Genomic DNA, 57,671 nt, shown 5'->3' on the forward strand with positions numbered 1-57,671 from the left:
CTATCCTGGCAAGCCTCCTGACTGTACTCCAGCACAACCGGCAGAAGCATCGCATTCGAGATACCATGCGGCACATGAAAGACAGCACCCACTGGCCGGGACATTCCGTGCACGAGACAGACAGAAGCATTGGAAAAAGCCATCCCTGCCTGCATGGCCCCAAGTGCCATCTGTTCTCTTGCTGTTTCGTTCGTGCCGTCATCGTAGGCTGCTTGCAGGTTCTCCATGATTAACTTTGCCGCTGATAACGCAAGCTGATCAGAGAAAGGATGGGCCTTTTTTGAAATATACGCTTCGATTGCGTGCGTAAGAGCATCCACGCCGGTTGCCGCTGTAGTCCCTTTTGGCGATGACATCGAAAGGATTGGATCGACAATCGCCGTTTCCGGCATAAAGGCAGGTTGTTTGATCATCATTTTGACATCATTTTTCGTATTGGTAATCACCGTCACGTCTGTTGCCTCTGAACCAGTGCCGGCGGTGGTGGGAATCGCAATCAAAGGCAGCGGTTTTTCGGTTGCTGTTTTTTGGTTATTCATATAGTCACTGATGTCCCCGCTGTTCGTAGCCATAACAGCAACTGCTTTCGCTGTGTCTAAACAGCTTCCTCCCCCAAGAGCAAGGATGACAGAGGATTCGTGTTCTTTCACAAGCGCCAGGGCATCCGAAACGTAAACGTCCGTCGGCTCCGACACCACGTCAATATATTCCACATACGTGAGACCGGCTTCCTCGAGCATCGATTGGCACTTTTCCAAGTAACCGAGATCTTTCATGATCGGATCACTAATAATCAAGGCTTTTTTTCCGTAATTCAGAGCCGTTTCACCGGCTTTTTGAAAGCTGTTCATTCCATACAAGACATGCCGCGGAAAAAGCATCGTAAAGTCAGTCATCGTTCATCTCCCCCAGTTCACACACAAATTTGTTTACTCTGTATTTAATAATGCAAATTGTGTGCCAATTATTCATCCGACACTTCCAGCGTTGTTCACTATCGAATCTATTTCATCATTCAGATACAGGTTATTAGCCCGTATATACAAATATTTGTTTAAGGACATGAATACAGTTCGCTGGTGAGATAACTGTTGGTTGATTGCAACGGAAGGCGGCGACTCCTGCGTGCGTCGGCTAAAAGCGGTCACGTCCTATGACCAACGCCGATTAGTTGTAGGCTCGTATTGTTAATTTAAACAAGCGCTTATGAAATCGACGCTATCGTGTCATTTTGTATATATATTTATACATGGTCATGTGAAAGTGTATACAAATATATACACTACAGGGAGAGTTGGTAGTCTTTTATTTTTTTATACAGCGTTGTCCGGTGAATTCCTAAGGCGGCGGCGGCTTCTGTTTTATTCCCGTTGTATTGTTGGATCGTTTTTTCGATTAGTTCTTTTTCGTGTTGATGCTGGTTTTCTTTTAGGATCGTGCTGCCGGTCTGTTTATCGGTAAGTTCAGGGACACATTCCTGAATGTGGGCTGGAAGATCAAGAGTGCGAATGTCGTTGCCTTCTGTGAGGATAACGAGTTGTTCGGCGACATTGGCAAGTTCTCGAACGTTGCCGGGCCAGTGATAGGCTCGCAGGTGCTCCATCGCATGCTGATCAATATTCTTGACTGAAAGCTGATAGTCTTCGGAAAATTTGCGGATGAAATGTCCGACCAACAACGGAATATCTTCTTTTCTTTCGCGCAATGGCGGCAGCGGTACGTGAATGACATGGAGACGGTAATACAGATCTTCTCTAAAAGTATGTGCCACTACTAATTCTTCCAGATTGTCATTGGTTGCTGCGATAATCCGGACATTGACCGGAATACGGACGTGGCCGCCGACCTTGACGACGCTCTTTTCTTCGAGAATTCGTAACAGCTTCGCCTGCATGGCGAGCGGCATCGTGCTAATCTCATCTAAAAACAGCGTACCGTAATGAGCCGCTTCAAATTTTCCTTTATGGCCGCCCCGCTTCGCTCCCGTAAAAGCACCCTCTTCATAACCAAACAGCTCGGCTTCTAACAAATGCTCGGGAATCGCGGCACAATTGAGGCTGACGAACGCTCCTTTCCGGCCGCTCATCTCATGAATGGCTTGTGCGAACAGCTCTTTACCTGTACCACTTTCTCCCGTTAGTAAAACGGTTGCTTTTGTTTTCGCTGCTTTTCGGGCTCTGCTTTTACTTTCCATGAAACGACCGCTTTCGCCGATCATCTGCTCAAACGTGTACAGAGGGGGAGCCTCCTGAAGCTTTCGTTCATCTGCAAACGGAGGAACACTTGGCATGTTGGCTGCCTTTCCGAGAATCCGGTAAAGATCACTTACCCCTTCGAATATCAGCATGCCGATCGCACCTGTTACTTCTCCGTCCTTCCAAATCGGGATACGGTGGACAATCATTTTCTGCCCTTGAATTACTTGGATTTCTCCCTTTTCAGGGACACCCGATTTGATGGTTTGGTGCAGATTGGTATTGTCAATCACTTCCTGTACGGGCCGGCCGATGACTTTCTCTTCCGACGGGATGCCAAGAAAATGCCGGTACGCCTGGTTCATTTGCTGCACATTGCCGGCACGGTCCACCACCGCAATCCCTTCATAGGCGCTGTTTAAAATCATATCCGTAACGTTGGTGTGGTGCTGAAGCGAATCAGAAAGAGCACGATAGGCTGCTAACATACTCGTTTCCGTTAATACTCCGGAAACTTGTCCGTTACGCGCGATGACTGGTCTCGGAAACGGACCTTCCTGCTCAGTGATTGCCTCCTCTTCCTCCGCGTGCGGAACCTGCCGCACCCATTCTGTCCGCAGCTGTGTCGCTTGATTGCTTTCTAGAAAAAGCTCGCCAAGAGGGACACTCGGAATGCCGACGAGCTCCTCTCTTTCATTCACGATGACGACCTTTTCTAAGTCTCCTCTTTCCGTCCGTAAGCGAAGATCATGAATCGTTGTCTTAGATAGAGACAGGGGGATCGGAGTCTCCATCCACTTCTTCACTGCAACGTTTTCTCGATCCTGTTTCATCAAAGCCTCTCCCCCTCCATCAAACAAGTTCAGTTGTCTTTGAATCCTAGCTGTAAGTGACTGGCACACCTGCTTTTTCTAAGAGTTCAAAATAAGTCGGACATGTTTTGGACACGCAGCCTGGGTCTTCAATGACGATTCCCGGCACCTTCGTTCCAATAAGCGAAAGCGCCATCGCTACCCGGTGATCGTCATAGGAGTGAAGGACACCGCCCTGTGGCACTCCCGGATACACCTTTAATCCGTCCTGGAACTCCTCTACTTCTATTCCTAATTTCTTTAGTTCTGTACAAACGGCCGTAATCCGGTCTGATTCATGATGGCGGATATGTTCGACTTCTCTCAAAGTGATCGGGCCATCGGCAAATGGTGCAATTGCCGCAAGCGTCAACGTTTGGTCAGACATTTCCTTCATGCTGATATCAAAAGCCCCGCGAAGCTGTTCCGGTCCTTCTACTTCGATAAAGCCGTCTCCTTTTATAACCCGGCAGCCCATCCGCTCGTAGATGTCTGTCATATAAATATCCGGCTGATTCGTCTGCATCGTTAAGTTATTAATCCGGACACGTCCATTCGTTACTGCTGCAAGCGCCATAAAATAACTCGCCGTAGACGCGTCGGCCTCGAGTGCCATGTCGCGCCCTGTGTAGCCGGAAACAGGAACAACCATCTCACTGAGATCGTCTTTATAGGTGGCTTCTACACCGAATTGTTTCATGAGATCCAACGTAATTTTAACGTACGCATGTTGTACGATATGGTCGGGGATCGTCACTTTTACCGCTTTTTTCGCGTACGGCCCGGCTAATAAAAGACCACTCGTAAATTGGCTCGATACTTTACCCGAAATTTGAACCTCCCCGCCTGTGAGGCCGTGCGCTTTGACGCGGAGTGGATAGAATCCTTCTTTTTCGATGTATTCAACCTCGGCGCCAAGTGTCTCTAGTGCTTCCATGAGAGGTTGTACGGGGCGCTCACTCATCCGCTTGCTTGCTTCCACATGAAAATTCCCTTCCTCCGAAGCCGCTAGCGCTCCAGGGAGAAAGCGGGCAATTGTGCCTGCTGCTCCGATATACAGATGGGCATCTTTCACCGGCCAGTCCCCGTTACATCCCTCTATTCGAACGGTGTCTCCCATGACTTCCACGGTAATGCCGAGATTGCGGAGTGCTTCCAAGCACCAGTAGGAATCATCACTTTTTAAAATGCCCGTCAGCTCGGATGTGCCTTCAGCCAGGGCAGCCATAATCAATGCCCGGTTCGTCACACTTTTACTGCCTGGAATCGTCATTTCCGTATGTATGGTTTTTGCCTCTACCGGAGTCATCTCCACTTGTTTCACGTCTGTCAACGCCGCCCACGGAGAGCGTGCTTTTAAATCAGGTTTACTCACATGCCATCGCCCTTTCCTCGTCGTTTCTACTAACATTACATCATCTCGCTCAGGAATAAGCAAGCAGACACTGACATCCTCCCGTTTCAGCTATTTCTTTCCTTTTCCGCTTTTCTTGTTCAGCAAGATAATAACAAGGAGAAAAATAATAGCCCCCATGGTGCCGATGCCCATTGCTCGTTCATTCATACTCCTCATCGCCAATCCAGCTGCAAGAGACAGGACAAGCAGGAAGGAGAAAAAAACAGTCAGCTTCTTTTTCATGGTAATGGTACCTCCTTCCTCTCATTATAACAGCTGCTATCCCAACCGCGTATTTCCATGAACACTTCAACTCCTGTAAAAAGCAGAAAAACCAACACCAGCGTGCTGCGGGGTTGGTTCTTCTTGTTATTCTGAGGGTAAGCCGGGCGGGTAATAGTACGGCGGTACTTTCAGCCAGCCGCGCTTTCGCATGAGGGTTTTTAAGGTAGCGCCGATCGTCACCCATTCCGCATAAAACTGTAGCCACATGATACTAATATCGTTGCGGATCGCGTCTCCTTGGGATTTGGCACACAATTTCAGACACGTAATTAACTTAAACGCAACGCCGTTTGTGATTTCATTATCAGTTAATTTAACACCTAAGGGAATATCGTTCGGACTGGATTTTGGTTTGGCTGAGGTAACGTCCGGGAGAGGAATCCCCTCCTCTCTCATGAATTGGCTCACTCGCTTTACTTGGGACTCACACGTTTTTACAATATCGTTCAGCATCTCCGTTACTTCATCATCGGTGGTCGTATTTAAGCCTACTTCCTCGTACCGGATGAATTCTTCAACGGATGTCACATATTTCCATAAGTCGCCGACCTCAATGACATGCAGAGGGGCCTTCGGTTCATCTGTATTATCAATTTGTGTTTTGAATACGTTCCAAACGGCTTCCAATGGATTGGGCACGGTGGACACCTCCTTCCCTTACTATTTTTTCTCCTCAGCGAAAAAAAATGTACAAAACAAAAAAACAGCCGTTTTCCTTATAACGGCTGCCTCTTAAACGTTATTCTCTTACGCTTCTACATGAGCAGTCTGGCCTCGAAACGTCTCTTTCAGTATGTCGCATGGCCGGCCGACTTGCTTGACGGCACCTTTTTCTACCATCACGACCCGGTCCGCCAGTACACGAGCGTCTTCTTCATCATGGGTCACGAAAATCGTGGTTGTTCCTGTATGTTTGATTGTGTTACGCAGTTCATCGCGAATACGCTGCTGCAAATGAGCATCCAGATTACTGAATGGCTCATCTAATAACAAAAGCGAAGGCTTAGGTGCCAGGGCGCGGGCTAAAGCAACGCGTTGCTGCTGTCCACCGCTGAGTTCATAGGGATATCGTTTTCGAAAGTCCTCCATATGAATCAGTTCGAGCATTTCAGCTGCGCGTTGCTTACGTTCGGCCCGTTTCCAACGCTTTAGGCCGAACATGATATTCGCCTCCACTGTCATATGCGGAAAGAGCGCATAGTCTTGGAATACCATGCCAAGACCGCGCTTTTCTACGGGCAGGTACACGCCGTCTCCTTGACAAAATGCGCGATCTCCCACTTGAATACAGCCTTTCTTCGGTGTTTCTAATCCTGCGATAAGACGGAGTATCGTGCTTTTGCCACTCCCACTCTCTCCTAAAATGGAAACAATCTCCCCTTCCTGCATATGAAGGGAGAAGTCTGAAACGGTCGGTGTTTTCGATGAGGAGTAATCAAAACAGAGATCAGATATTTGTACGTGCATCAGTTTGGCTCCTTTTCAATTAGTATGTGGAAGATGAACATCGCGATTCCGCTCACCAGAACAATAAACATCGAGGAAAGAGCTGCTTCTTGAATTCGTTCATCACTTGCATATCGGTAAGCCATCGAAGCGAGTGTCTCAAAATTAAATGGCCGTAATATCAGTGTCAGTGGAAGCTCTTTTAAGATGTCGACAAACACGAGAATAAAGCCGCTGAAAACCGCAGGTCGTATCATTTTCAGATCGACGCGCAGAAATGTCTCCGTCCAGCCCATCCCAAGAGTGCGGGACGCTTCGGTGAACTTCATGCCGATTTTATCAAAGCCTGCTTCAATGGAATTGTAGCCGACTGCCATAAAACGGATGATATAAGCGAACAACAGCATGATCAGACTTGTGCTCAAAACAAGGGCAGAGGAAGCACCCGTCAGGTCATATAACGCAGCCAGCTTTTCATCCAGATAAATAAAGAAGCTGATCACTCCTACCGCAATGACCGCGCCGGGAATCGAGTATCCGAGCACTGTCAAGCGGGACGTAACGGCCGGAACGACTCCCTTTGCCATCCGGGTGAAGTTCGCGATCACCACCGCAATCACCACAACGCCGAGAGCGGCTGTCCCTGCTGCCAATGCTGAATTACGAATCAATGTTAAAAAGGTTTCCGAGAAGATATCTTCGTAAGTAAGCACCGACCAATAGGTCAACTGGGCAACCGGGATGACAAAGCCGAGACAAAAGATGGAACCGGTAAACGCAACAGTCAACCATTTCTGCCAGCCTTTTAATGACTGCGGCTTTAAAGGGGACACTTTCGTATTACTGTAACTGAATTGACGTCTGCCGCGCAGAAACTTCTCGAGCAGCAGCAGGACAAGCACGATCCCCATTAGAATACCGGCAAGCTTAATGGCCGCATCCAAATCCCCGAACGCAAACCATGTCTGAAAAATGGCCGTGCTGAACGTCTGAATGCCGAAATAGCTGACGACACCGTAATCATTCAGCACCTCTAACACAACAAGCGTCACTCCGGCTACAATCGCCCCTCTTGCCACTGGTACGACGACGTAAAGAAAAGTTCGCACAGGGCCGCTTCCAAGCACACGGGCATTTTCAACGAGCGATGTTGCCTGGCGGGCGAAGAAGGCCCGTGTGATAGCATAGATATAGGGGTACAGAAAAATTGTAAAAATAAACACCGCGCCGGGCATATTCATAATGTCAAAATAGCGCTGCGATACTTCTGTGTCAAAATGATCTCGTAACGTCACCTGAATAACTCCGGTATAGTTCAGCATACCGTGATACGTATACGCCCCGATATACGGCGGTATCGCCAGTGGCATAAGAAGCGCCCACTTTAAGGTACCGCGAAACGGAAAATCATAGGCTGATACGATCCAGGCAAGCGCTGTCCCAATCGCAACAGAAAACAATCCTGTCCAAAAAGCAAGCAAGAGCGTATCCATCATATAATTTTGCAGCATATATTCTCTAATGTGCTCCCAGTTCTCACTGGCCGGTTGAAAAATACGTATAACTAAAAAGCTTGAAGGCAGTACAAGCAGCAACACAGAAAACAGTGCAAGGGCTCCCCAGCCCGATACAGTTGTTGGGACTCTTCCTTTTATCTTCATGATGTCCTACCCTTTATCTCTATTATTATTCCTGTCATTGATTGTTAATGAGAATGTTTATCATCTTCAATTAGTATGCCAGAATATAGTGAATTTGTCACGAAAAATTTTAAACGCTAATACAAAATCTACTGAAAACAGAACAAATGAAACACAAAAAAACAGCCGTCTTCTCTAACAGAAACCGGCTGGTCTTTCATGTGTGATCTTTCATGTGTGATATATGGCATGCAGCGGCAGTCACTTTATACGTTCACATCCTCACCCTCTTCCTCTTCATCCTCTGCTGGTACGGACCAGGACTCATCCCTATACAATCCCAGTAAGTCATCCTCCCCTTTCCCTTCTTCTGCTCCTTCTATCAGTGGGAAAGTCATTGTGTTCGTATACATATATATGGCATACCTAACTGGGTTAAGAAAGGACCTCTCTACTATTTCATCTGCACACGCCATGTTTAAGGACACTTTTGCTGACTTAGCATTACACTCAATGAACCAAAGATGTCCTTTATCATCCATCCCAAAGTCAATCCCTATCTCTGCAAACGTTCCAAAATGAGCCTCGACATTGGTGTAAATGCGTCTCAAAAAGTCTTCCACGTCAGCTTTCTTTTGAACAATCTCTTCTTCTTGTTCATTAAAAAAAGTTCGGAAAAACGTTTCAAATGAGTACGCTTGGGAATGGGTCGTGATCGGGGATTGCTTGGCTCCGATGCGAGCAGGAAACGCAACAACTTCCAAGTCTCCCTTACCGTTACGCTGGACTTCTGCACGAAAATCCACCAACCTATCATCGATTTTTATTAACGGAATTACTTGTTGCACGATGAATGGTTGTTCGTCGAAATACTGAAATAGGAAATGATATACTTCCTCCAAGCTCGGAACCGTTTTACGAACTAATTCCTTCACAAAAAAACGCAGTTCGTAACTGCTGTCTCTCTTTTTTTTGAGAAAAATGACTTGTTTCCCACCATTGCCTAACAATCCCTTTATATACGCTTCCTCTCGCTTTTGCATGAAACTTTCTAAATCGTGCACACTTGCACAGCGCACGGTCTCGGGAAGATGAGCCTGCAGCTCCGTGACCTTGTTTAAAGCTTGGTAAACTCTCCATTTATTAAAATAATGGATAGCATTCAAGGTTGGTATACGACGTGAAGCAAACTGTTTTCTGATCTCCTTTGCCCGTATTCGCTGTGCCGGCGAAAAGCCTCCTCCGCGATCATACAGAATATCCGGGAAAGGAAATCGCTTTTTTTCCCACGTTACACTTTCCGGATGGTAGCAAGTTCCCATGACGACGGAACTTTTCTCATACACATCATGTACTGAAAAAAAGTACAAAGGAACTTGTAATGTAATACCTGCTTTGGCAAGTAATTCTATACGAAAGTATACGAAACCGTAGCGGTCCAGCATCTCTTTAATATCACGCATGCCTTTATAGGGGACAGTTTCAGGAATATATCCTTGTAATTCAGGATACGCAGACAGTCTCTCATATACCTTCCATTTGTCCAGTGTATCCACCGTATTAATGCGCGGGATCCCGTAATGGTTTCGAAAGGTTCGACGTATATTCTTTACTCGTTTCTTCTCTCTCTTTTTAAATCGCACGCCCCGGTCGTAAATAACGGTTGGAAATGGAGCCCATTCTTCTAGCCATTGATCCTTTTCATTTACATAAACTTGTGCCCTTATCTTCTCGTTCACCCAATCGATGTCGTCAATAGAAAAGTAAAACAAATAAGTGTGTGCCACTCTGTTGGACTCTGCTTGCTTTACTACTCTTAGTGGAGGACGGCCGTTTTTGATTTGGGAGATGAACTGATTATTCACAAACACACCGATGACAGGTCCGATGTGAATATGATTCTTTTGTACCCAAATATGGTACTTTCTTTTCTCCCTAAGCATCATTTCTTCAAACAAAAACTCAGATACAGATAGTTGGTTCTCTGCTTTTGGTTGTTCTTTTACAGAAACCTTGCTGTGTCTTTGTCCCACATGAAGGTAATAAGAAGTAGATCTTTTTAATTTCAGAGTAAGAAACGTATGCCTCGGCAGATAAAGGGTTGGTTTATCGCTGTCTTTTTTCTTATGGACCGTGATTTTCACGTTTTCTTCACACCCAATCTTTACACAGTATTATTTCCAATTAATATACGGCGTTGGGTGCTGTTCCGCATGTTTGTACGTCCATAAAAGATAAAGCCGCAACAAAAAAAGGGCACGTACCGTATACGTACGCACCCTTGCACTTGCTGTTATTATTATTTCCAGCCTACTTCGTTCATGAGCATTAATGCCTCTTTGTTGTTTTCTCCAAGCTGGGTTAAATTAATGTCTTGTTCTTTGAAGTCTCCCCAAGACTGCAACAGTTCAGATGGCTCCACTTCCGGATTAACAGGGAATTCATAGTTAGCTTCGGAGAATTCTCCTTGTGCCTCCGGGCTTGAAAGGAATTCGATAAATTGAACAGCTGCTTCTTTGTTCGGGCTGTTGTTAATGACTCCAGCGCCACTGACGTTCACGTGTGTTCCTGTTGTTTCCTGGTTCGGGAAGAAAATTTCCAGTCCTTCCGCTACTTTTACTTCCTCGTCCTCTGCTGAGTTCAGCATATGTCCATAGTAGTAAGAGTTCATGACAGCGACATCGCCTTCACCTGCAGCGACCCCTTTAGCTTGATCACGGTCACCGCCCTGTGGATCGCGTGCCATGTTGTTCACAATACCTTCCGCCCATACTTTCGTTTCCTCTGTGCCATTAATTGCGATTAAAGAGGCAACAAGCGATTGGTTGTAAATATTATCTGAGGAGCGGATCAGTACACGGCCTTCCCACTCGTCATCTGCAAGTGCTTCGTACGTGGACAACTCTTCTTCGTTGACGCGCTCCGGATCATACGCAATAATACGTGCCCGTTTTGTAAGGCCAAACCATTGGTTGTCTTCATCACGATAGTTCTCCGGTACATTTTCGCTTAGCACATCTGACTCAACGGCCTGCAAAATACCAGCTTCTTTGGCCCGGTGCAAACGGCCGGCGTCAGCGGTAATAAACACATCACCTTCCGTGTTTTCCCCTTCTCGTTCCAAACGTTCGATCAGCTCATCTGCCTTACCGGAGATGACGTTTACCTCAATACCGGTTTCTTCTGTAAATTTCTCATATAAATCTTCATCGGTATCATAGTGTCGGCTTGTATACAGATTGACTACCTCGTCCCCACTGTTTTCAGCCGCTGTCTCATCCTCTGTCCCTGCTTCTGTCTCCGTATTTTCTTCTGTGTTTTCTGTACCTTCTTCTGTGCCGCCGGAATCGTTGTTCTCAGCGCCACCACCGCAAGCAGCCAGCACAAATAAAGCAGCTGCCGCCATTACTAGTAAAAACCAGAATGACTTCTTCATATGTTTTTTCCCTCCGTCACTATGTAGTTAAATGAAAATGAATATCATTATCTAATAACACATTTTACTGAAAATCTTTCTCAAGTCAATAACCTTTTTAAAAAAAAATTTCTTTAGCATGTTTTTTTTAGAAGCTAACGGTTAGGTTGCTGTAGCTGTTTTTGTATGTAGCGGAACGTTGAAAGTTTGTAATAATCCTCTTTCTGTTCCGGCAATTGCTTTATGACCTGTTGTGCGACTTGCCTTTCACTAGCAGCGGCGTGGATCGCCCACGTTCGTCCAGGTATATGGCGATAATAATTCCGGTGCCTGTCATAGAAAGCTTCCTGATGAATAATGCTTCTCCTGGCTACATCTTTGATGAGCCGCTTTCGCAAGGTAGACGTCCCGGCATAAAGGTAATAATAACCATCCGGCAACCCAATACGTTTTTCTGTGAAAGCTTGCTGGTAAGCCCTGTAGATCGTTTGTTGGAACGAACAGTCTTGCAGCGCGCAGGCCAAAAGGGGATGAAAAATATCACCATCAAGAATAACTGCCGCATATTCTGCTGTTTTTCGAAGTGCCAGCTCCCAGCGCTCTACTTGCAGTTCATATTGCCCAAGCCAGCTTCTGTCCTTTTCCTTACCACTCCAGTACGTCTCTGCAGCAGGCACGACGTAAAACCCATACCGATCCGCTAATTCATAGGCAACGGTTGTTTTTCCTACAGCCGGCGGCCCCTCGATACATATAATGGACACTTATCCATCCCCCCTCTTTTCCCATTTTTGTTACGTTTACTATGACCTCGTTAACTTGTTGCCGACGTGTTTTCGGGGCGCCATACGGCTCCTATGACGGCGTTATTTCGATGTCAATGCTTTTTCGAAGCTTTATACGCCCCCGATGACGTCGCTATTTCGATGCCGATGCTTTTTCACTGCTTCATACAACCCTTATGACGGCGTTATTTCGCTGATAACCCTTTTTCGAGAAGTCAAGTCCACAGTTTTGTGTAAATTCATTTCCTCGTATTCGCACTTTTTATCAGCTTATAGCGGATTTTGATTATGGAAGGGGGTACCCCCTTCCATAATCAAAATTTCGCGCGCTTCGCGCTTGGTTCATGCTGTCACTAATTTTTTACCAGCTTGTTCATCTGCGTACTCCATCAAAACGGCTCCAATAAGCCTGAATGCTGACTGGGTATTTGGAAAAATTCTGATGACCTTTTCTCTGCGTCTGACTTCTTGGTTTAGTCTTTCAAGCGAATTTGTACTTCGGATGTATTTATGATAACTTTCCTCCTCAATTAAATACTGAATCACATCTTCGAAGCCTTCTTCTAAAATATTGATAGCCTTTTCTAGCTTGGGATTGGAACCAAACTCCTGAAGGAAATCCGCTTTTAATTTCCTGGCATCCTTAGGCTTAACCACTTCAAAAATCCTTTTTATGCCCATCTTCACTTCCTCCGTATCTTTCTTTGGCAAGCTATCGAAGATGTTTCGTTTGAAATGGACAATACATCGTTGCCAGGAGGTGCCCACAAACTCTTCCGCTATCGCTTTCTTTAAACCCTTGTGTGCATCCGATATGACCAACTTTGGCGCTTGAAGTCCTCGCGAATGTAAGTGCTGAAAAAATCTTTTCCAAGCCTCGCGACTTTCTGAGTGGTCTACCTTCAACCCCAAAATTTCCCGTTCGTTATTCTCATTAATCGCTGTCGCAATATAGACCGCTTTGGATACCACGCGTTGATACTCGCGAACTTTTATATACATGGCATCCACAAAAACATAAGGAAAATACATCGTATTCAGTGGCCTGTCGGCCCAGCGATTGACAACCGGATCTAGCTTTTCTGTCAGGGAGGAAACAAAGGATTTTGACACCTTTTCCCCGCAAAGTTCCTTAACAATATTTTTCACTTTTCGGGTGGACACCCCGTTGACTACCATTTCAAGCATAGACAGAACAAATGCCTGATCACAGCGGGCATACCTATCAAAAACAGTCGTAGAAAAATCACCGTTACGGGTACGCGGCACCCGCAATGTGATTTTTCCGATACTCATAAGAAGATCCCGTTCATAGTAACCATTCCGGTAATCTCGACGGTCCGGTGACCTTTCGTAGGCTGCTGTCCGTAAATGTTCATCCCGTTCTTTTTCCATAAATTCATTTAATACCAACATAATCGATGCTTTTACAACGTCGTCCAGGTCCGATGTCATAAGAGATGCTTTTAAATGGTCCATGTTCAGGTTAAACTGTAATTGAGTCAATTTAATTCCTCCTCTTTGTTTTCGTAGCTGATAACATTGTAACCACGAGGAATTGATTTGACTCATTTTCTTTTTACACAATTATATGGACATAATCTTTTCGAGACTTCATACGACCCTTATGACGACACTATTTTGCTGCTAACGCTTTTTCGCGGCCTCATACAGAACCGATGTCGTCACTATTTTGCTGCCAACACTTTTTCAAGGCCTCATACGACCCCGATAACGTCGTTTTTTCTTCCACCATGCTTTTTCGCAGCTCTATTCGCTCCCTACGACGCGCGCCGAAGCGCTGTTTTGTTGTTCACTCGATGAGTATTGGAAAAAATCACTTGTTTATGTGAACGTGTGTTCGTGTATAATAAAACAAAGAGAGCTCTACTTTTCTACAGAAAAATAAAAAAGGAATGATGTAACTGTGAAAGGTAACAAGTTAACGCCGGAATCGAATATGCGCTGGGAATCGATGCGGATGATTTTACCCGAGCACCGAGAGCAATGGCTTCACCACCAGCACGAACAGACCAAACAAAAAAAACCAGAACTCGATCCCCAACGTTGGGAAGAACTGGAATGGCTGCTCGGTGATGCGATGCGTCAGGATGCTGCCCTCTGCTTTACGTATTGGCGTGATGGCTTTTTCTTTCACACCGTAGGGACCTGCCACTACATTAACCATGACCAAAAACAGTTTCATTTGCTGACGGAGGATGGTGTCGTGTACTTGCATTTTGCGGACCTGGTGAACATCACGACCTTGGCATGAAAGGGCGACGTCTACTCCTTTTTCCCATTATACCATTTTCCGTAACCGTCCTTTCAATGGGAACGGTTACGGAATGATTTTTCCCCGATCTATCTTCGTAAAAAGTACTCGGAGTAATCTACATCTTCGTCGAAATTAATCGGTTCTCCCTCACTGTTTAGCAACGTATACCCCTCGAACCGTTCCTCCATGCCACTGCCGCTTTCTCCATCTCCAAACATACCTTCGTAAACCTCAGCCGGGTTGTACGTGTCAGAAGGCGTATCGGAAGTCCCGTACGCTGCTGCCTGCTCCCACGTTTCTTCGGCATCAAAACGATCGTTTACCACGCCATCTTCCGTCACATCGGTAAAGCCGCCTTTTCCCGGGATCAGCCGTCTTTCTTCTGCCGGGCGGTCATCCGGATCGTTGTCTTGATACGCATGGTCTACACACTGAAGGGCTGCAGGTTCGGTCTCCAGGCGCGCAAGCGGGATGTCTTTCCCGCATTTTTCACACTTCCCGTAAGTGCCCTCGGCAATCGCCTCAAGCGCTTTATGAATGCGCTGTTCTTCTCGATCCGCATGTTGTTCGAGTGCTAAATCTTTTTCTCTTTCATATAACGCCGTACCGTGATCGGCAGGATGGTTATCGTAATTGGACAATTCCCCGATCGCTTCTTGGGCAAACTCCATGTCAAGCCCTAAGCGATCCTCGGTGTGCCGCTCCAGTTCTTGCAAGCGTGCCTCCAATTTTTCCTTCGCATTCTGGTAAAAGTCGTCCGTCTTCACTATCTATTCTCCTCCTCTCTTAGGCGTAGTATGTGCGAAAAGAGGAGGCTGTTTTCTCTGCATTTTTTGGTAACAACGATGTGAAAATTCACGTGACTGGGAATCGCGGGAAATGACTCAGCGTTTCGCAGCCTTTGTCAGTAACGATAAAGCTTTCACTGATTTCAACGCCCATTTCCTCGAGCCAAATACCTGGGATTAAGTGAAACGCCATGTTTGGACGGAGGACCGTTTTATCACCAGGACGCAGTGACGCCGTGTGTTCTCCCCAATCAGGCGGATAGTTTAACCCAATCGAGTAACCGATGCGGGATTCTTTTTTAAAGCCATAACGAGAAATCACACGCTGCCATACCGCCTCGACCTCTTCACACGTTAAACCAGGTTTCACGCAGTCCAGTACAGCTTCAATGCCTTCCACTACTGCATGTGCCACACGTTGTACGGCAGGGCTCGGTGTACCGATGGTTACGGTGCGGGCGAGCGGGGCATGATAACGTTTAAAACAACCGGCCAACTCGATAATAAGCGGATCACCTTTTTTAAGCTGATTATCAGTCCAAGTGACGTGAGGGGCGTACGTCAGCGACCCTGCAGGTATTAAAGGTACAATAGCCGGATAATCTCCGCCAAAGGCAGCCGTACCGCTCTTTTGAGCATAGGAAACGGCGGCGGCAACGTCACATACGCGTGATCCTTCATAGGCCGCTTCGATTCCTGCTTTCATCGCAGCTTCCGCGATCTTCCCTGCTTTTTTCATATATAGTATTTCCTGATCGGACTTTATCATCCGGACTTCGTTAACAAGCAGATGCGCATCATGGAAAGTCACACGCGGACAGCCTGATTCAAGGCGCTCTAAGGCACGCGGGGAAAAATAATACGCCTCCATTTCGACACCGGCCCGCTTTACATTTTTCTTATGCTTGTGAATCCAAGCGGCCAATACCTCCATCGGATGCTTCCAACGGGAATGCACGTAGTCATCCCCATAAAAAAGCAGTCGGTCCGGTGACAGCCAAGCCGTTGCCCGTGCTCCATTTACATCTTGTTCTCTCCCGAACCAATACGGCTCTTCTTCATCTAAAAAAACGATCACCATTTGCGGAACGTAGAAAGACCAACCATCATAACCCGTCAGGTAGTTCATATTAGCTGGGTCACTTAAAAAAAGCGCATCCAGCCCTTGTTGAGTCATCTTTTCTTTTACCTTCTGCAACCGCACCGCATATTCCTCTTCGGAAAATCTCCGAACCATTTCCATTCTCCCATTCCCCCCTTCTTTCCATGCCGCGCCTCTCATATATTTCTTTTAGACCCTTGTATTTCGGTAGACAATTGCTTACTATTCAATTTATTCTGAATGTATGATTGTGATACTCATAAAAAGGAGTCAGAAATACAAAGGAGGAGATGGAGCGATGAAATTGACGGTAAAAGACGTATGGATGGCGAGAAAAAGAATACACCGCGTACTCCCTCGTACCCCACTGCTTCATTCCGCTTCCCTTTCGAGCTTCACCGGGGTTCCGGTTTATTTAAAATTGGAACACTTGCAGCCGACCGGATCCTTTAAACTGCGCGGAGCAACCAATATGATTTCCTCCCTGACAGAAACAGAAAAGAAAAAGGGAGTGGCTACTTTCTCTACGGGGAATCACGGGTTTGCGGTGGCGCATGCCGCGGCAAATCTCGGCATCCGTGCTGTCGTATGTGTATCCGAACGCGTACCAGAAGCGAAAATAGAAGCGTTAAAAAAAAGCGGGGCCGATCTTCATATCGAGGGCGAATCCCAAGACGCGGCAGCTGAAGTGTGTTTCCGCCTTCAGAAAGAAAAGGGATGCGTTCTGATCCCCCCATTTGACCACCCGCATATTATCGCCGGACAAGGAACGATCGGGCTTGAAATCCTTGAAGACCTGCCGGAAGTCAAACACGTACTAGGCGGCCTTTCTGGCGGCGGTCTCCTCTCCGGCATCGGTCTTGCCTTAAAAGAGACCGATCCTGCTATCCGTGTAACCGGCCTCTGTGTCGAAAAAGGAGCTGCAATGGATGAAAGCATTCAGGCTGGTAAACCGGTGAACGTGCCAGAACACCCGACTTACGCAGACAGCCTCCTCGGGGGTATCGGCCTCCACAACCGCTACACGATGCCGATGGTTACCCGCTATGTAGATAAGCGACTGCGCCTTTCTGACACAACCATTGCAAAGGGAATGGCGTTTCTGTACGACAAACACCGCCTTGTCGTGGAAGGAGCTGCAGCAGTCGGAGCAGGTGCTCTCTTGGACGGTCTTGTCCGCCCAGAAGGACCCACTGTCCTCGTCATCACCGGCAACAGCATCGATCCCCGCTCTCACTTAGAAGCTGTCCAGCCGTACGTGTCTCTCTAACTGACCAACACGATGTTTGCTCCATACCAAGAGTTAGGTCCATTTAGGGATCTTGCAAGGGGTGCAAGATCCTATCCTGTCAAGCATGCAGTCAATGTCATGGCAGCAGTTGGTGAGGCACTTGGAAGTCTTGCTTCCTTATGTGCCGTCCCTTTTGGTCATGAGAGTGTTAAAAAAAGAAATCCCAAGATATTGGAACCTCTTTTGCCCAGTAAGCTCCTCCCCTCCTACCCTTTCTAAATAAGATCCTTTCCTATTTCCTCTGAGAAATCATCATCCGTTCGAACCGGCGCTTTGGTCTTCTTATCAAGGTCCGCCATCATATCAACGTATCAAACCAATATTTCTTCTTTTTTCCTCCTTACCGTTTAAAAGCTTTTCAAGTTACCCAAAATGGTAACAAACGCAAAACGGCAGCCGTGTTGGGACAGGGCTTGCGAGGAGGGAAAAAGATGGACACTGCCATTAGACGAAGAAACCAGGCGCCGCGGCGAATTGGCTGGTTTCGGCTGTTACTGAGATTCATGCTCTTCTTTGGTATCTTAGGAATGAGCAGCGCTCTTGCTGTCATGGCCAGTGCCAAGCTGCTTCAGCCACCTCCTATCCAAGTCGATCAATCTACTGTTTTTTACGGCAAGGATGACACCATTATTGGAGAGCATCACAACGGGCAGCAGCGTTATTGGCTCGAGCTCGACGACATGGCGCCAGAAATAAAAAATGCGATTATTGCGATTGAAGACAGAGAATTTTACGAGCATTTTGGTTTTGACTTTTCCCGAATCGGCTCTGCTGTGGCCGCGAATCTGCAAGCAGGTGCGAAAGTGCAAGGGGCCAGTACGATCACCCAGCAATATGCGCGTAATCTCTTTTTATCCCATGACAAAACATGGGCCCGGAAAATAGAAGAAGCGTTTTATGCGCTACGCTTAGAGTCTCATTACAGCAAAGATAAGATTCTCGAAGGCTACTTAAATACCATTTACTTCGGACACGGAGCGTACGGCATCGAAGCCGCGTCTCGTTTGTATTTTGACAAATCCGCGAGCCGCTTGACGCTTGCAGAGGCTGCGCTGCTCGCCGGCGTCCCGAAAGGTCCTTCTTATTATTCACCTTTCTCCTATCCGGAACGGGCGAAGGAAAGACAGGAAATCATTTTACAGGCCATGGAAAAAACAGGCGCTATTACCGCAGAGGAACGAAACGAAGCAATAAAAGCACCGCTTCGGCTGGAAGCGCCGGGCCAGCTTGCTGATGAGCGTGTCGGTCCGTACTTTCAAGACCATGTGGAAAAGCTATTAGAAGAAAAGTATGACCTCGATCCTCAGATTGTTGAAAAGGGTGGCTTGCACATTTATACGACCCTTGACCCCGACCTGCAGGAAACAGCAGAGAAATGGGTTCGACTCGAAATACCGAAAGACTCTGAACTGCAGAGTGCGCTTGTCGCGATGGATCCGGACAGCGGTGCCGTAAGAGCGCTTGTTGGCGGAAAATCGTATGAAAAGAGTACGTTTAACCGAGCCGTTCACGCAGCCCGTCCTCCTGGATCGGCACTCAAACCATTCCTTTACTACGCTGCACTTGAAGAGGGCTTCACACCGCTTACCGCTTTCCGCAGTGAACCGACAGAGTTTGAATTTGGGGAAAACGGGGAGACCTATTCACCTGGCAACTACGGAGAATATTATGCGAATGACTTTATCAGCATGGGAGAAGCCCTTGCTGTTTCTGACAATATATTTGCCGTTAAAACGCACTTGTATCTAGGACCGGAAGCACTCGTGGAAACGACTAAAAAAGCAGGAATCGAGGCTGACTTTTCGCCAATTCCTTCTCTTGCCCTCGGTTCCCAGAGTATGCGGATCCTTGACCTGGCTACCGGCTACAGCGCTATTGCGAACGGCGGTTACCAGGTTGAACCGCAGTTTATTGAGAAAATAACCGATGCAGAAGGCAATGTCCTCGTTGAAACAGAGGTAGAGAAACAAGAAGTATTTGACCCGAAAAAAACATACGTGTTGACCGACATGATGAAAGGTGTTTTCGACGTGTCACTCGAAAGCTATACATCCGTGACTGGCCGCTCAGTTGCTCATCTGATTAATCGGCCGGTTGCTGGAAAAAGCGGGTCTACCGACTATGACAGCTGGATGGCAGGGTTCACTCCGCAGCTCGTCACGGCCGTATGGGCCGGCTACGATGATAACCGCCCGATGAATCACGCAGAGGAAGGCCAAATCACGAAGCGGATCTGGGCACAATTTATGAGTGAAGGCCTAGAGGACTCCCTGAAACTGTCCTTTCTAAAACCGAACGGGGTGGTCGAGGTTGACATCGATCCAGAAACCGGATTACTTGCTTCAAAAGAATGCGGTGCTTCCCGTACCATTGCATTTGAAAAAGGCACAGAACCACGCCGTTCCTGTACCGATGAATTGGAAAAGAAAACCAATAACGAGGAAAAAGAAAAGATGGAAGAAGAATTGGAAGCAAAGGAAGAAAAGTTCTGGGATCGTTTTAAAAGATGGTTTGAATAAGTTGCAGGGGTTCTCGGACCCCTGTTTTTTTAGCGATCGTTGTTTGTCTAGACACAGAGTGCCTTTGCATTGACTTAGATTTCACGGTGCGTTTAAATGAAGGCATACTCATACAGGAAAGCGAGGCATCCCAATGACGGAACAACCAACAAAGGACAGCTTAAAGCTATCCGTCCTTGACTTGGCGACCATTTATGATAGAAAATCCGCCACAGAAGCACTCCAGGATTCTACCGAACTCGTCCAATTAGCAGATCAGCTTGGCTACACACGCTACTGGTTTGCCGAACACCATAACACGAAATACCAGATCAGCACCTCACCCGAATTACTCAGTGCTCATGCTGCCGCCCTTACAGAGAACATACGAATCGGTTCAGGAGGTGTGATGCTGCCGAACCACAGCCCCCTGAAGGTTGTGGAAAATTTTTCTCTTTTAGAGGCATTGCATCCAGGAAGAATCGATCTTGGTATGGGACGAGCACCCGGAACAGACGGACTGACTGCTCTGGCCTTACGACGCTCCCGGGAAGCTCTCCAAGCAAACGACGTCATGGAGCAGCTCCATGAATTAATGGCCTACTTCACTCGTGACTTTCCAGAAGATCATCCATTTGCCAAAATTACTCCCTCTCCTGACCCCTCGTTACAGCCTGACATGTTTATGCTCGGTTCTAGTGACGGAGGTATGAAAATTGCTGCTCAATACGGTCTTGGGTTTGCCTTTGCCGGCCAAATTAACCCGCAATGGGCCGTCCCCATGCTGCGCCGTTATCGTGAACGTTTCCAACCATCTGTCTTTTCTGAGAAACCGTATAGTATTTTATCCCTTATTGTCATTTGCGCTGATACAGATGAAGAAGCAGCGTACTATGCAGGACCGGCAGAATTACAGTGGGCCCGGTGGGGAACAGGACAATTTCACTTTGCGCCCCCTACCTTAGACGAGGCGAGCTCCCACACGTACACCGACGCAGAAGAAGCGGCACGACAAGAGGGAAGCGGGCGTTTTGTCATCGGCAGTGTAGACAGCGTGAAGGAACAGTTGGAAAAACTTGCCACTGATGCCCAGGTGGATGAAATTATGATCTTGAATATGATCACCGATCAGAAGGCGCGCCACCACTCCTACTCCCTGCTGGCAGAAGCCTTTCACCTTTCCTGAATTAACTCGCATTTATAAAAAACCAAAACGTGCAAGAGGCTGGATCGGCGCTCGTGCACGTTTTGGTTGTCCTAGTTATGTGTAGTGCATGTGTGTATATCTAGTTTATTGATATTTTTCCAAAAGAACAATACGTACAAACAATGTTCAAAAATCGTTCATAGTTTTTTAATATTATTCTTCTGATTGTAATGCTTGATGCAGCTCTTCACTAGAGTGATTCCACATCTCTTCGTTAAACTCTTTCAAAAAGGCTCCGAGTATTTTTTTGGAGTAGTCGTCCATGTGATCAACGACGATACGGCCCTTCAGCGATTTATCCATGTTATTAACATGCTCTGGCATACTTTTAAACCCTTTGCGGATTCTTTTCTCTTCTCTCTCGACGAGAAGCTCACACGCTCCGACACCGGCATAATACGATTGACCTTCTTTCTGCATGACCGTTACCCATACAATCCAATACTGACGGCTTTCAGGGAGCTCTTCTTTGGTTGGCAGGAACTTTACCCGCTTTTCTACTGCGGAGCGGGCATGGAGAGCCCCCATGTCAATAAAGGCACTATCCCCTTCCGGATCGATAATGATCGGGGTGACGTTATCGAGACTGAGCGCTCCTACGCCGTAACCTCCGTGACCGTCTGTTGAATCACCGCTTAAAATATTAAAGCCGCTTTTATTTTTCATCTTCCTTGTCTCCTTTCCGAAAAGAGTCTTTCCTTCTATCATACTTTTTTAATGAAGAGACTTCAAAGATTCAATAAAATCCCACGCTTCTTGGATGTCAGACTCGGAATAATTCTGGCTTTTTTTCAGCGTAAATACTTTTTCTTTCACTTCATGCCTGGGCAGCTCCTCAAAATACAGCATCGTGGAGACAAGCTCCAGAAATTTAGAACTTTGTTCATTTAATAGGGGGACGATTTCTTTTCCTTTTTCCTGGGGCCATGTCATCGGAAACGTGTTCAGGAAGGATTGGCCGTCCGCTGTAACCGCGTAGCGATACTGCATGTAGCCTGCTTTCTTTTCTTTCACCTCTGTTACAAATCCGAGACTGCACAGCTCCTCGACGCGCAGTGTCAGTTCTTCCGAGTAAGGCCCGTAAATGTGAAAGGTGTATTTCTCCTGCAGCGGCAGCTTCATTTTCTTTCCGATAAACACCATCTTCTGAAGTTTCTTCCTGCCGATGACTTCCCCGGCCTCATGTAACAGGGCGATAATCTTCGCATGTTCCGGCAGCATCTATCTCTCGCCCTCCTTCCTCACTTGTACAAAATGTACTGTCTGCTCCGTTGTAAACTATCAGTCAAAAGTGCCACGTTCACGTTCTTAGTAGAAGTTACCACAAAATTGAATAATTTAGACACAGCATAGAAAAGTTGATTTCCACTGCAGGCGGACGCTTTCCGCGGGCATGGCTTGAGCCCTCCTCAGGCCAACACGATGTTGGTCACAAAGGCGTTGCCACAGGACGTGGCGTCTATAGCCTTTGAACCTTAATCCCGCTACCTGCGGGGTCTCAAGGCTTATGCTTTTCCCGCTGGAGTCGCCGCCTTCCGTTACAATCAAGTTATACGTGTACTTGATTAACGATTGATTAGACAGTTTTTATATAAATGTTCGTATTTCCTATCTCAACTTAAAGATTGTTTTAAAGAAAAACCACAGAAAAAATCAGATGACTCATGATGTCAAAACTCTGTTTCTATTTTCCCGGGGTGGGCGTGCAGGATGTCTTTAATTTGTTGTTTTTCCTGTTCGTGTCCTGGTGTGTCGAGCCATTCCGCTGGATAGTATAGTTTGTGGTCTGTTCGTTTTTTCCCTGATATCGCTTCGACAATGTCTGATTCGCGGGAAAGCTCGCGTAATTTGTTGTCCGGCATCAGCAGGTGGATGGGGATCCGCTCTTCTTCTTCTCCCGGCCGGTAAAAATCATACGGCAGGTCGGATGACGAATCAATTACAAGATAGTAATCCGGATCCTTGCCTGCTTTTTGAAACAATTCCTGCAAACGCAGCCACTCATTCATCACAAAGTGCTGGTCAAACTCCACATACTTAAATAAGCGCCGGTTCATAAAACGACCGCACAAATCTTTCAATATCGCATCCTCTTCTTCTTCCCACATGTGAAAATAGTATAGAATGACGGATTCATCCAGCTGTAAATATGTATCCAGTGAGAGTTCTTCGTTGAAAAACCCCTCAAAATGAGAAGGGGGCTGTTTAAACGGATAACGGCAATTTCGGAGTGCTTTCACACGCTGAAGAATCTTGCTTAAAATCACTTCCGCGCTGCGGGTAACAGGATGAAAATACACTTGCCAGTACATTTGGTAGCGGCTCATGATGTAATCTTCGACAGCGTGCATCCCTGTATATTTTATCACAGCTTGTTCTTCTGTTGGACGCATCACCCGAAGAATTCTTTCCATATCGAAATGACCGTAGCTTACGCCTGTATAGAAGGCATCCCGCTGTAAGTAATCCATACGGTCGGCATCAATCTGGCTGGAAATCATGCTGACTACCAGCTTGTTTGGGTGTGTCTTCTCAATCACGTCGGCAACCTGCTGCGGGAAGTCATCCCCTATGCGCCGCAACACCTCGTTTACCTCGGTATTCCCAACAATAATTTTACGTGTCCACCATTCATGATCAGTATCAAACACTTTTTCAAACGAATGAGAGAAGGGACCGTGGCCGATATCATGGAGAAGCGCCGCACTCAAACAGAGCAGGCGGTCATCGTCTCTCCAGAACGGCCGGCCGGTAAAAACATCAATGATCCGCCGGGTTATCTCATAGACACCGAGTGAATGGTTAAAACGGGTATGCTCGGCTCCGTGAAACGTTAAGAAGGTTGTGCCGAGCTGACGGATTCGGCGCAGCCGCTGAAATTCTTTCGTTCCGATTAACTCCCAGATTAATTCATCGCGAACGTGGATATAGCGATGTACCGGGTCTTTGAACACTTTCTCCTCTTCCAGCGTGCGATTGCCTCTTGTCATCGTGACCATCCGCTCCCCTCTCCACATGGTGCCTTTATTATACCAACTCGGTCATCCTTTCTCGAGTGTGCCGCTTTTCTTTTTCTCGGATCGGTCGACAATATAAGCACAAGCCGCATCACCGGTAATATTCAGTGCGGTACGCAGCATGTCTAAAATACGGTCGACCCCGAGGATTAACGCAATCCCTTCCACCGGGAGGCCCACCTGCTGCAATACCATCGTCAGCATAATTAAACCAACGCCCGGAACACCAGCGGTCCCGATACTAGCAAGCGTTGCGGTTAAGACGACCATCACGAGCTGGGAAAAGCCAAGTTCTACTCCGTACACCTGAGCGATGAACATCGTTGCTACTGCCTGCATAATAGCCGTCCCGTCCATGTTAATAGTCGCTCCGAGCGGCTGAACGAAACTACTGACAGACTTACTGACACCAAGCCGTTCTTGGGCAGTACGCATCGAAATCGGCAATGTCCCGCTTGAGCTTGATGTACTGAATCCGACCGTAATAGCCGGGAAAAAGTTTTTGAAAAAATGATACGGGCTTGCACGTCCCAGAAGTTTAATCGCTAAACTGTAGGTTAAAGCTGCGTGAAGCAAAAGACCGGCAATAATCGTCAGCATGTACATAAGCATCTGGCCGAGACCTTGGACACCCGCATCCCCAACAGCGGAGGCAATTAAGGCAAAAGCTCCGTACGGCGCCGTGTACATCACAAAATTCACAAGGAACATCATGACGTCATTACCTTGTTCGAGAAGTTTGTGCAGACCTGCTGTCTTCTCTCCCAGCTTGGCAAGTGCAATCCCAAAGAGCAGTGCAACCACAATGATTTGCAGCATATCAGCATTCGCCAGGGCACTTACCGGATTATCCGGAATAATATTCATTAGCGTTTCCATGATAGGTGGTGCTTCTTCGGCATTAAATTCAGCATTTGTCGTGTCAAATATCCCTTCGTGTCCCGGCCGAATAAAAAAGGCGAGACTAAGACCGATGACAAGAGCGATCACGGTTGTCACAATGTAAAAACCGATCGTTTTTCCACCAATCCTTCCCATTTGCGCCGGGTCCTTTAAACCCGCAGCTCCGAGTGCGATGGAAATAAACACGATTGGCACAACGAGCATCTTGATCAAATTAAGAAACAATTGACCAACCGGAGTGAGAATATATGTGTCTAAGAAAACAAACACGGTGTCTGAGACAAAATTCAGCAGAAGACCTGCAATGACACCGAGTACTAAAGCAATTAGTATTTTTCTCGTCAAATTCTCCATCTCATCGTTCTGCTCCTTTCTTTCTATAGTAGTCTTCCCTGTTCCAAGATTTATTCCCCTTTTTCTACAGTGCTAACCAACCTTATTTCGTGCTATACTTTTTAGTAAGTTCTATACGTGTAGACGGGAGATAACGTGCATGGATATTACAGCAATGCTTGCAGACAAAGTATGGCGATGGATTGATCATTCAAGCTCAGGTTTGCAATTTAATCCCCTGCAGTCTTTTGCACTCGATGATACATTTTGCACAAGCACAGGTGAAGATACTTCACACCCGGTTATGCGGGCATGGGTGCATCCGCAAACGGTGATGCTTGGTATTCAAGACAGCCGCCTTCCCTCTGTCCATAAGGGGATAAAATACGTAGAATCAGAAAACTATCAAGTGCTTGTCCGCAACTCAGGCGGACTTGCTGTCATCTTAGATAAAGGCGTTTTCAATTTATCATTCATTTTTAAAGAAAACAAGTCTTTTTCCATCAACCGCGGCTATGATTTTATGTGGAAAATAGTCCAACTTTTACTGGCCGATGCACCGGGCCCTATCGAGGCATATGAAATCAAAGGATCTTATTGCCCGGGAAACTATGATCTCAGCATTGGCGGGCAGAAATTCGCGGGTATCTCGCAGCGCCGGATCCGCGGCGGGGTCGCGGTACAAATTTATTTAGCGGTATCTGGAAGCGGTTCGGACCGGGCCAGACTTCTGCAGCACTTTTACGAACGTGCCGTGCAAGGCGGTCCGGTGCGCTTTGAGTGGCCGCGCATTCAGCCTGAGGTTATGGCATCCTTGTCTGAGTTGTACGGAAGAGAGATCACGATCCAACATATTCTGTACCGACTGCTCACAACAATGCAAAGCCAAGGGGCTGTGTTGCAGCCATCCTCCCTGACGAATGAAGAGCTGCACCGCTTTGATTATTTGTACCAACGCGTTATCGAGCGAAACAATAAAGCGCTCGATGTCACGCGCTCTTAAAAACGTAAGAAAGCCGGGATCAGGTCAATCGACCCGCTCTCGGCTTTTTCCCACTTGTCTACTTAATTTGTTTTGTTCGTGATTGCCTGTTTCGCTGTGATAAGGGCAAGCTTGTATACATCTTCTGTACTGCAGCCGCGTGATAAGTCGTTGACAGGCTTATTCAACCCTTGCAAAATCGGACCGACCGCATCATATCCGCCAAGCCGCTGTACCAGTTTATAACCGATATTCCCGGATTCCAAGCTTGGGAATATAAACACATTTGCTTCTCCTTTAAGTGGTGAATCAGGAGCTTTTTTAGCAGCCACTTCAGGAACGTAAGCCGCGTCAAATTGGAATTCACCGTCGATCAAGAGATCCGGACGTTCCTGTTGCACAGTGGCTGTCGCGTCAGCTGCTTTTTCTGTCTCCGGCGACTGGGCCGACCCTTTTGTGGAGAAGCTCAACATCGCAATTTTAGGATCAATGTCAAAGGCTTGGGCTGTATCAGCCGTTGCAATCGCAATTTCCGCCAGGTCCCCGGCACTCGGAGAAATATTAATCGCACAATCTGCAAACACGAGCTTTTCCTCTTCCTTCACCATAATAAATACACCAGACGTTTTTTGAATGCCGGGCTTTGTTTTTATAATCTGGAGAGCCGGCCGCACGGTGTCCCCGGTTGAATGTGCTGCACCGCTTACTAACCCATCAGCAAGTCCTAAATAAACGAGCATGGTACCAAAATAATTCGGGGTATGTAGCTTCTCCTCGGCACTTGCTTCCGTCTCTTTGCCATTGCGGCGCTGAGCAAAAGCACGTACCATCTCAGGAAACGCATCATACGACTGCGGATCATGGATGACGACGTGGTCCAGTGAAACACCAAGCATTTCCGCCTGCTTTCGTATGTTTTCCGGAGAGCCGATCATAATAGGTTTAAGAATTTCTTCTGTTGAAAGCCGGGCGGCTGCTTGAATAATTCGTTCATCCTCCCCTTCAGGAAAAACAATGGAAGGGTATTCACGTTTCACTTGTTCTGTCATGACTTCAAATAAATCGCCCAAAATCCTTCCTCCTTATCATTTAAGTTGTCTCTTTCTTCTAGAAAAATTATACTCGTTTTTATAGGAAGTTTAAACAATATCCTTCCGCTCCACGGAATCCGTCTGTTTCACGTGAAACGTATGCTATACTTTTGTCATGGAAGCACGATTTTGTTTTGCATGAGGACAAGCATGTAGAGCTTTGAAAAAAGGAGTTGACTGTTATTATACAAGAAAACGTCTTATTTGAGAAAAAGGAAGGTATTGCCCGAATTACGTTAAGCCGTCCCCACGTCCAAAACGCTTTAGACACGGCGATGCATAACGAGCTGTTTGACTGCTTTAATGAAGCGAACAGTGATGATGAAGTGAAGGTCATTATTTTACAAGGATCCGGGGATTCGTTTTGCACGGGGATCGACTTAAACAGCATCCAAGAAGAGCAGGCTGAGACGTTTGATTACGGCCTGTACTTGCGAGAAACGTATAACCGGCTTATCTTTTTGATTGCCGATATCCAAAAACCGACTATTGCTTATTTGAATGGGATCACTCGGGGTTCCGGTTTAAGTATTGCGCTTGCGTGCGATTTTCGAGTAGCAGAATATGACACGAAGATGGGCTTTGATTCGCTGAAATACGGCCTTGTTCCAGACGCCGGGGCTTCGTACTTTCTTCCTCGTCTCGTCGGTCTCAGTAAAGCGATGGAACTCTCACTTGGGAATATGATTTCTGCCGAAGAAGCTTACCGCCTCAATTTAATTACGAAAATCGGCAATCCCGATGAATTTGCCCATTCCTTGACGGATGTCCCGCTCCAAGCGTTTGGATTAATGACACAAAACATGAAAGAAGGTTTTGAGAAAAGCCTTCCTGACGTACTGGAGATGGAAGTACAAGCACAGAGCCAGGCAGGTGGAAGCGAGAATCATATAGAAGCGATGGAAAAATTCCTTAATAAAGAATAAAGCGTCTCTGCCTAAGGGACGCTCCCTTTCGAGCGCCTGTTGACATGTGATATAGTAAAGGAAGAATAATGAGGAGTGATACATAATGAGTGAAGCATCGCAAACATTAGATGGCTGGTACTGCCTTCATGACTTGCGGAAGATCGATTGGACAACTTGGAAACAAGTGCCTAGTGAAGATCGTCAAAGTATGATTCATGAATTTGTGAATATGGTAGAATCCTGGCAACAAGTAGAAGATGCGGAGGAAGGCAGCCACGCACTTTACACGGTTGTCGGTCAAAAGGCTGATATTCTGATGATGGTGTTGCGCCCAACATTAGAGGATTTGAATGAGGTAGAGAACGCCTTTAACAAATTACGTATTGCAGACTACATGATGCCCGCTTATTCCTATGTTTCGATTGTAGAGCTTGGTAATTACGTTCCTCCGGAAGACGGCAGCGATCCAACAGAGAACCCCCAAATCCGGGAGCGCATTTATCCGAAGTTGCCGAAGTGGAATCACATTTGCTTCTATCCAATGGATAAAAAGCGGGAAGGACAGGACAATTGGTATTCCCTGCCGATGAAAGAGCGCCGTGAATTAATGCGGGCGCATGGCATGGTCGGACGAAAATATGCCGGCAAAGTAAAACAGATCATTACCGGCTCCACCGGCCTCGATGATTGGGAATGGGGCGTCACCCTCTTTGCCCATGAGGCGCTCCAATTTAAGAAGCTCGTCTACGAGATGCGCTTTGATGAAGTGTCCGCCCGCTACGGAGAGTTTGGTCCATTTTACGTAGGCAATATTCTGCAGCCAGAAAAAGTGGAAGCCTATCTGCATATGTAACAACCCTTATCTCAAGAACACAGCACTGCTCAGGCAGACACTGTGTTCTTTTTGTTTTTTAATCATATGGGCTTTTTCTTAAACATACACTGATTAGTGTGTGAATGTTTCTATACAGAATTGGGTGGTGGGTGATAAGAATGGCCGTCGTACCGGCTAAAGAAGAAGACATCAAGATGCTCGCACGGCTGATGAGAGCGGAAGCTGAAGGAGACGGGACACTGGGGATGCTGGTGGCAGGTAATGTCATGGTTAATCGGGCCCGGGCTGCATGCATGGATTTTAAAGATATACGCACGATCCCGCAGATGGTTTACCAATCACCAGGTGGATTCGAAGCCGTCCAAAAAAGTTATTTTTATCAGCGGGCCCGCAGCAAAGAGATCAAGCTCGCACGGCGCTTGATACAAGGTGAGCGCTTTAACCCAGCAGAACATTCCCTTTGGTTCTTTCGTCCGAGTGGAGATTGTCCGGCACAGTGGTTTAACCAGCCTAACGTCGGGCGTTACAAAGCTCATTGTTTTTTTGCGCCTGCGTATGGAAACTGTCCTGAAGTTTATTAACAGAAGAGGAGGAAGGATATGTACAATTATTATCCTTATTACGGGGGATATCCCGTTCAGCAGCAGCCGACACAACAACCAGTAAATCCCGGTGTGAACCAACCCCAGCCTGGTGGAATACCACCCATCGAGCAATCGTATATCGAAAATATTTTGAGGTTAAACCTTGGTAAACGGGCAAATGTCTACATGACCTTTGAAGGTAATTCCAACAACCAGTCGCAGGTTTTTACCGGTATCATTGATGAAGCTGGCCGCGACCACATTGTGTTACGGGACGAAGAAAGAGGACGCTGGTATTTACTTTTAATGGTTTATCTTGATTATGTTGTGTTCGAGGAATCCATTGATTATGATTACCCGTTTGAGGCAGGAAACTCCCCCTATTTATCACAATACCCGCCGCGCTGATTGGAGGATCGTACTTTCGCAAAAAAGTAGTCTCAAAAGAAGCCTGGCAGTATTCCAGGCTTCTTTTTTTATCTATCTTTTTGACTTTCGTACCCCCTGCCTCACGGTCCCCATGTTTAAGTCTACTTGTAATCGGAAATAGTCCCCTCTACACATTAAACACTTCTGACAGGCTCTCCTTTCAAATTGTTAGGTTCCCGTTCCTCGCAAAAAAAACTAATTAAAATTATACCTTTTGCTTGAAAGTCAAAAAAGGTCAATGTATAATACAGTTACAAGGTCAAAAATAGTCAAAGTCAAAAAACGTTTCACAGCACCCAACTATTACAGAGATGAGTATAAAAACAAACCATTCCCATTATAGGAGGAAATTCGATATGAGAAAATGTGACAATTGCAACGTACGACAAGCTCGTATTGAGTTAAACATGAATATTAACGGCCAACGCCAGAAGATGTTCTTATGTGACGTGTGCTACCAAAAAATTCATAATGAAATAAAACAGCCGTCTGGTTTTGGCGGGTACGGAAATCACTTTTCAGCTTTTGATCAAATGTTTAAAAACATGATGACACCACAAATGGGAGCAGCCGAACAGCAAGGAGGACAAGCTCAAACCCAGCACGGCGGCCGTGGAGGCGGCGGGTTGTTGGATGATCTTGGGAAAAATCTCTCTGATGCTGCCCGCGCCGGCATGATTGACCCGGTAATCGGACGTGACAAAGAAGTCGAACGCGTCATTGAAACGTTAAACCGCCGCAACAAAAATAATCCGGTATTAATCGGAGAACCAGGTGTTGGTAAGACGGCAATTGCGGAAGGGCTTGCCCGCCGCATTCAAGAAGGTAAAGTACCAAACAAGCTAAAAGATAAAGATATTTACCTTCTTGATGTCTCTTCTCTTGTGGCAAATACAGGAGTTCGCGGTCAGTTTGAAGAACGTATGAAGCAGCTTTTAAAAGAAATGCAAGAACGCAAGAATGTTATCGTTTTTATTGACGAAATTCACCAAATTGTTGGTGCCGGCTCCGCCGAAGGTTCTTCCGATGCCGGGAATATTATGAAACCGGCACTCGCCCGCGGAGAAATTCAAGTGATTGGAGCCACTACCCTCGCCGAGTACCGTAAAATCGAAAAAGATGCAGCACTCGAACGGAGATTCCAACCAGTCACCGTCGAAGAACCGAACCTTGATGATACGTTGGCTATTTTGAAAGGACTGCGTCATAACTATGAACAGTACCACCAAGTGACATTTACCGATGAAGCACTGGAAGCCTGTGTGCAATTATCTAACCGTTACGTCCAAGATCGTTATCTCCCCGATAAAGCCATTGATCTCATGGATGAAGCCGGCTCCCGAATCAACTTGGCACACAGCGAAAACGATGACAATGAAATTCAACGCCGCCTTGAACAGATTGCACTCGAAAAAGAAAAAGCAACACAGCAAGAAGACTATGAGCAAGCTGCCAGGTTACGCGATGAAGAAGTAAAGCTTCAAGAACAACTCGACGACGCGCTAAATCAAAATCGTTCACGTAAACAGCCACTGGTGGAAGTAGAAACCATTCAGGAAATCGTGGAAAATAAAACAGGCATTCCGGTACGCCGTCTTCAAAAAGATGAGCAGCAAAAAATGAAAGATCTCCCAGAGCGCCTGCGTGCTAATGTTATTGGACAGGAAGAAGCCGTTGAAAAAGTGACAAAAGCCATCCGTCGAAACCGTGCTGGCTTGCGTCGAGGCACCCGGCCAATCGGATCGTTCTTATTTGTCGGACCTACCGGTGTAGGTAAAACAGAGCTTTCCAAATCACTGGCCAGAGAAATGTTTGGAGACAGTGAGGCGATGATCCGGCTTGACATGAGTGAATACATGGAGAAACATTCTGTATCCAAACTCATCGGTTCACCGCCAGGATATGTCGGTCATGAAGAAGCCGGACAACTGACAGAAAAAGTCCGCCGCAAGCCATATAGCATTATTCTGTTAGATGAAATTGAAAAAGCACACCCCGATGTGCAGCATATGTTCCTGCAAATCATGGAAGACGGACGCTTAACAGACAGTCAGGGACGTACCGTCAGCTTTAAAGATACGGTCCTCATTATGACATCCAATGCCGGTTCCGCTATAAAAAAAGTAACGGTCGGTTTCGGAGATAAAGATACTGTCGAACCAAGCGTGCTCGATACGCTTTCCGATTACTTCCGCCCCGAATTTTTAAACCGTTTCGACGGTATCATTCAATTTAAAGAATTAGAGAAAAAAGATCTCGTGAAAATTGTAGACTTAATGCTAGCAGATATTGTGAAAGCAGCGAAGGAACAAGACATTGTTCTCACGGTGAGCGACGAAGCAAAAGCCCTGCTCGCAGAACAAGGCTACGATCCCGCTTTCGGTGCCAGACCTTTGCGCCGCGTAATCGAAGAAAAAGTAGAAGATGGCATCGCCGATTTGATGCTCGAAGAAGAGAACATGAATAAGGTAGACGTAACCGTCAAAAATAACGATATCACTGTCAGCAAAGCTGAATAACACGCATCCCAAAAGCCGGCTTCCCCGGTTTTTGGGATTTTTTATGTTGTGAATCATCCATCGCTCCTGGCCCAAATACAATGGAAATCCGAGGGTTTTTATGAAAAATCCAGACTTTGATTATTGGTATCCAGATCTATGAGAGTAGTATCCAGACTTCGAGCGTTGATATCCAGACTTATGTGAGTAATATCCACGCTCAAGCACAAAGTATCCATCCTTCAAGAAAGATCCAGGAATAGCCTGCTTATCCGCTGAACCGGTCATTTTCTCTGCTTGAATACATATGAATAAGACAGCCCATAGCGCTCAAAAGCTAATAATGATATAAAGAGTAAGAGACGTTTTTAAGAAATTGAAAAAGATGAAGGAGTTATCTCATGTTAGAATGGAAAAACATTTTACGCGGCTTAGCAATGGGAGCAAGCGACCTTGTCCCTGGGGTAAGCGGAGGTACAATTGCTTTAGTATTGGGGATTTATGATCGTCTTATCAAAACCATTAATGAATTTTTCAGCCGAAAATGGAAGGAACAGCTCGGATTTCTTATCCCGCTCGCTGTTGGTATGGGAATTGCCATCTTCAGTCTCAGCAATTTGTTGAAATGGCTGCTTGCGGATTACCCCCAGCCCACATTCTTCTTTTTTATCGGACTCATCTTAGGGACCATCCCTTTTTTATTGCGAAAAGCAGACTATAAACGACAATTCCAAGGTTATCATTACATTATTTTTACCGCAGCCGCTGCGGTCATCATTCTCTCCGGCGTTTTTCGAGCGGAAGAAACAGGCCAGGCCATCACCACTTTATCAGCTTCTGACTATATGTTTCTTTTTCTTGCCGGGTGGGTAGCAAGCTCCGCCATGATTTTGCCGGGAATTAGCGGTTCATTCGTTTTACTACTTCTCGGCGTTTATGACACAATTCTGCAGGCTGTTTCTTCTTTAAATTTTGGCATTCTCCTGACTGTTGGTGTTGGAGTGGTAGTTGGTATTGTAGTGATGAGTAAGTTTTTGCATTATCTGCTGCGTTCCCATCCCACGGGTATTTACGCTGTGATGAGCGGTCTTCTTTTTGGATCACTGTTTGTCATATTCCCCGGTATTCCCGCGGATGCTTCCCTAGTGACCATTAGTGCCGTGACCTTTTTGGCTGGCCTCGCGATTGCAATGATTTTAGGCAAGATTGAAGAAAATTAAGACCTCTCCTCACTTCACTGCATTTTGACGACGTCATTCTACCCCTATGACGTCGTTATTTTTCCGAATCCTCTTTTTCACGACGGCATACTGTGCCTATGACGTCGCTATTTTCCCGAATCCTCTTTTTCACGACGGCATACCGTGCCTATGACGTCGTTATTTTTCCGAATCCTCTTTTTCACGACGGCATACTGTGCCTATGACGTCGCTATTTTCTTGTATACTCTTTTTCACGACGGCATACTGCCCTGTGACGTCGCTATTTTCTCGAATACTCTTTTTCACGACGGCATACTGCCCTATGACGTCGCTATTTTCCCGAATCCTCTTTTTCACGACAGCATACCGTGCCTATGACGTCGCTATTTTCCCGAATCCTCTTTTTCACGACGGCATTCTGTCTCTATGACCCGTTATTTCCCTGTGCCTGTGGTTATCCGTGTTTTGTCACGGTAAGGCAAGTGGGAAATTGACATCCTGCTAATTGGACCACCGCGATAATCTCAAAACAAAGCGAACAAAATTGTTTTTAAAGCTGTCTCACTACATTACAAAGAAACAACGCACCAGCCTCGTCGGTGAGCAGTGCGTTGTTTCCAATACTTTTATGCTTTTATAACAGAGATAACCACCATGATCCAACCGATTATAAAAGCGACGCCTCCGATCGGTGTGATCGCACCGAGCCAAGAGATGCCGGTAAATGCCATCGTATAAAGACTACCAGAAAAAATGAGAATACCGGCGAATAGCAGCCAGCCTGCCCAGGACAGGGAAGCAGAACTTCCGGCATAAGCAGCAATTAATCCAATCGCCAGTAATCCGAGTGCGTGCATCGTTTGGTATTGAACGGCGGTCTGGTAGACATCCATCAGGCGCTCTGATAGTTTCCCTTCTAAGCCGTGTGCCCCAAAGGCTCCGAATCCGACCGCAGCGGCAGCATTCAAGGCACCTATTATGACGAATACTTTCCACATGTTAGTCCACCTGCTTCTTTCCTCTAAAATTCAAGTAAATTTCCGCCTGTTGACGGTATTTCTCTTTTTGGTACAGCGGATGTCGAACTGCTCTCTGGTACCGAAACCGGAGCAACCTTGTCCAGCGCTTGTTGTGTTGGTTTGTCGCCGGCTTCCTTTTCCGTAGCAAGCAACAAATCACAATAAGCCTTTAGGACACGGGCATGCTCTTTTACAGCAGCTGTGTCACGGGAGTCAAGTTGTCCCGCCAGCTGCAGCAGCTCTTCCTCCATCTTTTCTACAACGGCGCGAGCAGAAATATTCATTTTTTCACCTGCCAGTTTAAGCTTTGCTTGTCTGCATTATACCATACCGTTTTCCGCTCCGTTATCGAGAGGTCCCAACACAAATAAAGCATGGACCGCTTTTCTTTATCTGCCGGTCCATGCTTGTTCGGTGTTCTCGTTTATTTAACAATGGAATAGCCAAACGCCTCCACTTTCGGATAACTTTCTTCATCTATCACCCAATATTGTCCTTCGTTATCTTTTACAACAAGTTCTTTATCAGATGCTTCTTGTTTCGCTGCTGTTTCCTCCTCAAACTTTGTGGCGGGGATTTGCATATCGTCAATCATGATATATGCCATTCTTAACACCTCCATGTGTAGAGAATTTTCCCGCTCAACCTGATCTTTAAACGAAGGTGCCTAAAATGTCACATATTTGTAACCCTTACTGCTCGTAAGGAAACTCATCCGGATGAGGACCGTACCGCTTATTGTCATGTAAGCCGTTCATCGCCTGCAAATCCTCAGCATCAAGCGTAAAGTCAAATATCTCTGCGTTGGTTCGGATGCGTTCCGGGGTTACCGACTTTGGAATCGTGACGACTTTATGTTCATAACACCAGCGAATGAGAACCTGGGCTGGTGTTTTCTGATGCTTTTCCGCCACACGCTGAACAACGTCATTTTCGATAAGATCCCCTTTGCCGAGTGGGCGCCACGCTTCCAGCTGAATGCCATGGTTTTCACAAAACGATTGCAAGTCTTTTTGAAAGAGTCGCGGGTGAAACTCTACTTGATTGACCATTGGTTTCACATCTGCGTCTTTCATTACGTTCTCTAAGTGTGCTTCTGTAAAGTTACTGACACCGATGGCGCGTACTTTTCCGTCTTTATACAGTTTCTCAAGGGCACCCCATGTCTCCTTATAGATACCTGGTTTGGGCCAATGAATTAAATACAAATCAATCACATCGACCCCCAGTTTCTGACGGGAACGTTCAAACGCTTCGATCGTATTCTGAAATCCCTGTTCATCGTTCCACACTTTGGTCGTCAAAAACAGATCTTCTCGTGGTATTCCGCTTTCCTTGATTGCGGCGCCTACGCTTTCTTCGTTCTGATAGATGGAAGCTGTATCAATGCTGCGGTACCCGGCTTCAAGGGCTGTTTGGACCGCTTGTTTCGCTTCATCTCCTGCTTCAGCCTTATACACACCAAGGCCAAGCCAAGGCATGTCTACCCCGTTTGCCAATTTTACCGTAGCTGTTTGAATCGTACTCACTCATTCATCGCTCCTTTATAAGTTACTTTCAGGCGGGCTTGCATCAACAAGCTATTTCTCTTTTCTATTTCCTAAATCGCCGGTATGCGCCAATCAACTGGAGGGCGGCCGATGGTTTTCAAAAAGGCATTCGTTCGTGAAAACGGCCGACTTCCAAAAAAGCCTTTATGGGCAGAAAACGGACTAGGATGTGGAGATTTAATAATAAAATGATGGGAGGCCGTTACGAATTGCTCCTTTGCCTGTGCATGCTTTCCCCATAAAATAAAGACAACCGGATCTTTTTTCTCGTTCACTTGCCGAATGACTTCATTCGTAAAATACTCCCAGCCGATTCCTTTGTGCGAATGAGCTTCACCCGCTCTTACTGTTAATACGGTATTTAAGAGCAGCACCCCTTCCTCTGCCCAACTCGTTAAGCAGCCGTGCTCGGGTGTGGGGACGTCCAAATCAGCCTGTAACTCTTTATAAATATTTTGCAAGGAAGGCGGTATTTTCACCCCCGGCTGCACGGAAAAACTTAAACCATGTGCTTGACCAGCACCATGGTACGGGTCTTGCCCGAGAATGACCACTTTTGTCCGTTCATATGTAGTATAGTGAAGCGCATTAAAAATATCACACATGGGAGGGTAAATCGTATGCTCCTCGTATTCTCTTTTTAAGAAATTTCTTAGCTTCACATAGTACTCTTTCTGAAATTCTTTCCCTATTCGCGGCTCCCAATCATTCGTTATAATTCCCATTTCAGCCCCCCTGTTTGCATAATGACCATGATAAACTAGTATATATGTTATAATACCTTTCTTGAAAAGAGGTGAAACGTAATGGATGAAAATCATACATACAATGAAAACAACCCAGCTCAACCAGTCACAACGAATGGAAAAGCGATCACTTCTCTCGTCCTTGGTATCCTTTCCGTTGTTTGTATCTTTCTGATCTTCTTTCTCAGCCCCCTCTTTGGTATCGTCGGGCTCATTTTTGGAATCATGGCGATGAAAGAAGTGAAACGGACGGGACAGAGCGGACGCGGCATGGCCATTGCCGGCATTGTCTGCAGTTCCACTGGCATCATGCTGTCTCTATTCCTTATTATTTTGTTCGTCATTGGCTTCGCGCTATTTATGGATGCGGGAAACATGTAACGAACGACCGAAATGTTTCACGTGAAACATTTCGGTCCTTCCATTCGCGTCCACTTCTCTTACTCACGGCCGATTATTTGTCTTAACTCTGAAAAGAGAGCCTTATTGGCACTGAGCACAAATAGTCCTTTTTCTTCCTCTTTTACGTATGTCCTGCCGCCGGCTTCTTCGACGATGAGCAGGCCTGCCTCTACGTCCCAGTCGTTTAATTTCAACTCCCAATAGCCATCCAGCCGTCCAATGGCCACTTGGCATAGATCTAATGCCGCGCTCCCTAATCTACGAATCCCGCCGACTTTCGGAATCACCTTATTTATGTATGTTATGTTATTATCGGCGTCCACCCCCTTATCGTACGGGAACCCGGTACCAATAACGGCTTTGTTAAAAGCGGATGTATCGGATACACGCAAGGACTTTCCATTCATATAAGCCCCCTCGCCTTTGACAGCTTCGTATGTTTCCCGAAGCTTCGGGGCATGCACAAGCCCGGCAACCGTTTCTCCCTGATAGCGAATTCCGATCGAAATACAGAAAAAGGGTAGTCCTTTCGCATAATTGACTGTGCCGTCAATGGGATCGATGACCCATTCGTAATCTGAATCCCCATCATAATTCCCACTTTCCTCTGTCTTTAAATAATGATCGGGGTACACTTCGCGAATTTTTTCAGTTACGTATTTCTCGGTCCATACGTCCATCTCCGTAACCAAATCAATGGCGGAGGTTTTGCTCGTCATCACAAGCGGTGCTTCAGCTCGCTCTAATTGATACTTGCCCGCCTCCTCTGCCCACTCCTTCGCAGCTCTCAGCATGTCCTTCCATTCATCCATCTGTCTATCCACCCTTTCTTTCCTGTACACTAGCTTCTCTATCGTATCTAATTTCCCCTGTTCATACAAAAATGTTCCTCCGATGATTATTTTTTTAAAAACAAGGGTAAAGAGTTAGGATATTATTTTTTGCTCTTACAGAATGACATCGTTTGTTATTAGAAACGGAGAAACCTCATGCTACCTTTTATACTGGACATATTAAAAAATGTAGGAGTAGTCGGCTTGTTTTTAGGTATATCTATAGAGGCAATGTCCCTGCCATTCCCTGCTGCCATTGTGATACTTGTCTACGGATATATCCTTGACCCGGGGGGATGGGGTTTCGTCATACTTAGTGTCGGTGCCGCTGCCTGCTACACAGCTGTCGCATTTATCCCTTACGGTCTTGCACTACGCTACGACCATCTGTTGCAAAACCGCATGAGTAAAGCCGGTGCCAAACAAATGATTACTTTTATGAAGAAATACAAGGAGTGGACGATCACTGCCGGCCGGATTCTAGGGATGGGGTATATCGTGTATGTCGCTGCTTTTTATCGGATAACACCACTTACGTACGGTTTTTTTACTTTTATCGGAATCCTCCCGATTGCGCTATTGATGTTTTACCTTGGAAGCATCGGAAACATCGAAGCCGTCTATACGTGGTTTCAAAACATTCAATATGCGATTAGTGCTCTGATTGTCATCCTCATCGTCTCGTACCTTTTTTACAGATGGAAACGAAAAAAGCACTATCAAACAAGCAGCCGAGCAGATAAATAGTCTATGACATTGCCCACAAAAAAAACCGGTCTCCGTGAAGGAGCCGGTCCTTTTTATGCAGGCCGTCTTAAATGACACCTTGTGCGATCATCGCATCGGCAACTTTGATGAAACCGGCGATATTGGCGCCAACGACTAAATTATTCGCAAACCCATACTCTTCCGCAGCGTTAACACTGTTTTGATAAATATTTTTCATGGTTTCGTGTAATTTTGCATCCACTTCTTCAAACGTCCACGGAACTCTAGAACTGTTTTGTGCCATTTCAAATGCGGATACCGCTACACCGCCGGCATTCGCTGCTTTGGCCGGCCCAAACAAAATGTCATTGTTAAGGAAGGTGTCAATGGCTTCCAATGTTGATGGCATATTGGCACCTTCCCCGACAGCTTTCACGCCATTTGCTACTAGCAATTTTGCAGAAGGTTCCCCAATCTCATTTTGCGTCGCGCAAGGAAGCGCCACGTCGCAAGGGATAGACCAGATACCAGAGCCATCTTCCGTATATTCCGCATGCGGATGCTCTTTTACATATTCAGAAATCCGTTCATTTCCAGCTTCTTTTATTTTTTTCAAGGTATCGAGATTGATACCTTCTTTGTCGTAAATGTACCCATCTGAGTCACTGCATGCTACCACCGTAGCGCCTAATTCGGTCGCTTTTTCAATAGCGTATATAGACACGTTCCCTGATCCAGAAACGACTACCGTCTGGCCGTCAAAGCTCAGCCCACGGCTCTTCAGCATTTCCTCCATGAAATAGACCGTGCCATAACCAGTCGCTTCTGTACGGGCTAAACTTCCACCGACACCGACGCCTTTTCCTGTCAGCACACCTGCTTCATAAGCGCCCTTCAGCTTCTTATATTGGCCGAACATATAACCAATTTCGCGGGCACCAACCCCAATGTCACCCGCAGGAACATCGACGTCCGGACCGATATGTTTCCACAGTTCTGTCATAAAGCTCTGTGTAAAACGCATAATCTCTCCGTCTGACTTCCCTTTAGGATCAAAATCAGAACCGCCTTTACCGCCGCCAATCGGCTGTCCCGTTAACGAGTTCTTAAAGATCTGTTCGAATCCTAAGAATTTCACCACACTCGCCGTAACAGTTGGATGAAAACGCAGTCCGCCTTTGTATGGGCCGATTGCACTGTTAAATTGAACACGATAACCGCGGTTCACTTGCACTTTACCGTGGTCATCCACCCAGGACACACGGAAAGAGAGCAGCCGTTCCGGCTCCACAATTCTTTCTAAAATGTTTTGTTCTATATATTTTGGATGTTTGGCTAAAACGGGAACTAAGGAATCAAAAACTTCTTTTACTGCCTGAATAAATTCCGTTTCATGAGCATTACGCTCTTTTACAGTTTCAAAAACATCCCGTACATATTCTTCTGCTTTTTGTAAATGGGTGTGTTTGGTTTTTTCTAAAGTCATCATCGTATTTATCAAACTCCTTTAAAATAGGCATGGCATTATAGCTTACTTTTATCTCCATTTCAATACTTTAATTTTATAGTGTATGAATCATCTAAGCAATATGAAAAACAGATAAGATTAATGCTAAAATGAGATGAATACACACAACACATATTTTATGTACGAATTAAATAAAAAAGAACCGGGGTGCAGCTAATGGAGCTAAGACAGATTTATTATTTTATCGAGGTTGCAAAACGCGAACATGTGACGGAGGCTGCCTTAGAGCTTCATGTCGCCCAATCTGCTGTTAGCAGGCAAATATTCAACTTGGAGGCCGAGCTTGGTGTAGATTTATTTATCCGTGAAGGGAGAAGTGTGAAATTAACTCCCATTGGGAAAGTATTTCTAGAACATATGGAACAAGCGGTACGCGTCATTGATAATGCCCTTCGTGAAGTGAAGGAATATGCCGATCCTGACCGCGGAACGATACACATTGGCTTTCCAAGTAGTCTGGCAGCTCATATTCTCCCAACAGTCGTGTCTGCTTTTCGAGAGCGCTACCCGCAAGTGAAATTTAGCCTTAAGCAAAACTCATATCACAATTTGATCAATGATGTTATTAAAGGGGAGATCGATATGGCACTTCTCGGCCCGGTCCCTCATCACGAGAAAAAAATTAACGGTAGCATTTTATTCTCTGAGAACATGGTTGCCTTACTTCCCGCAGATCATCCGCTCGCTGACAACAGCGCTATCCATTTAAGTCAACTGCGTGAGGATGCTTTTGTTTTATTCCCTCAGGGATACGTTTTGCGCCAAATCATAATGGAAGCCTGCCAACAGCTCGGCTTTCAACCGGAAGTTTCTTTTGAAGGAGAAGACATCGATGCAATAAAAGGCTTGGTATCCGCCGGTCTGGGGGTCACCCTTATTCCGGAAATCACCTTAATGGATAACATTCCCCGTTCCACGGTAAAAATTCGTGTCACCGAACCGGAAGTAACACGTACGGTTGGAGTTATCGTACCAAGTGAAAGGGAGCTATTACCGACGGAAAAGGTCTTCCACCAATTTTTAAAAGATCTCTTTGTGACACTGGACAAATTCCAAAACTAATGAGAACACCTCTCCCCTTGTTCACTTGTGGTAAGGTGTTCCGCGGTTTATTTGAAAGGCGCGGTATACTTGTTCCATCAGCATGACGCGCATGAGCTGATGGGGAAAGGTCAACGCGGAAAAAGACCAGGTAAAATCCGCTCGCTGCAGGACACTTGTGTGCAATCCAAGAGAGCCGCCAATCACAAACGCCAGTTTACTTTTCCCATGAAGAGCCAAATAATCGATTTTTGCTGCTAATTCCTCGGAAGAGAGCATTTTTCCATGAGGATCAAGGGCAACGACATACATATTGTCTTGCACTTTTTCGAGGATCTTTTTTCCCTCTTTTTGTTTCACCTGTTCCATCTGTTGGTGACTTGCTCGTTCCGGGATTTTCTCATCGGTCATTTCTTTTATTTCGATCGTTGTGAACGGCTGCATCCTTTTTTTATATTCATCGACTGCCTGCTTTAAATATTTTTCTTTTAATTTTCCAACGGTTACGATCGTGATATTCATCTTGTCTCCCTTCCTGTTATACACATGTTTTGTTTATGTTCATTATCCACACTGTGAATTCAGCCGCGTGCTACTAACAATCCACATGTTTATCCACAGATTGTTAATAACTTCCTGTCCCATGAAAAAACCTTCGAAGAGTCTTCTCCCTTCGAAGGTTGTCCACAATTAGAAATCTTGCTGAGCTGTTAATTTCAGGTCCGTACTCTGTTTCTTTCCTTCCCGGTAATAGGTGACTTTAATGGTGTCGCCTATTTTCACTTCCGTATACAAATACTTTCTTAAGTCATGGCCATCTGCAATTTCCTTACCATCTACAGCGGTAATGACGTCATACTGTTTGAGACCTGCATTCGCGGCAGGGCTTCCAGTTACAACATTTGTAATGAAAACACCGCTCTCCACGTCAGCTGGAAGCTTTAATGTTTCCTGCCAGTGGTAACTTGGAATTTCAGATAAGGAGCGAATTCCCACGCCCATCTGCGGTCGTTCCACTTCCCCTTTTTCCTCTAAATCATGAATGACGGGGATCGCTACAGAGGTCGGGATTGCAAAACCAATACCTTCTACTGCTGATTGGGCAATTTTCATCGAATTAATACCGATTAACTGCCCTTTTATATTTACAAGCGCACCACCGCTGTTCCCCGGATTAATCGCAGCATCGGTTTGCAGTACTTCCGCATTCCAGTCCGGTGTACCGTCCCCTGTTAAATCAACCGGGATGCTGCGCTCGGTTGCACTGATGATTCCTTTCGTGACCGTGTGGGAAAGATTCGTGCCGAGCGGGTTCCCGATAGCAAGCGCCGGCTCCCCGACACGCAGTGAATCGGAGTCACCGATTTCAGCAACTGTATCAACATGTTTTGCATCAATGCGAAGAACCGCTAAATCCGTCAACACATCAGAACCGACGATTTCTGCTTCAATACGGTTTTCATTGGCCAAGCTGATTTCCACTTGACTTGCCCCGTCAATAACATGATGATTCGTCACAATAAAAGCAGAATCTCCTTCGACTTTGTAAATCACACCGGAACCGGTCCCTTTATTAACGACCGCTCCTTCTTCCTGCCAAAATTCTGTTTCCTGTAAATTAAAGACACCAACAACCGCATTGGAAACTTTATCGACGGCTTCGGTTACGTCGGAATTCACCGTCACATTTACGGTCTGTTCGCTCCCGTCCGCCTTGTTTTCTGTAGGGTTTTCGTTCGTGTTCGTGTTTGTGCCTTCCTCTTCCCCAGCCGCATTGGAGAACAGACCAGCATCGGTTAAGAACGGCACCGCTAACATAACAATCAGTGCCCCGACTACTGCACCAATTAAACCCGCTAACCCGGTGCGCCGGCGATTCTTTTTCGAGCGAGTGCGCTCACTCTGCATATGATCATCGTAATAACCCATAAGCTCCGACCCTTTCTGCCCAGATTTTGTAAGTAACAAAAAAAGCGATATCTCAGCTGTCAGAGTGTATCTGTTCTTATTTTAAGGAAAAACTGACAAATACGTCCAGCTAAAAGCATAAAGTCGTAATCCCTGCGTTATATATTGCCCTCTGTCACCCGCTTTTAAACATTCTTCTATTAGAGCACCGTAAGCGGTGTGGCTTCACACGGATCGGTATCGAACAGATGAAACGTGTGACCAACCCCTGAATCATGTTCCTCAAGAATTTGAGACACGGTCATACGAGCAAGCTCCTTCATATTATTATCCTTACTTAAATGGGCTAAATAGACGCGAGTCGTTCGCTCTCCTACTACTTCAGTTAACGCGGCGGCGGCGTCATCATTGGATACGTGGCCGGAGTCTCCTAAAATTCTTCGTTTCACACTCCATGGATAGCGTCCCATCCGCAACATATTCATATCATGATTAGACTCAAAAATGTACATATCCGAATTGCGGATGACGCCTTTAATCTGCTCGCTGACATAGCCCATGTCCGTAGCCAATGTTAGTTTTTTGCCTTCGTGATGAAAAACAAAGAACATCGGGTCAGCCGCATCATGGGAGACTCCGAATGATTCAACATCGAGATCTCCGAATGTTTGGACCGACCCACGGGCAAACGTGAACTTCTGGTCGCTTTGAAGCGTGCCGAGATTGTTTTCCATTGCTGCCCATGTCTTTTCGTTCGCGTACACCGGAAGACTGTACTTTCTCGCCAACACCCCGACTCCTTTAATATGGTCGCTATGTTCATGAGTAACGAGTATGCCGTCCAGTTCTTTGGGGCTGCGCGCGATTTGTTGCAGCAGCCCCTCCATCTTTTTACCGCTTAGTCCCGCATCAATCAACAGTCTTTTTTGTTCCGTTTCTACATAAACAGCGTTCCCCGTACTGCCGCTTGCAAGCACACTGAATGTTAATGCCATAACCGGTCTCACTCTCCAATTACTACTCTCTCTAAGATGTTCTTTCCTGTGTGTCGGCTTTCGTTTTTTTCTCCGAAATGTCTTCTTTTTTATCCTCTTCTGCGCCAATGGAATCTTGAATAGAGCCGTCGATAGCATGCACAAGATAGCTGGATTTTTCGTTTACTTCGATGCGGTACATCGGTGCAAACACTTGCACTTCCCCTTCCGGCTTAAACAGACTGTAATAGCCAATTCTAACCTTCGTCACATTATCGTTAAACGAAATAATGCCGTCATTCAGCAAGACTTCAATTGCTTTGTAGGGAGAAAGCATATCCTTTTCTTTTCCTTCTTCATTGAACTCTAAATAACTCTGTATATAGCTTTCTATTTCATTATCTTCATTCATAAAGAGAACAAGTTGGTTCTCATCGTACGTCACTACGCTATGCTCTTTATATGTCTGATGAAAGAACACTTGTTTATCCTCGCTGTCCCACTTGCTGTAGACATATCCTTTTTCGTTCCAGACGAACCGTGACAAGAAGGTATCTATGTCACGCTCTGGGTTATTTACTGGGAATGGCTCGTCTAAGGTGACTTCCACGAAACGATTGTTTAAAACGTGCACGTTATCCTCGCCGACCATCGTTATGACTTCTGTCGAAATGTCCATCGGCTCTCCAACAATATGACTGATTTCGCTTTTATCTTCCGGCAGTTCCTCTGTTACGGTAATGTTCATTTCAGCAAGTCTTTCTTTCACCGTTGCCTGTGCTCGAACGTTAATTTCACCCGCATTTTTTTTGTCAATTAACTGGTAAAGTAAAAAAGCATTTAGAAGAAGAAACGCGATGATAAAGATGGTTTTTGTTCTACTCCAATCCACTTTCATCCTCCTTCTCTTCAGGGGCAACTGAATACCATGCTCCGTCATACTTCACGTACCAGCTGGGCTCGAAGCGTACGACAAGGTTTTCTGTTTTGTCCATGGCGTACCCTACCCGAATATCTTCGACCTCTTTTATGTCAAATTGTTTTTTAACGTAACGAAGGATCTCTTGTCCAGATGCTAAGGTTTTCGATCCTTTCGTATCAATAGGGCTTTCATCCATATTAAACAAAGGACGGGAAAACTCCGTAACTTGTCCGCCCGATCTCGAAACAGTAATAGACGCGAGATCACGACCGCGAGATTCAAAGACTGGGAGACCCGCGATAATCATCCGGTACGTGGCGCTTTCTTTTTTACGGTACTGCTGCCAGTCATACAAACGATAATAATCTGTCCAGCCTCCTCGCGAATTAATAAAGTCAAATGTCGTCGTAACGACATGATGCTGCTGGGTGTCTTTAGAACTTTCGCTATAGACAGGATTCACATACGTGAGATAGTCGCCATTCTCGTCCAAGCTCATCATACGGTTACCGTCTGTAAAGGAAGCTTCTTGATTATCTTGGTGATACTGCCTGACATAATCAGCATCACTAAACAACAGTTGTAAATAATCATTATAATTAATAGTGGTGGTCGTATCGGATAGATAACTATAAGCAACCGGTCTTTCTGGAAGAAAGAGTGTTTTCGGAATGACCGTGTTTCCCTCAACTTTAAACGGGAAAACGGCCGGGTAATTGCTCATGTTGAGAATATAACGCTCTCTAAAAGTGGACAAACTAAAGTTCGTTTCTCCCTCTAACACCACCGGCTCCTCATAAGAAATGAATTTCACCCGCAGCTTCTCACTATCCCCACCCTTGTCAATAAAAATAATGCGATCGACCGACTCAATAGAAAAATAAGGGATGTCTGCTTCGAAGTTTAACATTCTTTCCAGTGCTTCCCCCGGAATAGGGGCAGGAAATATAAGTTCCGCTGCGCGTTGGCCCTCATATATTTCATTTTCACGAAACCCTTGATTTAACGTAATATTTTCAAAGCGGGAATCAAGCACTTGTTGGTAAAACGTAGAAAGCAAGTGATCGGTTCCGTCCAGTCCGTGATGACGGTTTCCATTATGCAAAATCAGCTGTTCCGGTTCAATGACATCCTTTAGCATAAGTTCTTCTCCCGGGCTTTCACTCGGAAGGTAATCCGATTCGTTTAATAACGCATAATTTGGCTGATAGGTCCAAAGCTGCCATGTTAACAAGACACTGATCGCTACCAATATGGTTAACGTCCAGGATTTTACACGTTCTTTCATTCAGCAACACTCGCTTTTTTACTATAGGAATAAGGAAGCGTTACAGAGAGGGTTGTTCCCTTTTTCCAAACACTCTCTACACTAATTTTTCCACCGTGAGCCTGGACTAGTTCTTTCGCAATGGCAAGCCCAAGACCTGTTCCGCCAAGATTGCGAGCTCTCGCCTTGTCCACTCTATAAAAACGCTCGAATATTTTATCTTGATTCTCCTTTGGAATACCGACGCCTTCGTCTGTTACCTCAATATCAACGCCATTGGCTTTTGTGATCACCTGAACCGTGATGATACCACCGTCAGGCGAGTATTTGACAGCATTCGAGACGATATTGTCGAACACTTGCACCATTTTATCTTTATCCATCTCCACATAGACGGAATACCTTGGGAAATAGCGATGAAATTCGATATTTTTGTCTTTCGTCACCATCTCAAAACGTTCGGTTATTTGATTTAATAACTCTACTATATCTGTCGGTGCGTATGTTAGTTGCAGTTCATCATTATCCATCCGTGACAACTGCAATAAATCGTTAACAAGCCGAATCATTCGCTCGGTTTCATTTTGAGTCACTTTTAAAAATCGCGGTCCGAGACTTTCATCAGCCATTGCCCCGTCCTCCAAGGCTTCCAAGTAACTCCTTAACGTGGTAAGCGGCGTCCGCAGTTCATGGGAAACATTTGCCACGAATTCGCGGCGTTCTCTTTCGATTTTCTCCTTTTCGGTTACATCATGCAAAATCGTAATCAAACCATTCACCGGGCCATCCTCATTACGAATCACCGAAAAGTGAGCCTCCATAATGAACTCTTCATACTCACTACTGAAATCAAGCAAGATAGCATCGTTGTAATCATACAAATCACTCGGTGTGACCGTCTCCTCCAAACTCAAGGTGTCTGTCAACAATGCTCCTATTACATCGCGGCTGTCTACATGTAATAGACTCTCCGCTCTTTTGTTCATCAAAATAATGCGTCCCAGTTCATCCGTCGCAATGACACCATCCGTCATGTGAGTTAAGACAGAACTGAGCTTTTTCCGTTCCCCTTCCGTATCCGCATGGGCCACTTTTAAACGTTGCGTCAGCGTATTAAAAGATTCAGCCAACTGTCCGATCTCATCCTGGCCATACACATGCACACGCCGGGAAAAGTCTCCTTCCCCCATGACCCGTGCTTGTTTCCTCATATCGACGATTGGCCGCGTAATGGTTTGCGAGACCAATATACCGAGAACAGCCGTGATCACGAGCGCAATAATGGTGCCGTTAAAAAAAATGCCGTTGATCTCTTCCATTTCTTTGTAAATGCCTTCCATGGAAGCTTCAATGTAGATAGCCCCCATCACTTCTCCATCTGACTCTACCGGCTGTGCCATCACCCGAATACGGTCCCCTGTTTCTCGTTCTCGTACGATGGTAGCATCCTCATTACCAAGAAGGGCCCGCTCCACTCGCACATTTGTACTTTGCTGGCCGACGATATCCTGGTCTTGCCAATTTGACGTACCTAAGACTTTTTGATTGGAGTCAATGACTTGTACTTCCGAGTTTTCAATCGAGAAAAATTCCTGTAATAGATCCTCGATGTTGCTTTCAATAGGTTCATCTTCCGGGTTGCGATCCCGTGTCATTTCCTGACGAACGTTATATTTTAACAAGTCAGCCCGTTCCTCTAACATATTAAAATAATTATCTTCAAGCTGAGCTCCCAGTTCGCGCGTAAAATAGACACCAATCACTTGAATCGCAATAAAAATAAGCAACATAAAAACGACGATCATTTTCACATGAATCGATCTTACAAAATCGATAATTCTCATTATTACTTCTCCTGATCAGGATGCTTTAAGTAATAACCGACTCCCCGTCTTGTTACGATCCACGTCGGATAACTCGGATTATCCTCGACTTTTTCCCGCAAACGCCGGACGGTTACATCCACTGTTCGAACATCCCCAAAGTAGTCATATCCCCACACAGCTTGCAGCAAATGTTCCCTTGTCATCACTTGTCCAATGTGACGAGCAAGATAGTAAATTAACTCAAATTCCCTATGTGTCAAATCGACAGGAGCGTTTCGTTTAGACACTAAATAAGCATCCGGATCAATAACTAACTCCCCAATTTCGATCTGCTTCTGCTTCGATTGATTGTCTTCCGGAACGGCCTGTTGACGACGCAGATTCGCCTTCACTCTGGCAATCAATTCTCTTGTGCTGAATGGCTTGGTGACATAGTCATCTGCTCCTAATTCAAGTCCAAGCACTTTATCAATCTCAGCGTCTTTCGCCGTTAGCATGATTATGGGCATCTCATGGTTTTTACGAATTTCCCGACACACTTCCATGCCATCTTTTTGCGGAAGCATAATATCAAGCAAAACAAGATCCGGTGTAAAATCATCTACCTTTTCAAGAGCTTGATTGCCATCATAGGCTACCTCCACTTGGAACCCTTCTTTTTTTAAATTAAACTCCAGAATATCCGCAATTGGCTGCTCATCATCCACTACTAGGATTTTCTCGTCCATTTGCCGTCGCTCCATTCCCTTATTGGTGTAAAGTTTTATCCAATCTTGCATAGACTGCTTGAAATCTTTTATATAATCGTAGTTCTGACAGGCTCTCACCCACACTGTCCAACCCTTTATTCTTTTTTATGACCTAAACGCTAGAAGACACCGACTGAGAAGGTCATTTCCTTATCCATTGTAACACAGCCTGTCTCCTCTTCCGTGACCTCTTCATGAATTGGTCCGTTTTTCGTATGCTCTTTTCAGTCGTTACTGCGAATCGACTTCTACACCTATACAAAAAACGCCTGGATTCATCCAGACGTAACACATTCATCAGTTAAATGGTGGCTCGAGACGGAATCGAACCGCCGACACGAGGATTTTCAGTCCTCTGCTCTACCGACTGAGCTATCGAGCCATTTTAGGTTTTACTGCTATTCTATTTTGCAGCGTATTGCATTCAGTCCGTTCCTCTGTCCTTTCCTCTTCTGGCAAAAGCTTCGATGCTTGTGCGTCAAGGACAACTCGTGGTGAATTCGGTGATGCTTTGCTCGTTGCTCTACCGACTGAGCTATCGAGCCATCTATCTTTTTTTAGTTATAATGGCGGGCCTGACGGGAATCGAACCCGCGATCTCCTGCGTGACAGGCAGGCATGTTAACCGCTACACCACAGGCCCTTTTTGTAAAGAATAAGCTGCGAATCTCTTCGTCAACTGCTCTCATTTCAGGCGTCACGTGCCGGAGCACGCTCCTTCCTCAACTCGTTTGTTTCCTCGACCTTCTTGCTTCTTCTTTACAAAAAGTCAGGGGAAACGCTGCGAATCTCTTCGTCAACTGCTCTCGTTTCAGGCGTCACGTGCTGGAGCACGCTCCTTCTTCAACTCGTTTGTTTCCTCTGTCAGTCTTTCTTGAGAAACAATTTGTTCAGTGACGGATCACCATACCGTAAATATGTATTGGTTGCGGGGGAAGGATTTGAACCTTCGACCTCCGGGTTATGAGCCCGACGAGCTGCCAGACTGCTCCACCCCGCGATGTGAGTTGTATGGTGGAGGATGACAGGATCGAACTGCCGACCCCCTGCTTGTAAGGCAGGTGCTCTCCCAGCTGAGCTAATCCTCCACTTGGTGACCCGTAGGGGATTCGAACCCCTGTTACCGCCGTGAAAGGGCGGTGTCTTAACCACTTGACCAACGGGCCTTTATCTGAATCCGTTATTTCCAATTTACTAAAATGGTGAGCCATGGAGGATTCGAACCTCCGACCCTCTGATTAAAAGTCAGATGCTCTGCCAGCTGAGCTAATGGCTCGTTTCATATATGTACCATCGTCTTTCGTTCCGTGCTTCGACGATTGGCGACAACAAAAATAATATTATCATGTTGAGTTTTAAATTACAAGTACATTTTCAAAAAATATTTCCCAAACTAATTTTCATGCTTCATATTCTTCCTATCATGACGATATTTCTCACACGGTTCTTTTTGACGATGTCATCCTCCTCTTTGACGTCGTTACTTCTCAAGCCGGATTCTTTTCGCGACTTCATCCACTCTCTTTGACGTCACTATTTCTCACACGCTTCCTTTTCGCAACGTCATCCCCTCTCTTTGACGCTGCTATTTCTCAGCCGGCTCCTTTTCACGGCGTCATCCACTCTCTCTGACGTCACTATTTCTCACACGCTTCCTTTTCGCAACGTCATCCCCTCTCTTTGACGTCGCTATTTATCGCACGGCTCTTTTTCACGACTTCATTCCCTCTCTTTAACGTCGCTATTTCTCACACGGCTCTTTTTCGCGACTTCATTCCCTCTCTTTAACGTCGCTATTTCTCACACGCTTCCTTTTCGCAACGTCATCCCCTCTCTTTGACGCTGCTATTTCTCAGCCGGCTCCTTTTCACGGCGTCATCCACTCTCTCTGACGTCACTATTTCTCACACGCTTCCTTTTCGCAACGTCATCCCCTCTCTTTGACGCTGCTATTTCTCAGCCGGCTCCTTTTCGCGACTTCATTCCCTCTCTTTGACGTCGCTATTTCTCACACGGCTCTTTTTCGCGACTTCATTCCCTCTCTTTGACGTCGCTATTTCTCACACGGCTCTTTTTCGCGACTCCATTCCCTCTCTTTGACGTCGTTATTTCTCACACGGCTCTTTTTCGCAACGTCATCCACTCTCTTTGACGTCGCTATTTCTCGCACGGCTCTTTTTCGCAACGTCATCCACTCTCTTTGACGTCGCTATTTCTCGCACGGCTCTTTTTTCACGACTTCATTCCCTCTCTTTAACGTCGCTATTTCTCACACGGCTCTTTTTCGCGACTCCATTCCCTCTCTTTGACGTCGTTATTTCTCACACGCTTCCTTTTCGCAACGTCATCCCCTCTCTTTGACGTCGCTATTTCTCACACGGCTCTTTTTCGCGACTTCATTCCCTCTCTTTGACGTCGCTATTTCTCACACGGCTCTTTTTCGCGACCTCATTCCCTCTCTTTGACGTCGTTATTTCTCACACGGCTCGGTTTCACGACGTCATCCCTATTTTCAATGCATTTTCAATAGGTTTGCCTTCTTAATCTGCTTTACCTACGAAAAAGAGCCGGTACGAAAAGGGGTTTCCTCTTCGTACGGCTCATGTTTTCAAAAACTATAGCTATACTCCCCAGACTCCTCGTACCATGTTCGTCTGGTTGCGGTCGGGCCCGACTGAAAAAATACTAACAGGAATGTTCGTTAGCTGGGAGACCCGCTCCAAGTAATGGCGCGCGTTTTCCGGAAGTTCATCCAAGGTGCGTACGCCGGTAATGTCTTCTGTCCATCCTGGCATTTCCTCATAGATCGGTTCACATTCAGCAAGCACCTTGAGGCTTGCCGGGAACTCTTCCATCACTTCGCCGCGATATTTATAAGCGGTACAGATTTTCACTTTTTCGATTCCCGTCAACACATCGATCGAATTAAGGGAAAGATCCGTTATACCACTTACTCTGCGTGCATGACGAACGACTACACTGTCAAACCATCCGACACGACGCGGTCTTCCTGTGGTGGTCCCGTATTCATTTCCGACTTCACGAATCGTATCCCCAATTTCATCCGTTAGTTCTGTTGGAAATGGTCCGTCTCCTACACGGGTGGTATACGCTTTGGAAACCCCGACAATTTGGCGGATTTTAGAAGGTCCTACGCCTGAACCGATCGTTACTCCGCCCGCTATCGGGTTCGAGGAGGTGACGAAAGGATACGTCCCCTGATCGATGTCCAGCATAACCCCTTGCGCACCTTCAAATAACACACGGCGTCCTTTGTCGATCGCATTATTCAAGACAACCGAGGTGTCACAAACAAGATCAGCGAAAAACTGGCCATATTCATAGTATTCGTCTAATATTTCCGCGCTGGTAAACCCTTCTGTCTCATACATTTTTTCAAGCAGGCGGTTTTTCTCCTTTAAATTACGCTCCAGCTTTTCAGCAAATTCTTCTCTATCAAGCAAATCAGCAATACGAATACCGGTGCGGGCTGCTTTATCCATATAAGCCGGTCCAATCCCTTTTCCGGTGGTGCCGATTTTGTTCGCACCTTTGCTCGTTTCTTCTGCCTGATCCAGTTTAATATGATACGGCAAAATCACATGGGCGCGGTTACTGATGCGCAGGTTGCTCGTATCCACTCCATGTCCGTGTAAATACGTTAGTTCTTCTACAAGTGCCTTTGGGTCAATGACCATTCCGTTTCCAATGACACATATTTTATCCTTATAGAAAATGCCAGACGGGATAAGATGCAGCTTATATTTCGTTCCACCAAAAACGATGGTATGTCCGGCATTGTTTCCTCCTTGATAACGTGCTACTACCTCTGCATTCTCTGAGAGATAATCGGTAATTTTCCCTTTCCCTTCATCTCCCCATTGTGTACCTACCACTACAACTGACGACAATTCGTCCACCTCCAGCACCTAACTTCAGCAGGCTGCTTGATATTTTAAGATTAAGCCTTCACCAAAAACCTATAACGTATGCGGTCTAATGAATCTCTTATGTAAACTCATGGATTGCACGAAATTACCCTCGTAAAGTGTATCAATTTAAGAACGTAAAGTCAATCCAAACACGAACGTTGTGTTTGCTTTTTCAATATATGTTCGTAAAAAAGGAAACGTATCAAATAAACTACTCCTGAAGCAGTCCCTTCTTCATTAATAAAAGCCTTGGAACAGATTAATTACTCTGTGCCAAGGCTTTTAGTTATGCTCCAGGCGGCGCTGCACTTTCATCGTGGCGCCTGTCCACATTTATAAACTTATTGTATTCTTTTATAAACGCAAGCTCTACCGTTCCAACCGGGCCGTTCCGCTGTTTCGCTATAATCAATTCAATGATGTTTTGATTTTCTGCTTCCTGGTCGTAATAGTCCTCCCGGTACAGAAAGGAAACGATATCCGCGTCTTGTTCAATACTTCCCGATTCACGTAAATCGGACATCATCGGCCGCTTATCCTGACGGGACTCGACCCCACGGGATAACTGAGAAAGCGCGATAACGGGAACATCCAGCTCACGCGCTAATCCTTTCAAGCTCCGGGAAATTTCAGAGACCTCCTGCTGTCGGCTTTCTCCCCCTGTAGAGCTTCCTTGGATCAGTTGCAAGTAATCAATCACGATCATGCCAATGCCACGCTCTTGTTTGAGACGGCGGCATTTCGCGCGGATGTCATTCACTCTTATGCCAGGAGAATCATCAATGTAGATGCCGGAATCAGACAAGCTTCCCATCGCGAACGTTAACTTTTCCCAGTCTTCTTCGTTCAATGCCCCGGTTCTCATCCTCGTCGCATCAATATTTCCTTCTGCGCAAAGCATCCGCTGCGCGAGTTGAGAAGCACCCATTTCCAAACTGAAAACCGCCACGTTTTCACGGGCTTTTGTGGCTGCGTTTTGGGCAATGTTTAAGGCAAAGGCAGTCTTCCCCATTGACGGCCGTGCAGCTACGATAATCAGATCACTACGCTGGAAACCAGCGGTCATTCGATCCAGCTCGACAAACCCGCTCGAAATACCCGTCACGTCATTTTCACGGTTTTGCAGCATCTCAATGTTGTCATAGGTTTCTAAAAGGACGTCTTTAATTGGAACGAAGGCACCCGAGCTTCTTTGATGAGCCACTTCCAAAATAGAACGCTCTGCGTGATCTAAAACTATTTCTACTTCTTCTTCACTTTCATATCCTTCTGTAGCAATTTCGGTTGCGGTTTGGATTAACCGGCGCAGAAGTGATTTCTCTTGAACAATCTTACTGTAATAGCCTACGTTAGCAGCAGTAGGAACAGAGTTAGCCAAGTCTGTTAAGTAGGAGATACCCCCTACCTCCTCCAGCCAATTGTAGTTTTGCAGAAGAGAAGTGACGGTCACGAGATCAACAGGATCCCCTTTTTCCCCGATTTCCAGCATGGCACGAAAAATACGCTGATGAGCGGCCCGATAAAAGTCTTCCGGTGTTAAGCGTTCCGATGCCGCAACGAGTGCCTCACTTTCAAGAAAGACAGCTCCAATTACGGCTTGTTCCGCTTCAATATTCTGAGGTGGTTTTCGGTCTGTGTAAACATCATTCATTTCCGTCTTCCTGCCTTTCGCAAACCGAACTTAGAAAAAGCGCAAGCACTGCATCATAGCACTTGCGTTCCAAAGATTAATAACTCAACGTATTTATTCTTCTACCACATGTACTGAGACAGTCGCCGTTACTTGTGGATGAATTTTGATAGGTACTTTTGTTACACCGAGGGAGCGTATTGGATCGTTAAGCTCTATTTTCCGTTTATCCACCTTCATATTCATCTGCTTTAACGTTTCTGCTATTTGCTTTGTAGATACTGCTCCAAAGAGGCGACCGCCCTCTCCGGCTTTTGCTTTCACTGTAACGGTCGTATTTTCTAGTTTCTTTTTATATTCTTTTGCTTCCTCAAGCTGTTCTTTCGCTTTCTTATCGTCACTTGCTTGTTTCGCCTGCAAATTCTTCATGTTCCCTTTGGTTGCCTCTACAGCCAAATTATTAGGAAATAAATAGTTGCGCGCGTATCCTTCCGAAACGTTCTTTATTTCTCCCTTTTTCCCTTTGCCTTTCACATCTTGTTGAAAAATTACTTTCATTCTTCGGTTCCTCCCTCCAAATATTCATCAATCGCGGATTTCAGTCGGGCCTCCGCTTCTTCCATCGTCACGTCTCGCAGCTGAGTCGCTGCGTTTGTTAGATGGCCGCCTCCGCCCAATGACTCCATGATCAATTGGACATTTACATCTCCTAATGAACGGGCACTAATACTCATAACCCCGTCCTGTCGTTTGGAAATAACAAATGACCCCTTTACCCCATTCATTGTAAGTAAAATATCCGCAGCTTGCGCAATTAAAATCTGTTCGAATGTTTCTTCTGGTTTAGCGGTGGCAATTGCCATGCCCTGTTTATAGATATGGGCACTCTCAATTAGCTGCGACCGTCGCACATACGTGGCAATATCCTCTTTTAACAACATCTGTACAAGAGTTGTATCTGCCCCGTGAGACTTTAAGAAAGATGCGGCATCGAAGGTCCGGGATCCTGTCCGGATCGCAAAACTCTTTGTATCGACAATAATGCCCGCAAGCATAGCTGTCGCCTCGAGTACGTCCATGTCAAGCTTCGACGGCTGATACTCCAAGAGCTCCGTCACTAACTCAGCTGTAGAGGATGCATAAGGCTCCATGTAGACGAGTACCGGATCCTTAATAAATTCTTCGCCTCTGCGGTGGTGATCCAAGACAACTACCCGTTCGATGGCATCCACAAGGCGCGGCTCAATAACCATGGACGGCTTATGAGTGTCCACGACGACGAGGAGCGTATGGCGGCTTAATTCATCAAGTGCCTCTTCCGGCGTAATAAATTGCGACCATAAGTGTTCATGCTCACTGACTTCCTCCATCAGCTTCTGGACGTCGGGATTAATATCATTCGGATCTACTACAATATACGCGTCTTTTTGGTTCACTTCCGCGATTTTCAGCACCCCAATAGCGGCCCCGATAGCATCCATATCCGGATTTTTATGACCCATAATGATCACTTGGTCGCTCTCCATTACAAAATCACGAAGCGCATGCGAAATAACACGAGCCCGAACTCTTGTCCGTTTTTCCATCGCATTCGACTTTCCTCCGTAGAAGCGTACCTTTCCGTTTGTTTCTTTAATTGCGGCCTGGTCCCCGCCGCGCCCTAACGCTAAGTCAAGGCTGGACTGGGCGAGATTTCCTAGTTCTTTCAAAGTGGCATCGCCGACACCGATTCCGATGCTTAACGTAATCTGGACTTTTTCTTTACCAGTAACTTCCCGCACTTCGTCTAACACTTCAAATCTCGTTTTTTCCAGTTGGCGTAATGCCTTTTTGTTCATCACCGCGATAAAACGATCCGATGATACACTGCGGAGCAGAACGTGATGTTCGCTTGCCCATCCGTTTAACAGGGAGGTAATCTGACTCATCAGCCTGCTGCGAACCTGATCCTCCATGCCTTGGGTGACCTCATCATAGTTATCCAGGTCGACGAGTCCAATTACCGTTTGCTCGTCTTGATACATAGCTCTTGTCTCAGCCGTATCCGTCATATCAAAGAAATAAAGAAGCCGCTCTTCTTGTCGGATATAGACGTAATAATGACGCTCTTCCAACTTCAGTTCTATCTCTTCTTCCCCTTTTTTTACGGAAGAGAGAAGCTCGGCTGAAATTTCTTGTAAAGATTCACCGACAAATTCTTTCGGGAGATACATCATCATAAACGGGTTCGCCCACTGGATCTCATATCCATCATTGAAAAGCACAATCCCAATTGGCAGTTTCGTAACCGCTTCTTCCCCTGCTTTATTCACACGATGGGTTAACGTCTTAATGTACTTCTCCAAATCCCGTTCGAATGAACGCCGGGCAAGAAAGGTGTAGATGATTAAAGCAGCTGTCAGCGTGAAACCGACTACACCTATTTCCCATTGATAAAAGGTTAAAATACCAATAAACACGATTGCCACCAGAAACAGGGCGATTACATGGTAACCGTGCCACCGTCTCAACAAAAACCTAGGCATAGCGTCAACCCCTACTTTGTATATGATTCCAGGCGTTTTTTTAATTGAAATCCTAAGTCAATTATACCTAAAATACGGGCAAGAAGAAGGACAAACGGTAAAAATAACCCGGAGATGAGTAAAATAACCGGTACTGCTTTCGGCCACGCCTT

The 57,671-nt window shown here is 46.0% G+C and carries 51 protein-coding genes and 6 tRNA genes (2 of these 57 running past the window's edge); 14 read left to right on the top strand and 43 right to left on the bottom strand.

Annotation, left to right across the window (positions count from 1 at the left end; translation table 11 throughout):
* The 11 genes from LOR49_RS09250 to LOR49_RS09300 form a co-directional block, all read right to left on the bottom strand.
* Window positions 1-896, bottom strand: the 5' portion of a protein-coding gene (locus LOR49_RS09250; protein ID WP_240376234.1) for an iron-containing alcohol dehydrogenase. It extends 292 nt beyond the left edge of the window; the window shows 896 of its 1,188 coding nt (coding positions 1-896); it begins with the start codon at window positions 894-896; the stop codon falls past the left edge of the window.
* A 386-nt stretch (window positions 897-1,282) separates the two neighbouring features.
* Complete coding sequence (locus tag LOR49_RS09255; protein WP_240376235.1) at window positions 1,283-3,028, bottom strand: sigma-54 interaction domain-containing protein; 1,746 nt, start codon at window positions 3,026-3,028, stop codon at window positions 1,283-1,285.
* Window positions 3,029-3,074: 46 nt separating this feature from the next.
* Window positions 3,075-4,421 carry a 3-phosphoshikimate 1-carboxyvinyltransferase gene (gene aroA, locus LOR49_RS09260; protein ID WP_240376237.1) on the bottom strand — a complete coding sequence of 449 codons (1,347 nt, stop codon included), beginning with the start codon at window positions 4,419-4,421 and terminating at the stop codon, window positions 3,075-3,077.
* Between the two features lie 90 nt (window positions 4,422-4,511).
* Entirely contained in the window at window positions 4,512-4,685 is a 174-nt protein-coding gene (locus tag LOR49_RS09265) for a hypothetical protein (protein ID WP_240376239.1), read from the bottom strand.
* Between the two features lie 126 nt (window positions 4,686-4,811).
* The gene (locus tag LOR49_RS09270; protein WP_240376240.1) at window positions 4,812-5,366 is read right to left on the bottom strand and encodes a DUF3231 family protein; all 555 of its coding nucleotides are present in this window, start codon (window positions 5,364-5,366) and stop codon (window positions 4,812-4,814) included.
* 108 nt (window positions 5,367-5,474) lie between these two features.
* A complete protein-coding gene (locus LOR49_RS09275; protein ID WP_240376242.1) occupies window positions 5,475-6,194 on the bottom strand; it encodes an ABC transporter ATP-binding protein in 720 nt (239 codons plus the stop codon).
* On the bottom strand, window positions 6,194-7,834 hold the full coding sequence (locus LOR49_RS09280; protein WP_240376244.1) for an ABC transporter permease: 1,641 nt from the start codon (window positions 7,832-7,834) through the stop codon (window positions 6,194-6,196). Before LOR49_RS09280 ends, LOR49_RS09275 begins: the two co-directional genes overlap by 1 nt.
* Before the next feature lie 245 nt (window positions 7,835-8,079).
* A complete protein-coding gene (locus LOR49_RS17635; RefSeq protein WP_240376246.1) occupies window positions 8,080-9,957 on the bottom strand; it encodes a YheC/YheD family endospore coat-associated protein in 1,878 nt (625 codons plus the stop codon).
* A gap of 155 nt (window positions 9,958-10,112) precedes the next feature.
* Entirely contained in the window at window positions 10,113-11,249 is a 1,137-nt protein-coding gene (locus LOR49_RS09290) for a Fe(3+) ABC transporter substrate-binding protein (RefSeq protein WP_240376248.1), read from the bottom strand.
* Window positions 11,250-11,383: 134 nt separating this feature from the next.
* Window positions 11,384-11,992, bottom strand: a complete 609-nt coding sequence (locus LOR49_RS09295) for an AAA family ATPase (RefSeq protein ID WP_240376250.1) — start codon at window positions 11,990-11,992, stop codon at window positions 11,384-11,386.
* 363 nt (window positions 11,993-12,355) lie between these two features.
* Complete coding sequence (locus tag LOR49_RS09300; RefSeq protein WP_240376251.1) at window positions 12,356-13,519, bottom strand: IS256 family transposase; 1,164 nt, start codon at window positions 13,517-13,519, stop codon at window positions 12,356-12,358.
* Window positions 13,520-13,940: 421 nt separating this feature from the next.
* Between LOR49_RS09300 and LOR49_RS09305 the strand changes: the two genes are divergently transcribed.
* Entirely contained in the window at window positions 13,941-14,288 is a 348-nt protein-coding gene (locus tag LOR49_RS09305) for a YolD-like family protein (RefSeq protein WP_240376252.1), read from the top strand.
* 89 nt (window positions 14,289-14,377) lie between these two features.
* Here LOR49_RS09305 and LOR49_RS09310 read toward each other — a convergent pair whose 3' ends face one another.
* Both LOR49_RS09310 and LOR49_RS09315 read right to left on the bottom strand, forming a co-directional pair.
* The gene (locus LOR49_RS09310) at window positions 14,378-15,058 is read right to left on the bottom strand and encodes a TraR/DksA C4-type zinc finger protein (RefSeq protein WP_240376253.1); all 681 of its coding nucleotides are present in this window, start codon (window positions 15,056-15,058) and stop codon (window positions 14,378-14,380) included.
* A gap of 88 nt (window positions 15,059-15,146) precedes the next feature.
* Complete coding sequence (locus tag LOR49_RS09315; protein WP_240376254.1) at window positions 15,147-16,322, bottom strand: M24 family metallopeptidase; 1,176 nt, start codon at window positions 16,320-16,322, stop codon at window positions 15,147-15,149.
* 157 nt (window positions 16,323-16,479) lie between these two features.
* Between LOR49_RS09315 and eutB the strand changes: the two genes are divergently transcribed.
* The 3 genes from eutB (at window position 16,480) to LOR49_RS09330 (ending at window position 21,156) form a co-directional block, all read left to right on the top strand.
* Entirely contained in the window at window positions 16,480-17,451 is a 972-nt protein-coding gene (eutB, locus tag LOR49_RS09320) for a hydroxyectoine utilization dehydratase EutB (protein ID WP_240376255.1), read from the top strand.
* A 452-nt stretch (window positions 17,452-17,903) separates the two neighbouring features.
* Entirely contained in the window at window positions 17,904-19,991 is a 2,088-nt protein-coding gene (locus tag LOR49_RS09325; RefSeq protein ID WP_240376257.1) for a transglycosylase domain-containing protein, read from the top strand.
* 133 nt (window positions 19,992-20,124) lie between these two features.
* Entirely contained in the window at window positions 20,125-21,156 is a 1,032-nt protein-coding gene (locus tag LOR49_RS09330) for an LLM class flavin-dependent oxidoreductase (RefSeq protein WP_240376259.1), read from the top strand.
* Between the two features lie 174 nt (window positions 21,157-21,330).
* Here the strand turns inward: LOR49_RS09330 and LOR49_RS09335 are convergent, their stop codons facing one another.
* The 4 genes from LOR49_RS09335 to LOR49_RS09350 all read right to left on the bottom strand — a co-directional run bounded on the left by LOR49_RS09335 (window position 21,331) and on the right by LOR49_RS09350 (window position 25,451).
* Window positions 21,331-21,843 carry a YwhD family protein gene (locus LOR49_RS09335; protein ID WP_240376261.1) on the bottom strand — a complete coding sequence of 171 codons (513 nt, stop codon included), beginning with the start codon at window positions 21,841-21,843 and terminating at the stop codon, window positions 21,331-21,333.
* A gap of 48 nt (window positions 21,844-21,891) precedes the next feature.
* The gene (locus tag LOR49_RS09340) at window positions 21,892-22,398 is read right to left on the bottom strand and encodes a YwgA family protein (RefSeq protein WP_240376262.1); all 507 of its coding nucleotides are present in this window, start codon (window positions 22,396-22,398) and stop codon (window positions 21,892-21,894) included.
* 449 nt (window positions 22,399-22,847) lie between these two features.
* On the bottom strand, window positions 22,848-24,167 hold the full coding sequence (locus LOR49_RS09345) for an HD domain-containing protein (RefSeq protein ID WP_240376373.1): 1,320 nt from the start codon (window positions 24,165-24,167) through the stop codon (window positions 22,848-22,850).
* Between the two features lie 51 nt (window positions 24,168-24,218).
* A complete protein-coding gene (locus LOR49_RS09350) occupies window positions 24,219-25,451 on the bottom strand; it encodes a dicarboxylate/amino acid:cation symporter (protein ID WP_240376263.1) in 1,233 nt (410 codons plus the stop codon).
* 139 nt (window positions 25,452-25,590) lie between these two features.
* Here LOR49_RS09350 and LOR49_RS09355 point away from each other — a divergent pair, with 139 nt between their 5' ends.
* Entirely contained in the window at window positions 25,591-26,433 is an 843-nt protein-coding gene (locus LOR49_RS09355) for a lipoate--protein ligase family protein (protein WP_240376264.1), read from the top strand.
* Between the two features lie 62 nt (window positions 26,434-26,495).
* Here LOR49_RS09355 and pta read toward each other — a convergent pair whose 3' ends face one another.
* Window positions 26,496-27,482, bottom strand: a complete 987-nt coding sequence (gene pta / locus LOR49_RS09360; RefSeq protein WP_240376265.1) for a phosphate acetyltransferase — start codon at window positions 27,480-27,482, stop codon at window positions 26,496-26,498.
* 194 nt (window positions 27,483-27,676) lie between these two features.
* Here pta and LOR49_RS09365 point away from each other — a divergent pair, with 194 nt between their 5' ends.
* The 6 genes from LOR49_RS09365 (at window position 27,677) to LOR49_RS09390 (ending at window position 33,977) form a co-directional block, all read left to right on the top strand.
* Window positions 27,677-28,429: an enoyl-CoA hydratase/isomerase family protein gene (locus LOR49_RS09365; protein WP_240376266.1), complete on the top strand. Its 753-nt coding sequence runs from the start codon at window positions 27,677-27,679 to the stop codon at window positions 28,427-28,429.
* Between the two features lie 85 nt (window positions 28,430-28,514).
* Complete coding sequence (gene hemQ / locus LOR49_RS09370) at window positions 28,515-29,264, top strand: hydrogen peroxide-dependent heme synthase (protein WP_240376267.1); 750 nt, start codon at window positions 28,515-28,517, stop codon at window positions 29,262-29,264.
* 140 nt (window positions 29,265-29,404) lie between these two features.
* The gene (locus LOR49_RS09375; RefSeq protein WP_240376268.1) at window positions 29,405-29,827 is read left to right on the top strand and encodes a cell wall hydrolase; all 423 of its coding nucleotides are present in this window, start codon (window positions 29,405-29,407) and stop codon (window positions 29,825-29,827) included.
* Window positions 29,828-29,845: 18 nt separating this feature from the next.
* Window positions 29,846-30,238: a spore coat protein GerQ gene (gerQ, locus tag LOR49_RS09380; protein WP_240376269.1), complete on the top strand. Its 393-nt coding sequence runs from the start codon at window positions 29,846-29,848 to the stop codon at window positions 30,236-30,238.
* 377 nt (window positions 30,239-30,615) lie between these two features.
* Window positions 30,616-32,778: an ATP-dependent Clp protease ATP-binding subunit gene (locus tag LOR49_RS09385; RefSeq protein ID WP_240376271.1), complete on the top strand. Its 2,163-nt coding sequence runs from the start codon at window positions 30,616-30,618 to the stop codon at window positions 32,776-32,778.
* Between the two features lie 380 nt (window positions 32,779-33,158).
* Entirely contained in the window at window positions 33,159-33,977 is an 819-nt protein-coding gene (locus tag LOR49_RS09390; protein ID WP_240376273.1) for a DUF368 domain-containing protein, read from the top strand.
* Between the two features lie 608 nt (window positions 33,978-34,585).
* Here LOR49_RS09390 and LOR49_RS09395 read toward each other — a convergent pair.
* The 5 genes from LOR49_RS09395 to LOR49_RS09415 form a co-directional block, all read right to left on the bottom strand.
* The gene (locus LOR49_RS09395; protein ID WP_240376275.1) at window positions 34,586-34,957 is read right to left on the bottom strand and encodes a DUF423 domain-containing protein; all 372 of its coding nucleotides are present in this window, start codon (window positions 34,955-34,957) and stop codon (window positions 34,586-34,588) included.
* A gap of 23 nt (window positions 34,958-34,980) precedes the next feature.
* Window positions 34,981-35,262, bottom strand: a complete 282-nt coding sequence (locus tag LOR49_RS09400) for a DUF5327 family protein (RefSeq protein ID WP_240376276.1) — start codon at window positions 35,260-35,262, stop codon at window positions 34,981-34,983.
* Window positions 35,263-35,402: 140 nt separating this feature from the next.
* A complete protein-coding gene (locus tag LOR49_RS09405; protein ID WP_240376277.1) occupies window positions 35,403-35,585 on the bottom strand; it encodes a hypothetical protein in 183 nt (60 codons plus the stop codon).
* An 85-nt stretch (window positions 35,586-35,670) separates the two neighbouring features.
* Window positions 35,671-36,507 carry an aldo/keto reductase gene (locus tag LOR49_RS09410; protein ID WP_420830422.1) on the bottom strand — a complete coding sequence of 279 codons (837 nt, stop codon included), beginning with the start codon at window positions 36,505-36,507 and terminating at the stop codon, window positions 35,671-35,673.
* A 71-nt stretch (window positions 36,508-36,578) separates the two neighbouring features.
* A complete protein-coding gene (locus LOR49_RS09415) occupies window positions 36,579-37,253 on the bottom strand; it encodes a uracil-DNA glycosylase (protein ID WP_240376278.1) in 675 nt (224 codons plus the stop codon).
* 81 nt (window positions 37,254-37,334) lie between these two features.
* Between LOR49_RS09415 and LOR49_RS09420 the strand changes: the two genes are divergently transcribed.
* Window positions 37,335-37,655, top strand: coding sequence for a DUF4190 domain-containing protein (locus tag LOR49_RS09420; protein ID WP_240376279.1), 321 nt, complete (start codon window positions 37,335-37,337; stop codon window positions 37,653-37,655).
* A 59-nt stretch (window positions 37,656-37,714) separates the two neighbouring features.
* Here the strand turns inward: LOR49_RS09420 and LOR49_RS09425 are convergent, their stop codons facing one another.
* Complete coding sequence (locus tag LOR49_RS09425; RefSeq protein ID WP_240376280.1) at window positions 37,715-38,488, bottom strand: inositol monophosphatase family protein; 774 nt, start codon at window positions 38,486-38,488, stop codon at window positions 37,715-37,717.
* 177 nt (window positions 38,489-38,665) lie between these two features.
* On the opposite strand from LOR49_RS09425, the gene LOR49_RS09430 reads away from it, so the two are divergent.
* Entirely contained in the window at window positions 38,666-39,256 is a 591-nt protein-coding gene (locus LOR49_RS09430; RefSeq protein ID WP_240376281.1) for a DedA family protein, read from the top strand.
* Window positions 39,257-39,323: 67 nt separating this feature from the next.
* Here the strand turns inward: LOR49_RS09430 and gdhA are convergent, their stop codons facing one another.
* Window positions 39,324-40,706, bottom strand: a complete 1,383-nt coding sequence (gdhA, locus tag LOR49_RS09435; protein WP_240376282.1) for an NADP-specific glutamate dehydrogenase — start codon at window positions 40,704-40,706, stop codon at window positions 39,324-39,326.
* Window positions 40,707-40,901: 195 nt separating this feature from the next.
* Between gdhA and gltC the strand changes: the two genes are divergently transcribed.
* Window positions 40,902-41,807, top strand: a complete 906-nt coding sequence (gltC, locus tag LOR49_RS09440; RefSeq protein WP_240376284.1) for a glutamate biosynthesis transcriptional regulator GltC — start codon at window positions 40,902-40,904, stop codon at window positions 41,805-41,807.
* A 21-nt stretch (window positions 41,808-41,828) separates the two neighbouring features.
* Here the strand turns inward: gltC and rlmH are convergent, their stop codons facing one another.
* From rlmH to LOR49_RS09530, 18 genes are all read right to left on the bottom strand, one after another.
* The gene (gene rlmH, locus LOR49_RS09445; RefSeq protein ID WP_240376285.1) at window positions 41,829-42,308 is read right to left on the bottom strand and encodes a 23S rRNA (pseudouridine(1915)-N(3))-methyltransferase RlmH; all 480 of its coding nucleotides are present in this window, start codon (window positions 42,306-42,308) and stop codon (window positions 41,829-41,831) included.
* A 168-nt stretch (window positions 42,309-42,476) separates the two neighbouring features.
* Window positions 42,477-43,715, bottom strand: coding sequence for a S1C family serine protease (locus tag LOR49_RS09450; protein WP_240376286.1), 1,239 nt, complete (start codon window positions 43,713-43,715; stop codon window positions 42,477-42,479).
* 179 nt (window positions 43,716-43,894) lie between these two features.
* A complete protein-coding gene (locus LOR49_RS09455) occupies window positions 43,895-44,689 on the bottom strand; it encodes an MBL fold metallo-hydrolase (protein WP_240376287.1) in 795 nt (264 codons plus the stop codon).
* A 31-nt stretch (window positions 44,690-44,720) separates the two neighbouring features.
* Complete coding sequence (locus tag LOR49_RS09460; RefSeq protein WP_240376288.1) at window positions 44,721-45,560, bottom strand: two-component system regulatory protein YycI; 840 nt, start codon at window positions 45,558-45,560, stop codon at window positions 44,721-44,723.
* Entirely contained in the window at window positions 45,547-46,878 is a 1,332-nt protein-coding gene (locus LOR49_RS09465) for a YycH family regulatory protein (RefSeq protein ID WP_240376289.1), read from the bottom strand. Before LOR49_RS09465 ends, LOR49_RS09460 begins: the two co-directional genes overlap by 14 nt.
* Window positions 46,875-48,701 carry a cell wall metabolism sensor histidine kinase WalK gene (gene walK / locus LOR49_RS09470; protein ID WP_240376290.1) on the bottom strand — a complete coding sequence of 609 codons (1,827 nt, stop codon included), beginning with the start codon at window positions 48,699-48,701 and terminating at the stop codon, window positions 46,875-46,877. Before walK ends, LOR49_RS09465 begins: the two co-directional genes overlap by 4 nt.
* A 2-nt stretch (window positions 48,702-48,703) precedes the next feature.
* Window positions 48,704-49,411: a response regulator YycF gene (gene yycF / locus LOR49_RS09475; protein WP_240376291.1), complete on the bottom strand. Its 708-nt coding sequence runs from the start codon at window positions 49,409-49,411 to the stop codon at window positions 48,704-48,706.
* Window positions 49,412-49,738: 327 nt separating this feature from the next.
* Window positions 49,739-49,814: transfer RNA gene (locus tag LOR49_RS09480), tRNA-Phe, on the bottom strand.
* A gap of 185 nt (window positions 49,815-49,999) precedes the next feature.
* Window positions 50,000-50,075 (bottom strand) — tRNA-Asp (locus tag LOR49_RS09485).
* A gap of 280 nt (window positions 50,076-50,355) precedes the next feature.
* A tRNA-Met gene (locus LOR49_RS09490) sits at window positions 50,356-50,432 on the bottom strand.
* A gap of 12 nt (window positions 50,433-50,444) precedes the next feature.
* Window positions 50,445-50,520, bottom strand: a tRNA-Val gene (locus tag LOR49_RS09495).
* Window positions 50,521-50,523: 3 nt separating this feature from the next.
* Window positions 50,524-50,598, bottom strand: a tRNA-Glu gene (locus tag LOR49_RS09500).
* A 34-nt stretch (window positions 50,599-50,632) separates the two neighbouring features.
* Window positions 50,633-50,708 (bottom strand) — tRNA-Lys (locus LOR49_RS09505).
* A 1,345-nt stretch (window positions 50,709-52,053) separates the two neighbouring features.
* A complete protein-coding gene (locus LOR49_RS09510) occupies window positions 52,054-53,343 on the bottom strand; it encodes an adenylosuccinate synthase (RefSeq protein ID WP_240376292.1) in 1,290 nt (429 codons plus the stop codon).
* A gap of 307 nt (window positions 53,344-53,650) precedes the next feature.
* On the bottom strand, window positions 53,651-55,015 hold the full coding sequence (dnaB, locus tag LOR49_RS09515) for a replicative DNA helicase (protein WP_240376294.1): 1,365 nt from the start codon (window positions 55,013-55,015) through the stop codon (window positions 53,651-53,653).
* 93 nt (window positions 55,016-55,108) lie between these two features.
* Window positions 55,109-55,552, bottom strand: coding sequence for a 50S ribosomal protein L9 (gene rplI / locus LOR49_RS09520; protein WP_240376296.1), 444 nt, complete (start codon window positions 55,550-55,552; stop codon window positions 55,109-55,111).
* A complete protein-coding gene (locus LOR49_RS09525; protein WP_240376298.1) occupies window positions 55,549-57,519 on the bottom strand; it encodes a DHH family phosphoesterase in 1,971 nt (656 codons plus the stop codon). The genes rplI and LOR49_RS09525 overlap by 4 nt, the downstream gene beginning before the upstream one ends.
* A gap of 11 nt (window positions 57,520-57,530) precedes the next feature.
* Window positions 57,531-57,671, bottom strand: the 3' portion of a protein-coding gene (locus LOR49_RS09530; protein WP_240376300.1) for a YybS family protein. 798 nt of this gene lie beyond the right edge of the window; 141 of the gene's 939 nt are visible here — the last part of the coding sequence; its start codon lies off the right edge, out of view — the gene reads right to left on this strand; the stop codon is at window positions 57,531-57,533.

This window comes from Bacillus piscicola, from assembly GCF_022458745.1.
GTDB lineage: Bacteria > Bacillota > Bacilli > Bacillales > Marinococcaceae > Alteribacillus_A > Alteribacillus_A piscicola.

What these genes read in the sequence shown, in the direction of transcription:
- LOR49_RS09255 (WP_240376235.1), bottom strand. Translation starts at nt 3,028, where the DNA reads ATGAAACAGGATCGAGAAAACGTTGCAGTGAAGAAGTGGATGGAGACT.
- LOR49_RS09265 (WP_240376239.1), bottom strand. Translation starts at nt 4,685, where the DNA reads ATGAAAAAGAAGCTGACTGTTTTTTTCTCCTTCCTGCTTGTCCTGTCT.
- LOR49_RS09275 (WP_240376242.1), bottom strand. Translation starts at nt 6,194, where the DNA reads ATGCACGTACAAATATCTGATCTCTGTTTTGATTACTCCTCATCGAAA.
- LOR49_RS09280 (WP_240376244.1), bottom strand. Translation starts at nt 7,834, where the DNA reads ATGAAGATAAAAGGAAGAGTCCCAACAACTGTATCGGGCTGGGGAGCC.
- LOR49_RS09290 (WP_240376248.1), bottom strand. Translation starts at nt 11,249, where the DNA reads ATGAAGAAGTCATTCTGGTTTTTACTAGTAATGGCGGCAGCTGCTTTA.
- LOR49_RS09315 (WP_240376254.1), bottom strand. Translation starts at nt 16,322, where the DNA reads ATGGAAATGGTTCGGAGATTTTCCGAAGAGGAATATGCGGTGCGGTTG.
- eutB (WP_240376255.1), top strand. Translation starts at nt 16,480, where the DNA reads ATGAAATTGACGGTAAAAGACGTATGGATGGCGAGAAAAAGAATACAC.
- LOR49_RS09325 (WP_240376257.1), top strand. Translation starts at nt 17,904, where the DNA reads ATGGACACTGCCATTAGACGAAGAAACCAGGCGCCGCGGCGAATTGGC.
- LOR49_RS09330 (WP_240376259.1), top strand. Translation starts at nt 20,125, where the DNA reads ATGACGGAACAACCAACAAAGGACAGCTTAAAGCTATCCGTCCTTGAC.
- LOR49_RS09335 (WP_240376261.1), bottom strand. Translation starts at nt 21,843, where the DNA reads ATGAAAAATAAAAGCGGCTTTAATATTTTAAGCGGTGATTCAACAGAC.
- LOR49_RS09340 (WP_240376262.1), bottom strand. Translation starts at nt 22,398, where the DNA reads ATGCTGCCGGAACATGCGAAGATTATCGCCCTGTTACATGAGGCCGGG.
- LOR49_RS09345 (WP_240376373.1), bottom strand. Translation starts at nt 24,167, where the DNA reads ATGACAAGAGGCAATCGCACGCTGGAAGAGGAGAAAGTGTTCAAAGAC.
- LOR49_RS09350 (WP_240376263.1), bottom strand. Translation starts at nt 25,451, where the DNA reads ATGGAGAATTTGACGAGAAAAATACTAATTGCTTTAGTACTCGGTGTC.
- LOR49_RS09355 (WP_240376264.1), top strand. Translation starts at nt 25,591, where the DNA reads ATGGATATTACAGCAATGCTTGCAGACAAAGTATGGCGATGGATTGAT.
- hemQ (WP_240376267.1), top strand. Translation starts at nt 28,515, where the DNA reads ATGAGTGAAGCATCGCAAACATTAGATGGCTGGTACTGCCTTCATGAC.
- LOR49_RS09375 (WP_240376268.1), top strand. Translation starts at nt 29,405, where the DNA reads ATGGCCGTCGTACCGGCTAAAGAAGAAGACATCAAGATGCTCGCACGG.
- gerQ (WP_240376269.1), top strand. Translation starts at nt 29,846, where the DNA reads ATGTACAATTATTATCCTTATTACGGGGGATATCCCGTTCAGCAGCAG.
- LOR49_RS09385 (WP_240376271.1), top strand. Translation starts at nt 30,616, where the DNA reads ATGAGAAAATGTGACAATTGCAACGTACGACAAGCTCGTATTGAGTTA.
- LOR49_RS09390 (WP_240376273.1), top strand. Translation starts at nt 33,159, where the DNA reads ATGTTAGAATGGAAAAACATTTTACGCGGCTTAGCAATGGGAGCAAGC.
- LOR49_RS09395 (WP_240376275.1), bottom strand. Translation starts at nt 34,957, where the DNA reads ATGTGGAAAGTATTCGTCATAATAGGTGCCTTGAATGCTGCCGCTGCG.
- LOR49_RS09400 (WP_240376276.1), bottom strand. Translation starts at nt 35,262, where the DNA reads ATGAATATTTCTGCTCGCGCCGTTGTAGAAAAGATGGAGGAAGAGCTG.
- LOR49_RS09405 (WP_240376277.1), bottom strand. Translation starts at nt 35,585, where the DNA reads ATGGCATATATCATGATTGACGATATGCAAATCCCCGCCACAAAGTTT.
- LOR49_RS09415 (WP_240376278.1), bottom strand. Translation starts at nt 37,253, where the DNA reads ATGGGAATTATAACGAATGATTGGGAGCCGCGAATAGGGAAAGAATTT.
- LOR49_RS09420 (WP_240376279.1), top strand. Translation starts at nt 37,335, where the DNA reads ATGGATGAAAATCATACATACAATGAAAACAACCCAGCTCAACCAGTC.
- LOR49_RS09425 (WP_240376280.1), bottom strand. Translation starts at nt 38,488, where the DNA reads ATGGATGAATGGAAGGACATGCTGAGAGCTGCGAAGGAGTGGGCAGAG.
- LOR49_RS09430 (WP_240376281.1), top strand. Translation starts at nt 38,666, where the DNA reads ATGCTACCTTTTATACTGGACATATTAAAAAATGTAGGAGTAGTCGGC.
- gdhA (WP_240376282.1), bottom strand. Translation starts at nt 40,706, where the DNA reads ATGATGACTTTAGAAAAAACCAAACACACCCATTTACAAAAAGCAGAA.
- gltC (WP_240376284.1), top strand. Translation starts at nt 40,902, where the DNA reads ATGGAGCTAAGACAGATTTATTATTTTATCGAGGTTGCAAAACGCGAA.
- rlmH (WP_240376285.1), bottom strand. Translation starts at nt 42,308, where the DNA reads ATGAATATCACGATCGTAACCGTTGGAAAATTAAAAGAAAAATATTTA.
- LOR49_RS09450 (WP_240376286.1), bottom strand. Translation starts at nt 43,715, where the DNA reads ATGGGTTATTACGATGATCATATGCAGAGTGAGCGCACTCGCTCGAAA.
- LOR49_RS09455 (WP_240376287.1), bottom strand. Translation starts at nt 44,689, where the DNA reads ATGGCATTAACATTCAGTGTGCTTGCAAGCGGCAGTACGGGGAACGCT.
- LOR49_RS09465 (WP_240376289.1), bottom strand. Translation starts at nt 46,878, where the DNA reads ATGAAAGAACGTGTAAAATCCTGGACGTTAACCATATTGGTAGCGATC.
- walK (WP_240376290.1), bottom strand. Translation starts at nt 48,701, where the DNA reads ATGAGAATTATCGATTTTGTAAGATCGATTCATGTGAAAATGATCGTC.
- yycF (WP_240376291.1), bottom strand. Translation starts at nt 49,411, where the DNA reads ATGGACGAGAAAATCCTAGTAGTGGATGATGAGCAGCCAATTGCGGAT.
- dnaB (WP_240376294.1), bottom strand. Translation starts at nt 55,015, where the DNA reads ATGAATGATGTTTACACAGACCGAAAACCACCTCAGAATATTGAAGCG.
- rplI (WP_240376296.1), bottom strand. Translation starts at nt 55,552, where the DNA reads ATGAAAGTAATTTTTCAACAAGATGTGAAAGGCAAAGGGAAAAAGGGA.
- LOR49_RS09525 (WP_240376298.1), bottom strand. Translation starts at nt 57,519, where the DNA reads ATGCCTAGGTTTTTGTTGAGACGGTGGCACGGTTACCATGTAATCGCC.